Source organism: Streptomyces sp. YIM 98790, assembly GCF_011421595.1.
Taxonomy (GTDB): domain Bacteria; phylum Actinomycetota; class Actinomycetes; order Streptomycetales; family Streptomycetaceae; genus Streptomyces.
In genome coordinates, this window is record NZ_WTLH01000031.1 from 1 (window position 1) to 44153 (window position 44153).

Sequence of the window (44153 nt, forward strand, 5' to 3'; positions counted from 1 at the left end):
GGCAGCCCCGCGCCGCCCGGCCCCGACGGCGCGGCCGGGGCCGGCGGCACGCCCGGCAGCGGCACCGGCACCGGGCCGGCGGAGGACACCTTCGACCAGGACGTGCTGCCCGCGCCGCGCAACGCCTCCCGCAGGCTGTTGCTCTCCCTGGTCCGGCCGCACCGGGGCACGGTCGCCCTGTCCGCCGCCCTGCTGCTGCTCCAGCAGGCGGCCGTGCAGGCCGGCCCGCTGCTGGTGGCCATCGCCATCGACCGCGGGGTCCCCTCCGCGGCGGACGGCGACTACGGCCCGCTGGTCGTGGTGGCGCTGGTCTATCTGGTGTGCGCGGCCGGTTCCGGGCTGCTGCTGTACGGCTTCATCACCACCGCGGCGCGGGCCTGCCAGGGGCTGCTGCTGGATCTGCGGGGCCGGATCTACCGCCAGGCCCAGGCGCTGTCGCTGGACTTCCACGACCGCTACACCTCCGGGCGGCTGATCTCCCGTTCCACGAGCGATGTGCAGTCGCTGCGCGACCTGATGGACGAGGGGCTCCAGGAGCTGGTCATCGTCACGGTGTCGGTGGTCTACATCCTGGCCCTGCTCTGCTGGCTGGACATCGGCCTGGGCGGGGCGGCGCTGTTCACCTTCGTCCCGCTGGCCCTGCTGGTGCGGGGCTTCCGGCGCCGCTCGGGCGCCCTGTTCAGCCGCCGTTCCACGGCCATCGCCGCGCTGATCGTGAAGTTCAACGAGACGCTGAACGGCATCCGCCCGGTGCAGGCGTTCCGCCGCGAGCGCCACAACGACGAGGAGTTCCGCCGGCTCAACAAGCACCACGAATGGGTCAACGGCGGGACGATCCTGGAACTGGCCCGGTTCGTGGTCTGCTCCCGGCTGATCGCCAACGCGGCGACGGCCGGCCTGGTGCTGTGGGGCGCCTACCGGGTGGCCGAGGGGGATCTCGGTCTGGGTGTGCTGGCGGCGGGCGCGCTCTATCTGCGCCGCCTGTACGACCCGCTGGACCGCTTCGCCATGATCCTCAACTACTACGAGTCGGCCACCGCGTCCCTGCACAAGATCGCCGGGCTGCTGGCCCAGCGGCCGGACGTCCCGGAGCCCGAGCACCCGCGTCTCCTCCCCGAGCGGCCCGCCGGCCGCCCGGGCCGGGAAGTGGTCTTCGAGGACGTCACCTTCTCCTACCGCACCGGCGGCGAGGTCCTCCCCCGCTTCTCCCTCACCCTGCGCGCGGGCGAGACCACCGCCGTGGTCGGGGCCACCGGGGCCGGCAAGTCCACGCTCGCCAAGCTCCTCGCCCGGTTCTACGACCCCACCGGCGGCCGGGTGCTGATGGACGGCACCGATCTGCGCGACCTGGCCACCCCGGAACTGCGCCGGGGCGTGGTCATGGTGACCCAGGAGGCGTTCCTGTTCTCCGGCACGGTGGCCGACAACATCGCGCTCGGCAGGCCCGATGCCACGCGCGAGGACATCGAGGCCGCGGCCAGGGCCATCGGCGCGCACGAGTTCATCGCCGCCCTTCCCGAGGGCTACGACACGGATGTCCGCAAGCGCGGCGGTCGGATCTCCGCGGGCCAGCGCCAGCTGGTGGCCTTCGCCCGCGTGCTGCTGGCCGACCCCTCCGTGGTCATCCTCGACGAGGCCACCTCCTCCCTGGACATCCCGGGCGAGAAGGCGGTTCAGCGGGCCATGACCACGGCGCTGCGCGGCCGGACCGCCCTGGTCATCGCGCACCGCCTCTCCACGGTGGTCACCGCGGACCGGGTCCTGGTCATGTCCGCCGGCCGCATTGTCGAGGACGGCTCGCCGCAGGAGCTGATCGCCGACACCGACGGCCGGTTCTCCGACCTGCACCGGGCCTGGCGCGACAGCCTGGTCTAGCCCGGGCGTGCCGGGCCGCCGGGGCGCTCCGCGGGAGCCCCTCGGCGGCCCGCGCCGGGAAGCCGCGCGGGCGGGCGCGGCCGGCGGAGCCGGGCCGCCGGGCTCCGCTCAGTCCGCTTCCGCCCCGTTCTCCCGCTGCCCGGCCGCCCCGGCGTCGAGCAGCGGCCCGAGTTCCTCGGCCACGGTCCGCAGCGCGCGCACGTCACGCTCGGCGCGGGCGATGACGATGGCACCCTCCAGGGCGCTGATCATCAGGGTGGCCAGCGGCTCGGCCCGCGCGGCCGGCACGCCCATGCCGGCCAGGGCCCCGGCGACCGCCCCGGTCCACTCGGCGAAGGCGTCCGCCGCCGCCCGGCGGGTGGAGTCGCCGGCGTCCGCCCGGTCGGCCGTGGCGGCGACCACCGGGCAGCCGCCCCTGGCGAAGCCCTCCGTCTCGTACTCCTCGGTCCACTGGGCCACCATGGCCGCGAACAGACCGCTGGGCGTGGGGGTCTCCATGTCCGCCAGGAAGCGGGCGACACGCCTGCCCGCGTAGCGGCCGGCCCACGCCACGGCCTCGTTGACCAGCTGCTCCTTGCCGCCCGGGAAGTAGTGCTGGAGCGAGCCGCGGGGCGCCTTCGCCTCCGCGGCCACCTCCCGCATGCCGGTGGCCGTCACGCCCTGCCGCCGGATGAGCTGCGCGGCGCCGAACACCATCCGTTCCCGGGGGCCATGGCCGGTTCCCGTGGTCACCGCCCGCCCCCTACTATGACGGTTGTCATAGAAAGCCAGTTCAGCGCAGTGACGAAGGGGTGGCCGCAGATGGACACGGTGGGATTCCTGGGACTCGGGGTCATGGGGCAGCCGATGGCGCTGAATCTGGCGCGGTCGGGCCTGCCGCTCGTGGTGTGGAACCGCACCCCGGCCCGCTGCGGACCACTGCGCACGGCCGGGGCCGCGGTCGCCGGATCACCGGCCGAGGTCATGGACCGGGCCGGCACCGTCTTCCTGATGCTGGCCGACGAGGCCGCCGTCGACACCGTCCTGGGCCGCGGCACACCCGCCTTCGCCTCCCTGGTCCGCGGACACACCCTGGTCCACATGGGCACCACCTCGCCGGACTACTCGCGTGACCTTCAGGCGGACATCCTCGCCGCCGGCGGGGCGTATGTCGAAGCCCCGGTCTCCGGCTCGCGCGTCCCGGCCGAGAACGGCCGTCTGGTGGCCATGGTCGCCGGTGACGAACCCGCCGTGGCCGCGGTCCGCCCGCTGCTGGACCCCCTGTGCGGACAGACCTTCCCCTGCGGCCCGGTGCCCGGTGCCCTGCTGATGAAACTCGCGGTCAACATCTTCCTGATCACCACCGTCACCGGGCTGGCCGAGGCGTACCACTTCGCCGAGGGGCACGGCCTGGACGCCGAGCAGTTCCTGGCCGTGCTGGACGCCGGGCCGATGGCCAGCGCGGTCTCCCGGATGAAGGCACCGAAGCTGCTCAAGCGGGACTTCTCGGTGCAGGCCGCCATCCCGGACGTGCTCAAGAACAACCAGCTGATCGCCCGGGCCGCCCGGTCCGCCGGGGTCGCCTCACCGCTGCTGGACGTCTGCCACGCCCTCTACGCCGAGACCCTGGCCCTCGGCCACACCGACGCCGACATGGCAGCCGTGCTGCACGCCCTGGAGGCACGCACCGCGGCGGGCGGCGGCCCCGGCCCCACGGACTGACGGCGCCTTCCCGGGCGGCCCCCGGGCCCCGGGTGAGGGCCCGGGGCCGGGGGCGAGGAGGGCAACGGTGCTCGCGGCATGGTCACTCGGGGGCGGGGAGGGTGATCAGGGCGAGTTCGGCCCGGCCGGCCAGGCGGGGATGGGCGGGGAGGATGCGGACGGTGAAGCCGAAGGGGCCGGAGCGGTCCAGCGGCAGCTCGCCGACGTAGGACCACCGGCCTTCGAGGTCCGGGTGGCCGCCGTCCGGTTTGAGGGTGACCACGGAGGGGTCGGCGAGCGTGTCGTCCGCGTCGACCGGGCCGGTGACGGCCTGCACCTCGACGTCCGCCGGTTCCAGTTCCCCCAGGCGGATGCGGACCGAGACGGGGATGACGCCGCCCAGGATCGCGGGTTCGTCCCCGGAGTGCACATGGTCGATCGCGACCTGCGGCCAGGCGTTCCGGACCCGGGACACGTAGGAGGCGAAGGCGTCGGCGGCGCCGGGGGCGGACAGGGCCCGGTGCGAGGCGGCGGCCGGTCCGTAGAGCTCCGTCACGTACTCGCGGAGCATGCGGTCGGCCAGTACGCACGGCACCAGGCGGGTCAGGGTGGCGCGGACCATGGCCAGCCAGCGGGCCGGCGGGCCGCCGTCGCGTCCCCGCTCGTAGAAGCGGGGCACGATCTGCTCCTCCAGAAGGGAGTACAGGCCGGCCGCCTCGACGGCGTCACGGCGGTCCGGGTCGGCGGCGGCGGGGCCGTCGGCGGTCGGGATCTCCCAGCCGAAGTCCGGGTCGTACCACTCGTCCCACCAGCCGTCGCGGACCGAGAGATTGAGGCAGCCGTTCAGGGCGGCCTTCATCCCGCTGGTGCCGCAGGCCTCCAGGGGGCGGAGGGGGTTGTTGAGCCAGACGTCGCAGCCCGCGTAGAGCATGGTGGCCATCGCCATGCCGTAGTCGGGGAGGAAGACCACGCGCCGCCGGAGCGCCGGGTCGTCGGCGAACCGGACCATTTCCTGGATCAGCCGCTTGCCGCCCTCGTCGGCCGGGTGCGCCTTGCCCGCCACCACGATCTGCGCCGGACGCTCGGGGTGGGTGAGCAGCCGGCGCAGCCGCTCGGGGTCCTTGAGCATCAGGGTGAGCCGCTTGTAGGAGGGGACCCGGCGGGCAAAGCCCAGGGTGAGCACATCGGGGTCGAAGACCTCGTCGATCCAGCCCAGTTCGGCCCGGCCGGCGCCGCGCTGCCGCCAGGAGACGCGCAGCCGGGCCCGCACCTCGTGGACCAGGCGCTCGCGCAGGGTGCGGCGGGTCTCCCAGAGTTCCGCGTCCGAGGCGTGGGCCGGGTCGAGGGCGAGCATCTCGTCGGCGGTCCAGGTGGCGGCGTGCACCCCGTTGGTGACCGAGGTGACGGGCACCTCGGCGGCGTCGAAGCCGGGCCACAGGGCGCTGAACATCTCCCGGCTCACCGCTCCGTGCAGCCGGGAGACGCCGTTGGCGCGCTGTGCGGTGCGCAGGCCGAGCAGTGCCATGTTGAACTGCGGCGAGGCACCGGGGGCGGCCGCGGTCCCGGAACCGGGGACGGTGGTGCGCTCGTCCTCCCGGCCCAGGGCCAGCAGCCGGTCACGGTCCGGCCCGGCGCCCTCGGCGGCCGCGTCGAGGTGCCGGGCCACCAGGTCCAGGGGGAAACGGTCGATGCCGGCCGGCACCGGGGTGTGGGTGGTGAACACGGTGCCGGCCCGGACGATGCGCAGCGCCGCGTCGAAGCCGGTGCCCGACTCGCCCAGTTCCCGGATGCGTTCCAGGGCGAGGAAACCGGCGTGGCCCTCGTTCATGTGGAAGACCTCGGGCGCGGGGTGGCCGCTGATCCGGCAGTACGCGCGCAGCGCGCGCACCCCGCCGATGCCCAGCAGCAGTTCCTGGAGCAGCCGGTGCTCGGTGCCGCCGCCGTAGAGCCGGTCGGTGATGTCGCGCTCGGCCGGGCCGTTCTCGGCCAGGCCGGAGTCGAGCAGCAGCAGCGGGACGCGGCCGACCCTGACCTGCCACACCTGGGCGTGCAGGGTGCGCCCGCCGGGCAGGGGCAGCATCACCCGCACCGGGGCGGAGCCGTCCGGCTCGGTGAGCAGTTCCAGCGGCAGTTCGTGCGGGTCGAGCACCGGGTACTGCTCCTGCTGCCAGCCGTCGGCGGACAGGCTCTGGCGGAAGTAGCCGTGCCGGTAGAGCAGGCCGACCCCGATCAGCGGAACGCCGAGGTCGCTGGCGGCCTTGAGGTGGTCGCCGGCCAGGATGCCGAGGCCGCCGGAGTACTGGGGCAGCGCGGCGGTGATCCCGAACTCGGGGGAGAAGTAGGCGACGGCGCGCGGCAGACCCTCGCCGGCCTGCTGGTACCAGCGGGGTTCGGTCTGGTAGTCGCGGAGGTCTCCGGCGATGACGGTGAGGCGGCGGAGGAACCCGCGGTCGGCGGCGAGCACCGCCAGCCGGTCGGCGGAGACGGTGCTGAGCATGCGGACGGGGTCGCCGCCGGCCGCCTCCCAGCCCTCGGGGTCGACGGATGTCAGCAGCTCACGGGTCTCTGCGTGCCACGACCAGCGGAGGTTGAATGCCAGTTCGTGCAGGGGACGCAGGGCTTCCGGAAGGACAGGACGCACAGAGTATCGACGAATGGCCTTCACCATTCGAAGGTAGCGGCGGCCGGGCGGCCCTGCGAGGGCTTCCGTAGGTTCGGGTGATGACGCCACACCAATGGGGCGGGTGACCGCCCGCGCGGCGCACGCCGCCCGGCGGAGGCGGAAGCCTCCCGCCCGCGCCCGGTCCGCGCCGGGCGCAGGCCGGGCGCGGACCGGGCCGCAGACGGGCGTCAGGCGTCGTGGAGGACGCGGGCGGCGAGGTCGGTGGTGGGATGCAGGGTGCCGTCGGCGATCTGCTCGGCCCAGTGGCAGGCGACCCGGTGGCCGCCGCCCGTGTCGCGCAGCTCCGGCCGCTCGTCGGTGCAGCGGGTGGGCTGCTTCCAGGGGCAGCGGGTGTGGAAGCGGCAGCCGGCCGGCGGATCGGCCGGGGACGGCAGGTCGCCGGTCAGCAGGATGCGTTCGCGCCGGTCCTCCACCTCGGGATCGGGCACCGGCACCGCCGACATCAGCGCCTTGGTGTACGGATGCCGCGGCTTCTCGTAGAGCTCGTCGCCGGCTGCCTCCTCCACCAGGGAGCCCAGGTACATCACCCCGATGACGTCGGAGATGTGCCGGACCACCGCCAGGTCGTGGGCGATCACCAGATAGGTCAGGCCCATGGCGTCCTGGAGCTCCTCCAGCAGGTTGAGCACCTGGGCCTGGATGGAGACGTCCAGCGCGGAGACCGGCTCGTCGCAGATGAGCAGGTCGGGTTCGAGGACCAGCGCGCGGGCGATGCCGATGCGCTGCCGCTGCCCCCCGGAGAACTCGTGCGGGTAGCGGGAGAGCGAGCCCCCGGGCAGGCCCACCCGCTCCAGGATGGCCCGGATGCGTTCCCGCCGCTCCTGCCGGTTGGCGCCGATGCCGTGCGCGGCCATGCCCTCGGCCAGGATGGATTCGATGTTCTGGCGCGGATTGAGGCTGCCCAGCGGGTCCTGGAAGACCATCTGGAGCCGGCGCCGGGCGCGCCGCATCTCGCCTTCCGGCAGCCGGGCCAGGTCGGTGCCGTCGAAGACCACGGAGCCGCTGGTGATGTCGACCAGGCGGAGCACGGCCCGGCCCAGCGTGGTCTTGCCGCATCCGGACTCGCCGACCAGGCCGTAGGTCTGGCCGGCCGTGACGGACAGCGAGACGCCGTCCACGGCGTAGACGTGGCCCACGGTCCGGTCGAAGACCACCCCCCGTCTGACCGGGAAGTGCACCTTGACGTCGGACAGGGTCAGCAGCGGGCCGGGGGCGGCGCCCGCGCCGCCGTCCTCGGGTGCGGCGGCGGGCTGCGGAACGGGGGCGGAGGGCTGGGTCATTCGGCCGGCTCCTTGGTCGCGGATGTCGCCGGGGCCGGGGCGGGCGCGTCCGACGGGGTGAGCGGGGGGTCCTGCCCGGCCGTGGCCGGCGCCGTGTTCACCGGGTGAACACAGCGCACCAGATGGCTCTCCGGCCCGGAGGGGGCCGGAGCCGGTTCCGGGGTGCCCTCCAGGCAGGCCAGCGAGTAATGGTCGCAGCGCGGGGCGAAGGCGCAGCCGTCGGACCAGGCGATGGTGTCGTTGATGGAGCCGCGGATGGGGCTGAGCGGCAGTCCGCGCGGGGCGTCCAGCCGGGGAATGGAGGCCAGCAGCCCGTGCGTGTACGGGTGGGCGGGGGCGGCGAACAGCGGGCGCCGCTCCGCGGCCTCCACCACCTTGCCGGCGTACAGCACATTGACCCGGTCGCAGAGCCCGGCCACCACGCCCAGATCGTGGGTGATCATCAGCAGCGCGGTGCCCTCCTGGTCGACCAGTTCCCGCAGCAGTTCCAGGATCTGGGCCTGGATGGTGACGTCCAGCGCCGTGGTGGGCTCGTCGGCGATCAGCAGCCGGGGGGCGCAGGCGACCGCCATGGCGATCAGGGCGCGCTGCCGCATGCCGCCGGAGAGCTGGTGCGGGTATTCCTTCAGCCGCCGGGTGGGGTCCGGGATGCCGACCCGCTCCAGCAGGTGGGCGGCCTCGGTGCGGGCACGTGCGCCGCGCAGGCCGCGGTGGCGGGTGAGGATCTCGGTCACCTGGACGCCGATGGGGACCACCGGGTTGAGCGAGGACAGCGGGTCCTGGAAGACCATGGCCAGCCGGGTGCCGCGCAGGTCGCGCATCCGGCCGTCGTCCAGGGCGAGCAGGTCGGTTCCGTCGCCGCCGCCGTCCGGGCGGAAGACGGCCCGGCCGCCGGTGCGGACGCCGCGGCGGGGCAGCAGGCCCATCAGGGCCAGCGAGGTGACGCTCTTGCCGCAGCCGGACTCGCCTACCAGGCCGGCCACTTCGCCCCGGTGCACGGTGAAGGAGACCCCGGAGACGGCCGTGATGTCGCGCTTGCCGCGCGCGGTGAAGGTCACCGTGAGGTCCTCCACCGACAGCAGCGGGGCCGCGGAGGGTGACGGTGAGGCTGTCATGGGGCATCAGCTCCGCAGTTTCGGATCGAGGGCTTCCCGCATGGCCTCGCCCAGCAGGGTGAAGCCGAGGGCGGTGATGATGATGCCCAGCGCCGGATAGACGGCCATCATGGGCGCCTCGTCGAAGAACCGCTGGGCCTGGGCGAGCATCACGCCCCACTCCGGCTGGGCGGCGTCCGGGTTGCCCAGCCCCAGGAAGGACAGCGCGGCGGCCTCGATGATGGCGGTGGCCAGCGCCAGCGTGGACTGCACGATGACCGGGCCGAGGGAGTTGGGCAGCACATGGGCCAGCACGATGCGGCGTCGCCGCACGCCCAGCGAGCGGGCCGCCAGCACGTAGTCGGAGCCGGCCTGGGCCAGCATGGAGCCGCGCAGCAGCCGGGCGAAGACGGGGATCTGCACCACGCCGACCGCGACCATCACGGTGGTCAGGCTCTGGCCCATGATGGCGGCGATGCTGACCGCCAGCAGCAGCGAGGGCAGCGCCAGCATCATGTCGGTGAAGCGCATCACCACGGCGTCGACGGTGCGGCCGGCCCGGCCGCCGAGCGCCAGGGCGGCACCGGAGACGCCGCCGATCAGCGCGCCCACGGTGAAGCCGATCAGGGTGGCCACCACACCGACCAGCAGGGTCTGCCGGGCGCCGACCAGCATCCGGGAGAGCTGGTCGCGTCCCAGGTGGTCCAGGCCGAGCCAGTTCTCGGCGCGCGGGCCGATGAAGATGCCCCGGTTGGGGAAGACCTCGCCGCGCCAGGTCTGGGCGGTGGGATTGTGCGGGGCGATCCAGGGGCCGATCACGGCCAGCACCAGGAACACGCCCAGCACGATCATGCCGATGACGGCGGTCTTGTTGCCCCGCAGGCGGCGCAGCGCCTCCCGCCACAGGCTTGCGCCGGTGGAGGTCTCGGTGCGGGCGGTCAGCTCCGCCAGCCGGTCGATCCGGTCCTTGCGGCGGGTGGCCAGGGCGGTGCCGCCGGAGGGGCGGTCGCGGGGGTGCTCCGGTTCCTCGGGGCCGTCCGGCCCGCCGGGGGTGACGCCGGTGGTGTCGGTACTCATCTCAGTGCACCCGCACTCTCGGGTCGATCAGGCTGTAGGTGAGATCGACCAGCATGTTGATCAGCACGTAGGTCAGCGCGATGAAGAGGATGAAGCTGGTCAGCACGGGGTAGTCGCGGGCGTCGATGGCGTCCCGGATGAAGGAGCCGATGCCGCCCCAGGCGAAGACCGTCTCGGTGAGCACCGCGCCGGAGAGCAGGGAGCCGGTGAGCAGGCCGATGGTGGTGACCACCGGCAGCAGGGCGTTGCGCAGCACGTGCCGCCCGCGCACGGTGGCCCGGTGCAGGCCCTTGGACTCGGCGGTGCGGACATAGTCCTCCTGGAGCACCTCCAGCACGCTGGCCCGGGTCATCCGGACGATGACGGCCAGCGGGATGGAGGACAGCGCCAGGGCGGGCAGCATCAGGTGCCACAGGGCGTCGGCGGTGGCGTCCCATTCGCCGGTGAGCAGGCCGTCCAGGACGGCGAAGCCGGTCACCTCGGTGGCGTTGATGCCGGTGGTCAGGCGGCCCTGGCTGGGGAACCAGCCGAGGGTGACGGCGAAGATCTCCTTGAGGATGAAGGCGAGGAAGAACACCGGGATGCAGATGCCCAGCAGCGAGCCGGAGACCGCACCGGCGTCCAGCCAGCTCCCGCGGCGGCGGGCGGCGAAGTAGCCGAGCGGGATGCCGATCACCACGGCCAGCAGGATGGCGGAGACGCCCAGTTCCACGGTGGCGGGGAAGCGCTGGGTGAATTCGTCCCAGACCGGGCGGCCGGTGCGGCTGGAGTCCCCGAAGTCGAGAGTGGCGAGGTCGCGCAGGAAGATGCCGTACTGCTCCCACAGGGGCTTGTCGAGCCCGAGCAGACGTTCCATCTGGATGCGGTCGGCCTCGGTGGCGCGTTCCCCGAGCCGGGCGGTGACCGGTCCGCCGGGGAGTTGCCGGAGCCAGACGAAGAGCAGGACGGACAGCCCGAACAGGGTGGGTACGAGCTGGAGCAGCCTGCGGACGATGAGACGCAACACGTGGTTGACGCCCCTTTCTTGTCACGCGTTTCCGTGTCACGCCCTGGTCAGCGGTCCGCCCGGCCGACGGGGTGCCGTGGCCGGGCGGACACCGGCTGGCGCCGGCTGACCGGGGATGACGTGAAGGGATTACTTGAACGATCCCTCGGAGAACTTCTCCTGGGTCAGGGGGGACACGGTGGGCGGGTTGACGTCGCCGGAGAAGGCGATGGACGGGGGCGAGGAGGAGATCGGGACGCCCGGCAGGAAGTCCATGATCATCTTGTTGAGTTCCTTGTACATCTCCACCCGGGTGTCGACGTCCGGCTCGACCGAGGCGGCGGCCATGGCGTCGAACAGTTCCTGGTTCTTGAAGCCCCACTCCTTGGAGTAGCCGTCGAACCAGGTGCCCAGGAAGTTGTAGGCGTCGTTGAAGTCACCGGTCCAGCCGAGCAGGTAGAGGTTGCAGCCGCCGGCCCGGGTGGTGTCCAGGTATTCCGGGCTCCACTTCATGGGCTTGGGGCTGACGGTGATGCCGGCGGCCTCCAGGTCGGCCTTCATCAGCTCGTACATGTCGGCCGGGGCGGGCATGTACGGGCGGGTCACCTCGGTCGGGTAGCAGAACTCCACCGAGAGGTCCTCGGCTCCGGCCTCGGCGAGCAGGTCCTTGGCCCGCTCGGTGTCGTACGCGTAGGTGGTGACGTCCTTCGCGTAGCCGTCCACGGTGTCCGGTATGAACTGCGTGGCCACCACGCCGCCCTCGGGGAGCTGGGTGTCCACCAGGGTCTGCCGGTCCAGCGCGTGGGCGATGGCCTGGCGCACCCGGAGGTCCTCCAGGGCCGGGTTCGACTCCTGGGTGATGCCGAGGTAGAAGAGGTTGAACACGCCGCGGGTGGGCACGTTGAAGCCCGCTGCCTTCAGCGCCTCCACATCGCCCGGTGCCACCAGGTCGTAGCCGTGGATCTCACCGGCCTCCAGGGCCTGCCGGCGGGCGCCCTCGTCCGAGATGGTACGGAAGACGATCTTGTCGAAGCCGGCCTTGTCGCCCCAGTAGTCGTCGAACCGGCTGATGGTGACCTCGCCGTTGCTCTTGTCCCAGGACTCGTACGTGAACGGGCCGGTACCGGCGATCACGATCTCGCCGTCGTGGCCCTCGCCCTGGCTGTAGGCGGGGTAGTTGATGTTCTCGCCCTCACCGCTGGCCTCGTCCTCGGCGTAGGCCTCGAGCGACTTCGGGGAGTGGATGGCGAAGGCGGCCAGCGAGAAGGCGCCGGGGTAGATGGCCGAGGGCTTGTGCAGGCTGATGACGGCGGTCAGCTCGTCGGGGGCCTGGCAGCCCGCGTAGTTGGCCTCGGGGGCCTCCTCGTTCTGGTTCTCCGCGAAGCCGCCGAACTCGGCCTGCCAGTAGTAGGACAGGGCGGTGGCCTGGTAGGTGCCGGTCCAGTTGAACCAGCGCTCGAAGTTCTGGCAGACCACCTCGCCGGTGAGTTCCTCGCCGTCGTGGAACGTCACCCCGTCCTGCAGGTGGAAGGTCCACTCGGTGCCCTCGGGGTTGCTCTCCCAGGTCTCGGCGAGGCCGCCGACCATCTCGGTGCCGCCGGACTCGTGGTCGATCAGCGTCTCCAGCACCTGCCGGGTGATCCGGAAGGTCTCGCCGTCGCTGGCCAGCGAGGGGTCCAGGGAGGCCGGGTCGCCGGCCGCGGCGAAGACGAAGGCCTCGCCGTCCTCGGAGGAGTCATCGCCCCGCTCGCTGGCGCAGGCCGAGGCGGCCAGGCCGAGAGCGGTCACGGCCGCGACCACGGCGGCCCTGCTCCGGGTTGTCGAACGGCCCGTGGTTCTGGCCTTGGAGCGAACTTCGTGCATGTCCCACCTCAGGGTGTCGGGGTGGCCGGCTGGGGGCAACGCGCGTCAATCACCCCGGGATGTGACCGGGGTCACCCCCACCGTCCGGATACCGGGGAGGTGCCCGCACATTACTGCGCAAGTCCATAGTTGTGAACGTCAGCCGGTTGGCCGATACCGACCCGAAACCCAGCGTTTCCGGGAGACGCGGCCGGCATCCGCTTTCTGCGCTTCGAGCAGATGTTCCCGTGATCAACCGTTCTACGATTCGTTTTCCGACTGGACACGAGTACGTCACACACGGACGGATTGTCCGGGCCGGTCCGATGGGCAGGTTATCGGCGTCGCCTCTCTTCGCACTGCTTCCCCGCTGGCCCCTTGCCCGATGCAGACGGCCACCGCGCCGTGCGCGCCGCCCCGGCGGCGCCACGCCGCCGGTCCACGCCCACCCGAGTGACGCGCACCGGAGCCGCCATGCCCGCAACCCGCCAACCCTCGCCGAAGCAGATACAAAGGACAAAGCTCTCCACTTTCCCGGAAATAGCCCCATATACCAACACTCAGGGTGATTCCCATATGATCGGTCGCATCCCCGTCCTTGACGTCCAGCCGCTCGTCGACTGCGGGCGCCGCCCCGTCAAGGCGGTGCCAGGCGAAACGTTCCTGGTGACCGCGACCGTGTTCCGGGAGGGGCACGACGCGGTCGGTGCCAACGTCGTGCTGCGCGACCCCTCCGGGCGCTCGGGGCCGTGGACCCCGATGCGGGAACTCGCCCCGGGCACCGACCGCTGGGGCGCCGAGGTCACCCCGGACCGGGAGGGCCGCTGGACCTACGCGGTCGAGGCGTGGGGCGACCCGCTCGCCACCTGGCGGCAGCACGCCCGGATCAAGGTGCCGCAGCGCATCGACACCGAACTCGTGCTCGCCGAGGGCGCGGAACTGCTGCGCCGGGCCGCGGCCGGGGTGCCCAAGACGGCCGGCAAGGCGCTGGTCACCGCCGCCGCCCGGGCCCTGAAGGACACCGCACGCGACCCGGACGAACGGCTCGCCGCCGCCCTCGACCCCGGGGTCACCGCCGTGCTGGCCCGCCACCCGCTGCGCGAACTGGTCAGCGCCTCCCGGCCGTTGCCGATGATCGTGGAACGCGAACGGGCGCTGTTCGGCTCCTGGTACGAGATGTTCCCGCGCTCCGAGGGCGCCGTCACCGAGCCCGGCCGGGCACCGGTCCCGGGCACCTTCCGCACCGCCGCCGAACGCCTTCCGGCCATCGCCGCCATGGGGTTCGACGTGGTGTACCTGCCGCCCGTCCATCCCATCGGCCACTCCTTCCGCAAGGGCCGCGGCGGCGCGCTCACCGCCGGACCGGAGGACGTGGGCTCGCCCTGGGCGATCGGCTCGGCGGACGGCGGCCACGACGCGGTCCACCCGGACCTGGGCACCCTGGCCGACTTCGACGCGTTCCTGGCCCGCGCCCGCGATCTGGGCATGGAGATCGCCCTCGACTTCGCCCTGCAGTGCAGCCCGGACCATCCCTGGGTCAAGGAGCATCCGCAGTGGTTCCGCCGCCGCGCCGACGGCACCATCGCCTACGCCGAGAACCCGCCCAAGAAGTACCAGGACATCTTCCCCCTCCACTTCGACGACGACTTCCGCGGGCTGGTCACCGAGACGCTGCGCATCCTGCGCTTCTGGATGGCCCGCGGGGTGCGGATCTTCCGCGTGGACAATCCGCACACCAAACCGGTGGTGTTCTGGGAGAAGGTGCTCGGTGAGATCAACCGCACCGACCCGGACGTCATCTTCCTCTCCGAGGCGTTCACCCGCCCGGCGATGATGCGCACGCTGGCCCAGATCGGGTTCCAGCAGTCCTACACCTATTTCACCTGGCGCAACACCAAGGAGGAACTGACCGAGTATCTGACCGAGCTGAGCGGTGAGTCCGCCGCCTGCATGCGCCCGAACTTCTTCGTCAACACCCCGGACATCCTGCATGCCTATCTCCAGCACGGCGGACGCGCCGCGTTCGAGATCCGCGCCGTGCTCGCCGCCACCCTCTCCCCGAGCTGGGGAATGTACGCGGGCTACGAGCTGTGCGAGGCCACCCCGGCGCGGCCGGGCAGCGAGGAGTACTGGGACTCGGAGAAGTTCGCGCTGCGTCCGCGCGACTGGGAGGCCGCCGACCGCAGCGGCGCCTCGCTGACCCCGCTGATCACCCGGCTGAACGAGCTGCGCCGTGCCCATCCGGCACTCCAGCGGCTCCGCGGACTGCGGTTCCACCACACCGACAGCGAGCACATCCTGGCCTACTCCAAGCGCACCCGCCGGGCACCGGCCGGCGGGAGCGCGGCGGGGGCGGACACCGGGAACGGCGCGAACGCCGACGACACGGTGCTGGTCCTGGTCAACCTCGATCCGCACCATGTCCACGAGTGCACGGTGTCGTTGGACCTGTCGGAGCTCGGACTGCCCCCCGCGCAGCGCGAGGGGGCCGAGCCCTTCCCGGTGACCGATGAACTCACCGGGGAGACCTATCACTGGGGCAGGGACAACTATGTGCGCCTGGGGCCGGACGGTCCCTCCGAGCTGCGGCGACGCGGCGGAACCCGGGTGGCGCACATCCTCTCCCTGCGACCGTCCTCACAGACCGGAGGGTCACCCAACCATGAGCGTCAATGAGCCGGTCCTCGACACGTTCGAGGACACGCCGCACCGCGACCGCGACCCCGAGTGGTACAAGCGAGCGGTGTTCTACGAGGTGCTGGTGCGGTCCTTCAAGGACAGCAACGGAGACGGAATCGGGGATCTGAAGGGCCTCACCTCGAAACTCGATTACCTGCAATGGCTGGGGATCGACTGCGTCTGGCTGCCGCCCTTCTTCCATTCCCCGCTGAAGGACGGCGGTTACGACGTCTCCGACTACACCTCGGTGCTCCCGGAGTTCGGCGACCTGGCCGATTTCGTGGAGTTCGTGGACGCCGCACACCAGCGGGGCATCCGGGTCATCATCGACTTCGTCATGAACCACACCAGCGATCAGCACCGCTGGTTCCAGGAGTCCCGCCGGGACCCGGACGGCCCGTACGGCGACTACTACATGTGGGCCGACGACGACAAGAAGTACGCCGACGCACGGATCATCTTCGTCGACACCGAGACGTCCAACTGGACCTTCGACCCCGTGCGCAAGCAGTACTACTTCCACCGCTTCTTCTCCCACCAGCCGGATCTCAACTACGAGAACCCGAGGGTGCAGGAGGAAGTGCTCTCGGCCCTGCGGTTCTGGCTCGACCTGGGCATCGACGGCTTCCGGCTCGACGCGGTCCCCTATCTCTACGCGGAGGACGGCACCAACTGCGAGAACCTGCCCGCCACCCACGAACTGCTGAAGCGGGTGCGGGCGGAGATCGACAAGCACTACCCCGACACCGTGCTGCTGGCCGAGGCCAACCAGTGGCCGGAGGACGTGGTCGACTACTTCGGCGACTACACCACCGGCGGGGACGAATGCCACATGGCGTTCCACTTCCCGGTGATGCCGCGGATCTTCATGGCGGTGCGCCGGGAGTCCCGCTACCCGGTCTCCGAGATCCTGGCCAAGACCCCGCCGATCCCCGCGAAGTGCCAGTGGGGCATCTTCCTGCGCAACCACGACGAGCTGACCCTGGAGATGGTCACCGACGAGGAGCGCGACTACATGTACGCGGAGTACGCCAAGGATCCGCGGATGCGCGCCAACATCGGCATCCGGCGCCGGCTGGCCCCGCTGCTGGACAACGACCGCAAGCAGATCGAGCTGTTCACCGCGCTGCTGCTGTCGCTGCCCGGCTCCCCGATCCTGTACTACGGCGACGAGATCGGGATGGGCGACAACATCTGGCTGGGCGACCGGGACGCGGTCCGCACCCCGATGCAGTGGACCCCGGACCGCAACGCGGGCTTCTCCACCTGTGATCCCGGACGGCTGTTCCTGCCCAACATCATGGACCCGGTCTACGGCTACCAGGTCACCAATGTGGAGGCGGCGATGAGTTCCCCCTCGTCGCTGCTGCACTGGACCAAGCGGATGGTGGAGATCCGCAAGCAGAATCCCGCCTTCGGGCTGGGGTCGTACACGGAGCTGGAATCGTCCAATCCGGCCGTGCTGGCCTTCCTCCGGGAACACGGTGACGACCTGGTGATGTGCGTCAACAACTTCTCCCGCTTCTCCCAGCCGACCGAACTCGACCTGCGCGCCTGGCGGGATCACTATCCGGTGGAGCTCATCGGCCGGGTGACCTTCCCGCGCGTCGGCGAACTGCCCTATCTGCTGACCCTCGCGGGCCACGGCTTCTACTGGTTCCGGCTGCGCCGGACCGTGGTCTGAACCGGCATTTCCCGCACCTGCCCGCCACCGGCCGCCGGCGCGCGATGACGGTCGCGCCACCGTCCGGTGCCCGCTCCCCCGCAAGCGGTACGCGGGCAGGGGAGTACGGCCTGCACGCCGTAGGGGCCCGGGGGGTTCACGCGGTTACCCCCGGGCCCCCCAGGGAACGCTCCCTATACCGCACCGTCACTCAACCCTCAAGACCCCGAACGTGTGACGGAGCCCTCACTCGCACGGCCGGTCCTCCACGACACGTCCCGCACCGCCGGGCAGCCAACGCCGCAATCCGGGACACTTCTCCATATATTCATCGTGCCCCGGGGAAAGGACGCCATGTCGGAAAGCTCCGCATCCCGGACGGCACCACCCCGGCTCCCGCTGGCCACCGCGCCGCACGGCAGTTCCCTCTTCCGTTCGCTCACGGGGTTGCTCGCCCGCTGGCTGCCCCGCCAGCGCTGGTACGCCGGAAAGGGCCGTCCGCTCGGCGGACTCACGCTGATCTCGGCCACCGAGCTGCTGCCGTGCTCGGCCGGCGCTCCCACACCCGGTCTGCTCCATCTGCTGATCCGCGCCCATCCGCAGGGCGCCCCCGAGGAGGCACAGGGCGTGCCCGGTGCCGGCGACTGCTACCAACTGCTGCTGGGGGTGCGCACCGTGCTGCCGCCCGCCCTGGCCACCGCGCTGGTCGGCCGGCCGGCCGAGGGCCCGCTGCGCGGCCGGGCGGTGTACGAGGCGCTGCACGACCCCCGCCTCACCGCCCTGCTGCTGGAACGTTTGCGCGCTCCGGGGCGGCTGGGCACGCTGCGCTTCGAACGCGCCCCCGAGGTGGCCATCGCCTCCGGCCAGGCCCCCCGGGTGCTGGGCGCCGAGCAGACCAACTCCTCCATCGTCTACGGCGAGGCGCACATCCTGAAGCTGTTCCGGCGGGTCAGCCCCGGCATCAATCCCGATCTGGAGCTGCCCCGTGCGCTGGCCCAGGCGGGCTGCTCCCGGGTGCCCGCTCCGTCCGCCTGGTTCGAGGCGTATCTGCCGCCGGCCGCCGGCCCGGGCGCCGGCCCGCCCGCCGGCCCGCCCGCCGGGGGCTTCACCGAACCGCTCACCCTGGGCGTGCTCCAGCCCTACCTGGCCGGCTCCTCGGACGGCTGGCAGCTGGCCTGCAAGGCGCTCAGCCTGCGCACCGACTTCAGCTCGGCCGCGCACGCCATCGGCCGGGCCACCGGCGAGGTGCACGCGGCCCTGGCCGCGGCGCTGCCCACCACCGTGCTGGACGGCCCGGAACTGGAGCGCACCGCCCGCGGCATGAACGAGCGGCTGGAGGCCGCCGCCGCGGCCGTCCCCCAGCTGCGCCCGTACCGGACCGGGCTGCGCCGCGCCTTCGACCAGCTCTCCGCCTACGGGGCGGACGGCGGGCGGTGCACCGCGCAGCGGCTGCACGGCGACCTGCACCTGGGGCAGGTGCTGCACGGCGGCAGCGGCGGCGGCCGCTGGGCGATCATCGACTTCGAGGGCGAACCGGCCCGGCCGATCGCGGAGCGCCGCCGGCCCCAGCCGCCGGTGCGGGACATCGCCGGGATGCTGCGCTCCTTCGACTACGCCGCCTGCCAGCACCGGGCCTCGGGCGCCTGGACGGCGGCCTGGGCGCGGGCCAGCCGGGCCGCCTACTGCCGCGGCTATGCCGAGGCCAGCGGCCAGGACCCGCTGCACCAGCCGGAGCTGCTGCGCGCCTACGAGATCGACAAGGCCATCTACGAGGTGCTCTACGAGGCACGGCACCGCCCGTCCTGGCTGCACGTCCCGATGGCCGCCATCCGCCGTCTGGCCGCCGCCGACCCCACCGCCTGACGTGCGCGATGCCGCCGCCCGGGCCCGTGGCCGGCCGGACCGCCCACCCGTACCACCACCCCCACCCTCACCCTCAGGAGGTTCCCGCGTGGCTTCCCGCCCGGACTCCCCCGGCTCCGCCGAGAGCCCTGCCCCCCGCAAACGCCGCTCCCCGTCCAGCGGCTCCGTCACCCGCAGCAGCAGCGGCGCCCGCGGCACGGAACGGACCGCGCCCGGGTCCGCCGCCGCCCGCCCGGCGCGGGCCGTGCCCCCGGCCGCGGACGGGGCCGGGNCCCCGCGGCCCCGCCCGCACCCGCCGGGACCGCACGCCGGGACCGGGCCGCCGCGGCCGGTGACGGCGACGCACCACGGCCGACCCTGAGCGTGGCACCCGCCGAGCCCATGGACGCCACCGACCGGGGACGGCTGCTCAGCGGCTCCCACCACGACCCGCACGCGCTGCTCGGTGCCCACCCGGTGCCCGGCGGCGTGCGCATCCGGGTGCTGCGCCCCTTCGCCACCCGGGTCACCGTGCTCGGCCAGGGCCCGGACGCCGGACTGGTCGCCGATCTGGTCTCCGAGGGCGACGGGCTGTTCGGCGGCGTGCTGCCGCTGTCCGCCCCGCCCGACTACCGGCTCCGCCTGGTCTACCCGGGGGTGGACGGCTCCGGCCCGCAGGTGCGGACCGTGCACGACCCCTACCGCTTCCTCCCGGCCATCGGCGACCTCGATCTGCACCTGGTCTCCGAGGGCCGCCACGAGCAGCTCTGGCAGGCGCTGGGCGCCCGGCCCATGACGCACCAGGGCGTCGCCGGCACCCGGTTCACCGTCTGGGCGCCGAGCGCCCGGGGCGTGCGGGTCACCGGGGACTTCTGCTTCTGGGACGGCACCGCCTTCCCCATGCGCTCCATGGGGTCCAGCGGGGTGTGGGAGCTGTTCCTGCCCGGTATCGGCCCCGGCACGGTCTACAAGTTCGACATCCACACCCCGGACGGCCACCACACGCTGCGCGCCGACCCGCTGGCCCGGCGCGCCGAGTGCCCGCCGAACACCGCGTCGATCGTGCACGACTCCTCCTACGAGTGGGGCGACGCGGAGTGGATGGCCACCCGGGGGCAGCGCTTCAACCGCACCGCCCCGGTCTCCATCTACGAGGTGCACCTGCCCTCCTGGCGGCCCGGGCTGTCCTACCGGGAGCTCGCCGAGGAGCTGCCCGGCTATGTCAAGGACCTGGGCTTCACCCATGTGGAACTGATGCCGGTGGCCGAGCACCCGTTCGCCCCCTCCTGGGGCTACCAGGTGACCGGCTACTACGCCCCGACCGCCCGGCTGGGCACCCCGGAGGACTTCAAGTACCTGGTGGACGCCCTGCACCGGGCCGGCATCGGGGTGCTGATGGACTGGGTGCCGGCGCACTTCCCCAAGGACGACTGGGCGCTTGCCCGGTTCGACGGCACCCCCTGCTACGAGCACCCGGACCCGCGCCGCGCCGAGCACCCCGACTGGGGCACCCTGGAGTTCGACTACGGCCGCCGGGAGGTGCGGAACTTCCTGGTGGCGAACGCGGTCTACTGGTGCCAGGAGTTCCACATCGACGGCCTCCGGGTGGACGCGGTGGCGTCCATGCTCTACCTGGACTACTCCCGCGAGGACGGCCAGTGGCTGCCCAACGAGTCCGGCGGCCGGGACAACCCGGACGCGGTCTCCTTCCTCCAGGAGATGAACGCCACCGTCTACCGGCGCTGCCCGGGCGTGGTGACCATCGCCGAGGAGTCCACGGCCTGGGACGGCGTCACCCGCCCCACCCACATCACCGGTCCCACCGGCATCGGCGGCCTGGGCTTCGGCTTCAAGTGGAACATGGGCTGGATGCACGACTCGCTGGTCTACATGTCCAAGGACCCGGTGCACCGCAAGTACCACCACAACGAGATGACGTTCTCCATGGTCTACGCCTATTCGGAGAACTACGTGCTGCCGATCTCGCACGACGAGGTGGTGCACGGCAAGGGCGCCCTGGTCTCCAAGATGCCCGGCGACTGGTGGCAGCAGCGCGCCAACCACCGCGCCTACCTGGGCTACATGTGGGCCCACCCGGGCAAGCAGCTGCTGTTCATGGGATCGGAATTCGCCCAGGGCGCGGAGTGGCGGGTGGACGAGGGGCCGCAGTGGTGGGTGCTGGACCCGGGCTACTCGGCGGCCGGGGACCACGGCGGTGTCCGGGACCTGGTGCGGGAGCTGAACCGGATCTACCGGTCCACCCCCGCGCTGTACCAGCGGGACACCGAGCCCGGCGGCTTCTGCTGGATCGACGCGCACTGCGCCGACGACAACATGCTGGCCTTCGTCCGCTGGGCCGAGGACGGCTCGCCGCTGGTCTGCGTCGCCAACTTCTCCCCGGTGGTGCGGCACGGCTACCGGATCGGGGTGCCCGGTGAGGTCCCGGTGTGGGAGGAGATCCTCAACACCGACAACCCGGCCTGGGGCGGCAGCGGGGTGCTCAACCGGGAGCCGCTCAAGACCGAGCAGGTGGCCTGGCACGGCCGCCGGCACAGCGTGGAGCTGACCCTGCCGCCGCTGGCAACCGTCTGGCTCAGGCCCGCCTGAGCGGCCGTCCGTCTCGATTTCGGTGCGGTCCCGGCGCCTGGCGGCGCCGGGACCGTTTCACGTGCGCCGTTCCGCCCCCCGGTGTTTTGTCATGCTCCCGATGCGCCCGCCGGGCCTGCCGCACGGGCCGACAAGCCGCCCGGAACGCCGTACATTGTGTAGACACCGATGCCGAAACTGGGGAGCGAGCACCGTGGTGCCGAGTACCGCATCAGTGACCGCCGTGCGCCGGAACCGCCTGGCCGCGGCGGTCGTCCTGCACCAGGGCCGGGTGCTGCTGGTGCGCCGCAGCTACCGCGAGCGCTTCCTGCCCGGGGTCTGGGGCGTTCCCTCCGGCAAGCTGGAGCCCGGCGAGCGTCCCGAGGACGCGGTGCTCCGGGAGCTGAAGGAGGAGACCGGCCTGTCCGGCGAGATCATCGGCACCGGCGGCGAGCGGACCTTCTTCAGCCGGTGGAACGGCGCCACCGTGGAGAACACCCAGCGCAACTTCCTGGTCCGGCCGCTGAGCCTGGAGGTGGCGCTGCCCGAGCCCGATCAGGAGTACCGCTGGGTGCCCGTCGCGGAGCTCGACGGCTTCGGCCTGGACGACCACAACCTCGGCACCATCCGCCAGTCCCTGCCGCACGGCCGCAGCGCTCCGCGGCGCTGATCCGCCGTCACCGCACCAGGGTCCGCAGCCGCCGCAGGGCGTCCAGATACTCGCGCGCGCTCAGCGCACGCCGGCGCACCGGCGCCGGCTCCGGGCGGCCGGCCGGTACGTACACCTCGGTGCCGCGCCGGGTGAGCGCGGTCTGCAGGAAGAGTGTCGCCGTGGGCCCGTCCGGGGCGGGTTCCACCCGGTGCAGCACCTCGGCGGCCAGCGCGTAGCCGGTGCCGCGCGGCAGGCACAGCTGGGCCGTCTGCCGCACCGAGGCGGGCCCGGTCCGCTCCAGCCGCCACCGGCCCTCCTCGCGGGAGGAGGACTCCCGGTAACCGCTCATCACCATGCCCTCCCCGCCCGCGTACGGATTGGCGGCGAAGACCTGCATGGTGAGGCTGCCGCACAGAATGCGGGAGGCCAGCGCGAACCGGTGGTTGTGTATGTGGCCGGCCGCCGCGGGCCGCTCCGGCCCGCCCCGGCGCGGCGCGCCCTCCGGCCGCCCCGGCGGCCTCTCCGGGGCGGCCGGGGCGGCCGGTCCCCGCCGGTCCGGCGGCGGGTCCCACAGGTGGGCCCGCAGCAGATAGCGCGGCTCCTCCCCGAGCAGGACCAGCTTGGTGAAGCCCAGCGGATGACGGTCCGACAGCCGGGCCGGGACGGAGACCGTCTCCGGGTGCTCCTCCCCCTGGCGGATCAGCCCGGCCAGCAGGGCGTCCAGATCGGCCGGGCCGGCCAGCCGGCGCACGGCGTTCTCCGCCCCCGTCAGAAACCCCTCCGGGGAGCCGATTCCGGCCTCGATCAGCTCCCTCGCCCCCTGTGCCGCCGTGGTCATGGCGTGGTGTACGAGCGGTGCGCGTGCGCGATCAGCACTGATATCCCCTGGTAGGTCATCCATATCGGACGGTGTTCCCGGTCGTCGCCCCATTCCCACACGCCTCCCCGTTGTTCGGCACGCACACGCGCCACGGCGGACCGCAGGCACGCCTCGGTCGCCCGCCGCAGTGCCGGGTCCTCCGGCGGGGCGGGCGCGGCCATCAGTGCCCGCGCCACCCAGCCGGCGGTGAAGTGCCGGATGAAGGTGTGATCGGTCGGCCCGCCGGCCCCGAACCGCCGCAGATGCTCCGTCTGGTGCTCGAACTCCCCGTGCCGCACCAGCCACTCCAGACCCTGCTCCATGGCCTGGCGGGAGCGCCGCTCGGTGCCGAGCACGGCCGTCACCCGGGCCAGGGCCAGCGCCGCCTGGGCGGTGTGCACCGGAGAGGGCCGCGCCGGGCGCAGCAGCCGGGCGTCGCCCTCCAGGGAGTACCCCCAGCAGCACAGCCCGTCCCGCTCGGGATCGTGCAGCGCACCCTCCGTCAGCCGGTCACGCAGCCGGGGCAGCTCGGGGGAGCCGGGCGCGGCGCGCAGCAGGCCGCGGATGGCGGCACCGATGACGTACGTCCGGGCCTCGCCCTCCGGGTCGGCGCCCGGGGCCAGCAGCCCCTCCAGCACGCCGACGGCCTCGTCCAGCCGGGAGCGGTGCGCGCCGGCCCGGCTGAGCGCGCCCAGCACCAGGGCGGTGACCTCCGGCCGGCTGACCCCGGTGCCGGTGCGGGCGGCCCAGCCGCCGTCCGGCAGCCGGAGCCGCCACAGCGTCTCCACCAGGGCGGGCTGGTCGAAGCGGCCGTCGTCCGGCCCGAGGGCCAGCGCGAGGTGCAGGCCGTAGGCGGTGCCGATCGCCGTGGGCGGATGGCCGGCCTCGCCCTCCTCCAGGAAGTGCGACCAGCCGGTCAGCGGGCCCAGATCCGGGTCGTCGCAGACCGAGCGGGCGCGCAGCACGGCCTCCCGGGTGCCGGCCACGACCCGGGGGAACGGCTCGCCGGGGCGGGCCGGCCCGGGAATCACCGCCGCCCCGGCCGCCCCGGCCGGGTGCGCCGGCTCGGCGGCGGACTCCCGGCCCCGCCTGACCTGCACGCTCAGCCAGACGATCAGCCCGGTGGCGATCCCGGCGGTGCCGGCCAGGGCATAGCGGGCGGGATCCCCGGAGAGGGACTCGGGCAGCACCCCGAGCAGCGACTGGAACACCGCGTACGCCGCGGGCAGCGGCACATAGCGGGCCAGCCGCTGCGAGAGCTGCGGCGGGGCACCGTCGGCCGGGGCGTCCGCGGCGGGCGGACGCCCCGTCAGCACCGGCCTGCGAAACGCCATCTGCTCTCCTCTCCCGCCGGACCCCGGCCGCGGCCGCCTTACTCCAGTGTACGCAGCGTGACCGACACCCGTTCCCGCCGTGACCGCTCCCTGCTCTCCTTTCGCGCTGTGCGCCCTGTGCGCGCTACTCGCGGTAGTACGGATCGGCCACGACGCCCTCCCGCCGCTCCGCGTCGTACCGGTAGACCTCGCGCCCCGCGATGTAGGTGCGCACCGCGCGGCTCATCACGTCCAGCGGATCGCCGTCCCAGAGCACGAGGTCCGCGTCCAGCCCCGGCCGCAGCGCACCGACCCGGTCGGCCAGGCCCATCATCCCGGCCGGATGGACGGTGATCGCGCGCAGCGCCTCGGCACGGTCCATGCCCTCCTTGACCGCGAAGGTGGCCTGGTGCACCAGGAAGTGGATGGGCACCACGGGGTGGTCGGTGGTGAGGGCGACCTTGGCCCCTGCCCGGGCGAGTATCCCCGGGTTCTGGAGGGTGCGGTGCCGCAGCTCGACCTTGAGACGGCTGGTCAGCAGCGGCCCGCTGATCACCGGGATGCCGCGCCGGGCCACCTCGTCGGCCAGCAGATGGGCCTCGGTGGCGTGATTGATGATCAGCCGGTAGCCGAACTCGTCCGCCAGCCGGATCGCGGTGGCGATGTCGTCGGCCCGGTGGGTGTGCTGGCACCACGGCAGCTCCCCGTCCAGCACCCGGACCAGCACCTCCAGGGCCGAGTCCCGGTCGAAGGGCTTGCCCTCGGCGCGGGCCTGCTCGCGCCGCGCCCGGTAGTCCTGCGCCCGGCTGAACGCGTCCCGGATCACCGCGGCCACGCCCTGCCGGGTGGAGGGCAGCTTCTTCTGCTCCCCGTAGACGCGCTTGGGGTTCTCCCCCAGCGCGCTCTTCACGCTGCACGGCTGGCGCACCAGCATGTCGTCCACGCTGCGGCCCCAGCACTTGAGGGCCACCGTCTGCCCGCCGATCGGGTTGGCCGACCCCGGCTTGATCACGGCCGTGGTGACCCCTCCGCCCAGCGCGTCCGCGAAGCCCTGGTCCGCGGGGTTGACGGCATCCAGCGCGCGCAGCATCGCGCCGTTGGGGTCGGTCCGTTCGTTGGTGTCGTCCCCGGCCCAGCCCTCGGCCTCCTCGTGGATGCCGATGTGGCCGTGCGCCTCCACGAAGCCGGGCAGCACCCACAGTCCGGCGGCGTCCACCACCTCGACGTCCTGCGGTATCGGCACTTCGCCGTCCGCGCCCACCGCGACGATCTTCCCGTCGCGGATCACCACGGTTCCGCCCGGGATGGGATCGCCATCGACGGGCACCACATGTCCAGAAGTGATCACAAGATCCATGCCCCAGAACCTAGCCCACGCCGTGCCGCGGCAGGGCGGGGCCGAACGGGTGGCGGGGGCCGGTGATGCGGCGACACCGTGCGGCGGAGGGCCCGCCCTCCGGGAGCCGGGACGATCATGAGGTCCTCTGATCAGCACGGATCTCCTGGAGGCATGGTGCGTGTTCCGGCATGGCGGAGAGCCGCGGCGGTGACCGCCGTGGTCCTGGGCGCGGCGGCAGTGGCGTCGGCCTGCGGCGACGGCGGGGAGGGGGCGGCGGCCAGGGATGCCGCCGACGCGCCCCGGCAGACCACCAGCACGGCCACCCCGACCCTCAACCCCGACGACTTCACCACCACCATCGACAACCCCTATCTGCCGCTGGAGCCCGGCACCCGCTTCACCTACGAGAACGCCGCCGAGGACGACACCGAGGAGGACACCGAGCGGGTGGTGGTGGAGGTGACGGACCGGACCCGGGAGGTCATGGGCATCACCACGGTGGTGGTCCGGGACACGGTGACCGTGGACGGCGAGACCGTCCGGGAGTCCCGGGACTGGTTCGCCCAGGACAGCACCGGCAATGTCTGGTACTTCGGCGAGGAGACCAGGGAGCTGGAGAACGGCGAGGTGACCAGTACCGAGGGCTCCTGGGAGGCGGGCGAGGACGGCGCCCACCCCGGCATCGTGATGCCCGCCGACCCGCGGGTCGGCGCGGTCTACCCGCAGGAGAACGCCCCCGGGGTGGCCGAGGACACGGCCGAGGTGCTGAGCCGGGACGAGAGCGTCGAGGTGCCCTACGGCTCCTTCGACAACGTCGTCCAGACCAAGGACTACACCCCGCTGGAGCCGGACATGGTGGAGCACAAGTACTACGCCGAGGGCGTCGGCCTGGTGCTGGAGGAGGAGGTCGAGGGCGGCGACGACCGCCTGGAACTGGTCTCCGTGGAACGCCCCTGACCGGCCGCCCGCCGCACCCGGTCACGGTGGGCCGGAGGAGTGGCGGCGGCGGGCGAAGCCGCGAAACCCGGGCGGCGGGACCCCGCCGTCCGGCCCGCCGGTCCGATCCTGGGACGGTCCGGCCTTCCCCCGACGTGAGGAGACATCGTGCGTGCTCCGGTCCGGCCGAATCCGACGGCGGTGATCGCGCTCCTGCTGGCGGCCGCGGCCGGCGTCACCGCCTGCGGCGGCGGGGAGACGGGAGTGTCCGCCCAGGACACCCCCGGCACACCGCGGCAGACCTCCCCCACGGCCGGCCCCACGTTCGACCCCGAGGACTTCACGACCACGATCGACAACCCGTATCTGCCGCTGGAGCCCGGCACCCGCTTCACCTACCGGTCCGCCGAGGGCGAGGGCGGGACCGAGGCGGTCGTCGAGGTCACGGACGAGACCACCGACATCCTCGGCGTCACCGTCCGGATCGTGGCCGAGACCGTCAGCGTGGACGGCGTGGTCGTCGAGGAGAGCCGGAACTGGTTCGCCCAGGACGGCGAGGGCAACGTCTGGACCTTCGGCGCGGACCTCAACGTCGTCGAGGACACCGAGATCGCCCCCACCCCGGGAGCACTGGCGGCCGGAAGGGACGGCGCCCACCCGGGCATCGCGATGCCGGCCGACCCGCAGCCGGGCACCGTCTACCCGACCCGGGACACCGCGTTGTACGCGGAGACGGTGGAGGTGGTGAGCGTGGACGAGAGCGTGGAGGTGCCCCACGGCTCCTTCCGCGACGTTGTCGTCACCGAGGAGACCGACCCGCTGAACCCGGAGGCGGTCCACCACCGCCACTACGCCGAAGGCCTCGGGCTGGTGCTGCGCGAGCAGGTCGAGGGCGGCGGCGACCGGCTCCGGCTCACCGCAGTCGACCGGCCCTGATCCCCGGACGGCGGCGCCACCGGGACGCCGCGCGCGGAGGAGAGCGGTGACCGGGACGGCCGCGCCGCGGAGAACCGGCCGCCGCGCCGCCCCGGGAAGGCCATGGGGCGGCACGGCCTAGGGTGGGTGGGGTGATCGGGTACGAAGACGTCAAGGCCGCCGCGGGGCGGGTCGGCGGGCGGGTGCGGCCGGTGGCGGTCGCGCCGGCCCGGGACGGGCTCTGGTTCGCGCTGGAGTTCCTCCAGCACACCGGGACGTTCAAGGCGCGCGGGGCGCTGAACTTCACCACCGCGCAGCGGGAGGCGGGGGCGATGCCACGGGCCGGGGTCGTGATCGCCTCCGGCGGGAACGCCGGGCTGGCGTGCGCCTGGGCGGCCCGCGCGGCCGGCGTGCCCGCCACGGTGTTCGTGCCGGAGAACGCCCCGCCGGTGAAGGTCCGCAGGCTGCGGGACCTGGGCGCGGAGGTGCGGCCGGCCGGCCGGGAGTACGCGGAGGCGGCCGAGGCGGCCCGGCGCTGGGCCGGGGAGAGCGGGGCCCTGCTGTCGCACGCGTACGCGCATCCGCTGGTCGCGGCCGGGGCGGGCACCCTGATGGAGGAGATCCGGACCGCGCTGCCGGCCGTGGACACGGTGGTGGTGGCCGTCGGCGGGGGCGGGCTGTTCGCCGGGGTGGCGGCCTCGGCCGCGGAGCACGGAGTGCGGGTGGTGGCCGCGGAGCCGCGGGGCTGCCGGGCGCTGCACGCGGCGATCGCGGCGGGCGAGGTGGTGGACGTGCCGGTGGCGTCGGTGGCGGCCGACAGCCTGGGGGCCCGGCGGGTGTCGGAGGACGCGCTCGGCTGGGCGCTGCGCGGGGACGTGCGCTCGGTGCTGGTGGACGACGGGGCGATCACGGACGCCCGGCGGCGGCTGTGGGCGGAGCACCGGATCGCGGTCGAGCACGGAGCGGCCACGGCCCTGGCGGCGGTCGGCAGCGGCGCCTACCGGCCCGCGGACGGCGAGCGGGTGTGCGTCGTGCTGTGCGGGGCGAACACCGATCCCTCGGACCTGGCGGACCCGGCGGCTGCGGCGGCTGCGGCGGCCCGGCCGGACTGACCCGCGGCGGCCCCGGCGCCGGTGCGGGAAGGCGGCCGGGGCGGATTCGCGGCGGGGAGCCACCGGCCGGTCAGTACACGGCCTCGGACTCGTCCATCCGGTACTGCGGCACGGTCTTGAGCTCGGCGGTGGCCTCGGCCAGCGGCGCCATCACGACCTCGGTGCCGCGCAGCGCGGTCATGTTGCCGAACTCGCCCCGGTGCACGGCCTCCACCGCGTGCCAGCCGAACCGGGTGGCCAGCACCCGGTCGTAGGCGGTGGGGGTGCCGCCGCGCTGCACATGGCCGAGAATGACCTGCCGCGCCTCGGTGCCCAGCCGCTTCTCCAGCTCCACCGCCAGCCGGTTGCCGATGCCGGTGAAGCGCTCGTGCCCGTAGGCGTCGATCTCCCCGCGCTCGTACGGCATGGTGCCCTCGGCCGGGCGGGCGCCCTCGGCGACGCACACCACCGCGAACTTCTTGCCGCGGGCGAACCGCTCCCGCACCATCTCGCACAGCCGGTCGATCTGGAACGGCCGCTCCGGGATGCAGATGCCGTGCGCACCGCCGGCGATGCCGGCCTCCAGGGCGATCCAGCCGGCGTGCCGCCCCATCACCTCGACCACCATCACCCGCTGGTGCGACTCGGCGGTGGTCTTCAGCCGGTCGATGGCCTCGGTGGCGACCATGACGGCGGTGTCGAAACCGAAGGTGCGGTCGGTGGCGGAGATGTCGTTGTCGATGGTCTTGGGAACGCCCACCACCGGGATGCCGGCCTCGGAGAGCATGTGAGAGGCAGTCAGGGTGCCCTCGCCGCCGATCGGGATCAGCGCGTCCAGGTTGAGATCGCGGCGCAACTGGTCGGCGTTGGCGGCGGCTTCCCGCAGCCGTCCGCGCTCCAGCCGGCTGGAGCCGAGGATGGTGCCGCCGCGGGCCAGGATTCCGCTGACCGCATCGATGTCGAGCTTGCGGTAGCGCCCTTCGAGGAGACCCTTGAAGCCGTCCTCGAAGCCGATGACCTCGTCGCCGTGGTCGACCACGGCCCGGTGGACGACCGACCGGATGACGGCGTTGAGGCCAGGGCAGTCGCCGCCCGCGGTGAGAACGCCAATACGCATGGACTCTCTCCTGCCTGCAGATGAGGAAAGCTGGGAAGCCGCGCCATCGGGGCCGCCCTGTGGTACCGGGAGCCGCACCTGATTCTTTCACGCCATGAAGACGACGCCGAACACCCGCGCCCCACCCGTCGAGCGCCTTACCGCGCGCCCCGGGTACTGTCAAGGGTGTCACCGATGACGGATCGGGTGAACCCACGGCCGGGTGAACAGCACCGGGCCGTTCCGCTTGCGTGAGGAGAGATCACACGTGTCGCGCAGCGTGTACGTGACGGGCATCGGCCGGGGTGACGGCCGGCAGGTGGTCGAGCTGGGGATCATGGAGCTGCTCACCCGCCAGGTGGAGCGGGTCGGGGTGTTCCGCCCGCTGTCCCACGGTCACCGGGACGCGGTGGTGGAGCTGCTCCGCGGCCGGTTCCGGCTCGGCCAGCCGCCTGCCACCGCGATCGGGATGAGTTACGCCGACGCCGCCGCCCTGCAGGCCGAGCGCGGCTCGGACGAGCTGGTGGCGCATCTGGTGGAACGGTTCCACGAGGTGGCCCGGGAGCACCAGGCGGTGCTGGTGATGGGCACCGACTACGCCGACACGGGTCTGCCGGCCGAGCTGGCGCTCAACGCCCGGCTGGCCAACGAGTTCGGCGCGGTGGTGCTGCCCGTGGTCAGCGGCCGGGACGAGGACGCGGAGCAGCTCGTCGCGGAGGTGCGCAACGCCCATCACGCCTACACCTCGCTGGGCTGCCACGTGATCGCCACCATCGCCAACCGGGTGCGCGGCGAGGCCGCCCGGGAGGCCGCCCGGGAGCTGGGCCGCCATCTGCCGGAGCCGGTGTTCGTGATCCCGGAGGAGCCGGCGCTGGCGGCCCCCACCGTGGCGCAGGTGGCCGAGGCGGTGGGCGCCGCCGTGCTGCTGGGCGACCAGACCGGCATGGCCCGGGACGTGCGGGGCTTCGTCTTCGGCGGCGCCTCGCTGCCCACCTTCCTCAACGCCATGACCGAGAGCTGCATGGTGGTGACCCCGGGGGACCGGGCGGATCTGGTGGTGGGCGCGCTGGCCGCGCACTCGGCCGGCGCCACCCCGGTGGCCGGGGTCCTGCTGACCCTGGGGCTCACCCCGGGTGAGCAGGCCATGCGGCTGGCGCACCGGCTGGCGCCGGGGACCCCGGTGCTGTCGGTGCCGGGCGGCTCCTTCCCCACCGCGGCCGCGCTTTTCGACCTCGAAGGCAAGCTGACCGCCGCGACCCCCCGCAAGGCGGAAATCGCCCTCGGTCTGTTCGAGAAACATGTCGACACCGCGGTGCTCACCGACCGGCTGGCGGTGAGCAGGACGGACCGGGTGACACCGATGATGTTCGAGCACGAGCTGATCGAGCGGGCCCGCGCGGACCGCCGTCAGCTGGTGCTGCCGGAGGGCACCGAGGAGCGGGTGCTGCGCGCGGCCGAGGTGCTGCTGCGCCGCAATGTGTGCGATCTGGTGCTGCTGGGTGAGGACAGCACGATCCGGCGCAAGGCCGGGGAACTGGGCCTGGACCTGCCGCTGCTGGCCCCGGACGAGGTGGCCGCCGACCCCGCCGTGGCCACCGCCCGGATCGTCGATCCGCAGAACTCTCCGCTGCGGGAACGTTTCGCCGAAACGTACGCCACGCTGCGCGCGCACCGCGGGGTGACCTACGAGCTGGCCTGGGACGTGGTGGCGGACGTGTCGTACTTCGGGACGCTGATGGTGCACGAAGGGCTGGCGGACGGCATGGTCTCCGGCGCCGTCCACTCCACCGCCGCCACCATCCGGCCGGCCTTCGAGATCATCCGCACCAAGCCGGACGCCGAGATCGTCTCCTCGGTGTTCTTCATGTGCCTGGCGGACCGGGTGCTGGTCTACGGCGACTGCGCGGTCAACCCGGACCCGGACGCCGCCCAGCTGGCCGACATCGCCATCCAGTCGGCGGCCACCGCCGCCCAGTTCGGGGTGGAGCCGCGGATCGCCATGCTCTCCTACTCCACCGGCACCTCGGGCACCGGCGTGGACGTGGACAAGGTGCGGGAGGCGACCGGGCTGGTGCGCGCGCTGCGCCCGGATCTGAAGGCGGAGGGCCCGATCCAGTACGACGCCGCGGTGGAGCCGACCGTGGCCGCCACCAAGCTGCCGGAGTCGGAGGTGGCCGGGCAGGCGACGGTGCTGATCTTCCCCGATCTGAACACCGGGAACAACACCTACAAGGCGGTGCAGCGCTCGGCCGGCGCGGTGGCGGTCGGCCCGGTGCTCCAGGGCCTGCGCAAGCCGGTCAACGACCTCTCGCGCGGCGCGCTGGTGCAGGACATCGTGAACACCGTGGCGATCACGGCCGTGCAGGCGCAGCAGCAGCGGCCGGCGGCGGGATGACCGGCGCGGGCGCAGAGGGCGAGGAGGACGGGCAGATGGCCGAGCAGGGTTCGGACGCGGACGCGGACGCGAGGGCGGGGCAGGCCGGCCGGGCCGGCCGGGTGCTGGTGCTGAACTCGGGGTCGTCCTCGGTGAAGTACCAGCTCATCGACATGGCGGACGGCTCCCGGCGGGCGGCCGGCCTGGTGGAGCGGATCGGCGAGCGCACCTCCCGGCTGGTGCACACGGTGCACACGGTGCACGGCGGCGCGGACGGCGAGAGCGCGCGGCCGGGGCGGCGGGAGACCGAGCAGCGCTTCCCCGGCCACGGCGCGGCGCTCAAGGCGGTCGCCGCCGAACTCGCCGCGGACGGCATGGGCCTGGACTCGCCCCGGCTGGTGGCCATCGGCCACCGGGTGGTGCACGGCGGCACCCGGTTCACCGACCCGACGCTGATCGACGACGAGGTGCTGGCCGAGATCGAGCGCCTGGTGCCGCTGGCTCCGCTGCACAACCCGGCGAACCTCACCGGCATCCGCACCGCGCTGGATCTCAACCCCGGGCTCCCGCAGGTCGCGGTCTTCGACACCGCCTTCCACGCCACCATGCCGGAGCACGCCTGGCGGTACGCCGTCGACACCGCGACCGCGGACCGGTACGGCCTGCGCCGCTACGGATTCCACGGCACCTCGCACGCCTTCGTCTCCCGCCGCACCGCCGGACTGCTGGGCCGGGAGCCGGGCGAGACGAACGTCATCGTGCTGCACCTGGGCAACGGCGCCTCGGCCTCGGCGGTGGCCGGCGGGCGCTGCGTGGAGACCTCCATGGGGCTCACCCCGCTGGAGGGACTGGTGATGGGCACCCGCTCGGGCGACCTCGACCCGGCGGTGGTGTTCCATCTGGCCCGGGTGGCCGGGATGGACACCGAGGAGATCGACACGCTGCTCAACACGCGCTCCGGCCTGGCCGGCCTGTGCGGGGACAACGACATGCGGGAGATCCGGCGCCGGATCACGGCCGGCGGCCCGGACGGCGAGCGCGCCCGGCTGGCCTTCGACATCTACATCCACCGGCTGCGCAAGTACATCGGGGCGTATACGGCGGTACTGGGCCGGGTGGACGCCATCGCGTTCACCGCCGGGGTCGGCGAGAACGACCCGGAGGTGCGGCGGGCCGCCGTCGCCGGGCTGGAGCAGACCCTCGGCGTGGCCGTCGACACGGAACGGAACGCCGAGAGCGCCACTCGAGCCAGGCTCATTTCCCCGGAGTACGCTCGGGTCGCGGTGGCCGTTGTGCCCACCGACGAGGAACTGGAGATCGCCGCCCAGACGTACCAACTGGTAACCCGACAGTCGTCTTCCGGTCGGTGACCGGCCCGCCCCCGTGATTATTCCGCTCGTGAACAAACGATAGGATCGCCCCCATGCGCCGTTCCAAAATCGTCTGCACGCTGGGCCCTGCCGTCGACTCCGCCGATCAGCTGAAGAACCTGATCGAGGCCGGGATGAACGTGGCCCGTTTCAACATGAGCCACGGGTCGCACGCGGAGCACGAGGAGCGGTTCCACCGCCTCCGTGCGGCGGGTGAGGAGTGCGGCCGGGAGATCGGCACGCTGTTCGATCTCCAGGGACCCAAGATCCGGCTGGCGACCTTCGCCGAGGGGCCGGTGGAGCTGGTCCGCGGGGACACCTTCACCATCACCACCGAGGACGTGCCCGGCGACAAGACGATCTGCGGCACCACCTACAAGGGCCTGCCCGGCGATGTCGCCAAGGGCGACCCGGTGCTGATCAACGACGGCAATGTGGCGCTCCAGGTGACCGAGGTGGACGGCCCGCGGGTGCAGACCATCGTGATCGAGGGCGGCGTGGTCTCCGACCACAAGGGCATCAACCTGCCGGGCGCGGCGGTCAACGTCCCGGCCCTGTCCGAGAAGGACATCGTGGACCTGGAGTTCGCGCTCAACCTGGGCGCGGACATGATCGCCCTGTCCTTCGTGCGCAGCGCCACCGATGTCCGGGACGTCCACCAGGTGATGGACCGGGTCGGCCGGCGGGTACCGGTGATCGCCAAGGTGGAGAAGCCCCAGGCGCTGGAGAACATGGAAGAGGTCGTGCTGGCCTTCGACGGCGTGATGGTGGCCCGCGGCGACCTGGCGGTGGAGTACCCGCTGGAGAAGGTCCCGATGGTGCAGAAGCGGCTGATCGAGATGTGCCGCCGGAACGCCAAACCGGTGATCGTGGCCACCCAGATGATGGAGTCGATGATCACCAACTCCCGCCCCACCCGCGCCGAGGCCTCGGACGTGGCCAACGCCATCCTGGACGGCACCGACGCGGTGATGCTGTCGGCGGAGTCCTCGGTGGGCCAGTATCCGGTGGAGACGGTCCGCACCATGTCGCGGATCGTGGAGGCCGCCGAGCAGGAGCTGCTGGCCAAGGGGCTCCAGCCGCTGGTGAAGGGCAAGAAGCCGCGCACCCAGGGCGGTTCGGTGGCCCGGGCGGCGGCCGAGATGGCGGACTTCCTGTTCGCCAAGGCGCTGGTGGCGTTCACCAAGTCGGGCGACACCGCGCGGCGGCTGTCCCGGTACCGGGCCGTGCAGCCGATCCTGGCCTTCACCACGGAGAAGTCCACCGCCCGTCAGCTCTGCCTGAGCTGGGGCGTGGAGAGCTTCGTGGTGCCGCACGCCAAGAACACGGACGAGATGGTGCAGCTGGTGGACCGGGAGCTGCTGCGGCTCAACCGCTGGCAGGAGGACGACGTGATGATCATGACGGCCGGCTCGCCGCCCGGCGTGGTCGGGACGACCAACATGGTCCGCGTGCTGCACCTGGGCAAGGACAGCTGACCGGCCCCGGGACCGCGAGGACGCGCGGGGCGGGCGGCACGGATCAGTGCCGCCCGCCCCGGGGGTTCCGCTCGCTCTGCGGCGTCTGCGGCGTCTGTGGTTTCTGTTATTTCTGTGGCTTCTGCGGCGCCTGTGGTGCTGTGACGGCGTGCCGGTGGCGGTCCGGTGCCGGGTCTCCGCGCGTCACGACTGCGTGATGTAGTTGCTCATGCCCTTGGGGAAGTTCAGTGTGCCCCCGAACTGACCGGCCTGGGTGACGGTGACATCCGTGAAGTGCGCGACCGGGACGTCCAGCGGCGGCTCGTGCTGCGGGTCGAAGACGATCGGTATCAGGCCGAAAAGATTGCCCTCCAGCCGCTCGGTGTACATGGTCACCGTGCCGTTGCGGAAGGTGGAGTTGCTGCCCGGGGCGGCCTGCACGTGGTACCGGAGACCGTCCGGGCCGTGGACGATCTGGTGCAGGTCGCCTATGTCCAGCTTCTCGGCGGTGAACTTCAGCGCCTGCTTGGACTCTCCGCTGGACGTGGTCACATTGACCACCCCGTGGTACTTCAGGCCCCGCAGGGTCAGGTAGGTCGCCTCCAGGTACCAGGGCTCGTCGGCGACCACCACGGCCACATCGGTGCCCGCCACCTGCCGCTCCACCGGGCAGGGGTAGGGGACCTTGCCCTCCGCGTCCGGGGCGAACGGGTCGGCCTCACCGGCCGGCTCGCTCTCCCCGGCCGCCGCCGCGACGGCCTGTTCCGCCGCCCCGGTGGCCGGGTCCTGCTCCCCGCCGTCCGCGGCTCCGTCTGTGGCGTCGTCCGCCGCGCCGTCCGTGGCCGGCTTCCCGGGGAGGGTCTCCGCGGCGGTCTCCGCGGCGCTCCCGGCGGCCGTCCCGGCCGTCCCGGTCTGCCCGGCCTGCTCCGTCCGTTCGTCCTGCCCGTCCTGGCCGTCCTGTGCGGTGGCGGCCTGCTCCTGATCCGCCGGCTGCTCGGCGGTGGCCCCGGTCAGCCCGGCCGAGGTGACCAGGTTCGTCAGGCCGGTGCCCAGGTCCTCCAGGACCTTGCCGACGCCCAGCGGGTCCAGCGGGTTGACGGCCTCGTCCCCCTCGGGCTGCTCCGCGCCGCTCTCACCGTTCTCCGGGGCGGGCGCGGCAGGGCGCTCGGTGTCCGGTTCCGGCTCGGGTCCGGGGTCCGGTTCCGGCTCGGGTTCCGGCTCGGGCCCGGGCTCGGGTTCCGGCTCGGGGTCCGGCTCGGGGTCCGGGCCGGCCTCCGGCGCCGGGTCCTGCCCCGGCCCGTCCTGCTCGGCCTGGTCCTCGGCGGTGTCCGGGACGGCCACGCAGGGCCCGTCCTGGAACGGGTTCTCCGGGTGCTGGTCGGCCTTGGCCAGCGGTGAGGTGAAGCCCATGCCCATGATCACCGCAGAGGGCATCGCCGCCAGCGCGACGGCCTTGCTCACGGGCATGTGCAGCCGCTTTCGCAAGGGTTTGCGTGAGGTGTGCGCAGCCTTGCCCGCCCCGGAGTTCTCCTCACTCGGCACGGTGCTTCCCCTCCGTCTGGTCCGCTGTGGTGGCGGCGCCGTCCGCCGCGGGCGCGTCCTGGGCCGCCGGGTCCCGGTCCGGAGCGCCGAAGCCGAAATCGGCCAGCGCGCTGCCGGTGCCCGGTGCCGTGGCGGCCGACCTGGCCGCCAGTTCCTGCCAGTCCTCGGCCGTCTCCGCCGCCGTGCCGTCCGCGGCGGCGCCGTCCGGCTGGTCGGTGCCCTCGTCCAGGTCATGGGCCTCCAGCTCGGCCTTCCGCTCGCCGGAGACCCAGGCCAGGCTCATCCCGCCGCCGGTGATGCCCATCAGGAAGCCGATCAGGAAGCCCCCGATGTTGGACACCGGGATGGAGACCAGTGACAGCACCAGGGTGGCGATACCGGAAAAGACCCGGGTGGAGGGCTGGAACCACATGGAGAAGCCCAGGGTGATCAGCAGCACGCCGATCACCAGGGAGCCCGCACCCGCGGTGGTGGCGATCCGGATGGTCAGATCGCCCATGCTCAGATTCGCGTACGGGAAGTACAGGATCGGGATTCCTGCCAGGATGGTCCAGAACCCGGCCCAGAAGGGCCGCTGCCCTCTCCAGTGCCGGAAGCCGCGGCGGGCCCGGGTGAGGCGCGAGGGCGGCCCCTCCGCCGCGTCGGCGGTGGTCATCGGTTGGGTGGTGGTGCTCATGGCGCGTGCTCCCTGGGTGCACGGAACGGCGGCAGCGTGCGAGAAGCGCCCGGTGCGGCGGGCGGCGGCCGGCTGGCGGAGAGGACGGCGGACGAGGGGCACCGGACGGGGGCGGACGGGCGGCCCGGCCGTCGGCCGCGGCCACCGGTGCGACCGGCGTCCACGGCCGGGCACGGGCGGCCGTGCGGACGGAGGGCGGGGACGGAGGACGGGGACGGGACGGGCTCTTGAGTGCCGGGCCGCGGGCCCGGACCCCGGACCCCGGGCCCTGCGACGGTGCGGACTCACTGGCCGTCCGGCCCGGAACGGGACGCCGAGGGGCCCCCGTTCCGGGCCTGGATCAGGCCGTCAGTAGCACTGCTTGTCGTTGCCCCTGTGCAGGTTCAGCTTCAGCCCGCTCAGCTTGAAGGTGCCCGCGGTGGTCGCCCACGCGGTCTGCTTGACATCGGTCAGCGTCACCTTGTCGGCCTGCTGGGCGAAGGAGTTCGGGTCGTACTGCCCCGTCGGCTTCGGCCCCTTGGTGGTTCCGCCGGCCGGAACGCCGATGTCGATGTTGGTGAACTCGGCGTTGGCGTCGAGCTGCGCCACATCGATGAACAGGTTCTCGGCCTTGACCGGGTTCTTCGGGTCCGCGCCCGCGCCGAGCCGCAGGGTCACATCGCCGATCGGCGTGGGGACCACCACGGACTGGCAGAGGTTGTAGATCGTGGCGCTGTTGAACGCCGAGACCGCGACCGGCACGTGCTTGCCGTCGGCCGTCGCGTTGACGGTGCCGTACTGCACAAAGCCGTCTTCGTTCACCAGCTTGTCGGTGGTCACCTTGAAGCTCTGACCGGACACTGTGAACGAGGCCGCGAGGGCGCCCTGGGCGAGGCCGACACCTATCGCGGCGGTCGCGGCCACGCTGGGCACCATGACGGCCGCGAAGCGCCGCCATCTGGTGCCGCCACGAGCCTGAGACTCCATGACTTTCCTCCTTAGGGACAACTCCTCCGCACCGCCCGCCCCAGGGGTACCGAAGGACCCGCCCCCGAAGCGCGCGCAGACGGAGAAGCGCGACATCCCGGGCCACCCCCGGGAGACAGCCACGGACCGCACACAGGTACGGCCGCAAAGGAGCGGCCCCGCCCGTCGGCGGAACCCCCTTGACCCGAGGCCGACGCGTGGCTGACGTCGGCTTGGCTGATCGTGCTCGATGTGCGGTCGACAGGCAAGGGGTTCGTTACTAGCGAGTAAGACACGGTGGAATCACCGATGAGACGATAGCGGGCTTTTATACGCTGCGTAGCGGCAATCCCGGACACACTCCTCCGGTCAACCGGGCGCAACAAGCCGGCAACCCCGGCCGCCCCTTACGGAGCGTGACAACGGCCGCGTTTACCAAACTTTGGTAAAGCGCGGCCGATGTGAGCGATCTGTCGGCTTTCCCGCTCAGAAGAGCACTCGGGTGAGCGCGCCACGGGCCGCGGTCACCCGCGGGTCATCGGGGCCGACCACCTCGAACAGCTCCAGCAGATGCATCCGGGCCTTCTCGCGTTCCTCCCCCGCGGACCGGCGCACGGCATCGACCAGCCGGGAGAACGCGTCCGGCACATGCCCGCCGTAGAGGTCGAGATCGGCGGCGGCCATCTGGGCGCCGACATCCTCCGGGCGGTCGGCGGCGTCCCGCCGGACCTTCTCCTGGTCCATGGACCGCACCCGCTCCAGCAGCCTGGCATTGGCCAGGCCGGCCTTGGCCTCGGCATGGCCGGGCTGGTCGGAGAGCACGTTCTCGAAGGCGCGGATCGCCCCGCCCAGATCACCGCTCTCCAGCGCGGAGTACGCGGCCTCCAGCGCCGGATCCATCGGCGGGCCGGGCACGGCGCCCCCGGCGCCCGCCTCCTCGCCGGCCCCGGCACCGGCACCGGCCAGGCCGGTGATGCCGAAGCGCTGCTCGGCGGCGGCGATGAGCTGCTCCAGCACCTGCCGGATCTGTGCCTCGGGCGCGGCGCCCTGGAACAGCGGCAGGGCCTGGCCGGCCACGACCGCGAACACCGCGGGGATGCCCTGCACGCCGAACTGCTGGGCCAGCATGGGGTTGGCGTCGACGTCCACCTTGGCCAGCACGACACGGCCGGCGAGGGCCTCGGTGAGACGCTCCAGCACCGGGCTGAGCTGCTTGCAGGGCTGGCACCATTCCGCCCAGAAGTCGATGACGACCGGGACCTCGGCGCTGCGCTGGAGCACCTCGCTCTCGAAGCTCTGCTCGTCGACGTCGACGATGAGCCGCAGCGCCTCGCCGGCAGGCTGTCCCTGTGCGCCTGCCGGCCCCTGCGACTGCGCCTGGCGGGCGCGTTGCGCGCGGGCCTCGTCGGCCTTGGCCTTGGCCTCGGCCGCCGCCTTCAGTGCGGAGAGGTCCACTACGCCGCTCATGGAGATGTTGCGTGGCTGCATGAGGACCAGTCTCCCCCCTCCGCGGCTCGTTGCGGAACGCATCCCCGGGACAGGCGCCCACCGGGTCCTGCGAGTGCCTGTGCCCTGGGCAGCTTACGCTACGGGCCGTATCGTAAGTCAAGCCCTCGGCGATCTTCATTACTCATGGGTAAGGTTCCGGCCATGTCCCACGTCCCCTCCCACGTCCCCTCCCGTGCCGCCTCACCGTCCGCCCCGTCCGCCCCGCCCGCCGCAGCAGCCCCGTCAGCTCCGTCCGCCGCGCCCGCCGAGCGGCGCACCGGCCGGCCGCGCAGCGCCGCGGCGGACCGGGCGATCGTGGCCGCGACCCGCCGGGCACTGGCCGAACTCGGCTGGTCGGGGCTGACCATGGCGGAAGTGGCGGCCCGCGCCAAAGTGGCCAAGACCACGCTGTACCGGCGCTGGCCGGGCAAGAACGAACTCGTGGTGGACAGCCTGGCGGCGGTCTTCGACGAGCAGCTGGAGCTGCCGGACAGCGGCAGCCTGGCCGCCGATCTGTCGGGCGTGGTCCGCAGCTTCGCCGCGCTGCTGGAGCTGCCGGAGATCCGCACCGCGCTGATGGCCGTGGTCACCGAGGCGACCCGGGACGAGGCACTGCGCGCCCGGATCCGGGCGGCGATCGTGGACCGGCAGAAGGCGCTGGTGCTGCTCGGCCGCTCGCGCGCGCAGGCGCGCGGCGAGCTCCCGCCGGAGCCGGACCCGCAGGCCGCCGCGCGCAGCGCGGACCTGATCTTCGATGTGATCGCCGGCACCGTGGTGCACCGCACGCTGGTGAGCAACGAGCCGGTGGACGCCGGCTGGGCCGCCGACTTCGCCCACCTGCTCCTCACCGGCCTGGCCTCCCCCGCGGCCCGCTGACCGCCGCTCCCGTTCCCGCCCGGGAGGCGGTCCGCAACGGTGCGGCGGTCCCGTCGGCCTCGCTCAGAAGCCGGGGGGCTCGGTGTACGTGCCCCACTCGGCGCGGAGTGCGTCGCAGATCTCGCCCAGGGTGGCCTCGGCGCGCACCGCGGCCAGCATCGGCTCGATCATGTTGGCGCCCTCCCGGGCGGCGGCGAGCATGCCGTCCAGCGCGGCACGCACCGCGGCGTCGTCCCGCCGCCCGCGGCGCTCGGCCAGCAGCCGGACCTGCTCGCGTTCGACCTCGTGGCTGATCCGCAGAATCTCCAGATCCCGGGTGACCGAGCCGTGGTGCACGTTGACGCCGACGATCTTCTTCTCGCCCTTCTCCAGCGCCCGCTGGTAGCGGAACGCGGACTCGGCGATCTCGCCGGTGAACCAGCCGTCCTCGATGCCCTGGAGCAGCCCGGAGGTCATCGGCCCGATCGGGTGCGGGCCGTCCGGCACCGCGCGCCGGCCGCGCTCCCTTATCCGCTCGAAGATCTTCTCGGCCTCGGCCTCGATCCGGTCGGTGAGCTGCTCGATGTACCAGGAGCCGCCGAGCGGGTCGGCGACATTGGTGACCCCGGTCTCCTCCATGATCACCTGCTGGGTGCGCAGCGCGATCTCCGCGGCCTGCTCGCTGGGCAGCGCCAGGGTCTCGTCCAGCGCGTTGGTGTGCAGCGAGTTGGTGCCGCCCAGCACCGCCGAGAGCGCCTCCAGGGCGGTGCGCACCACGTTGTTGTAGGGCTGCTGGGCGGTGAGCGAGACCCCGGCGGTCTGCGTGTGGAAGCGCAGCCACTGCGCCTTCTCGCTGGTCGCGCCGTAGACGTCGCGCATCCAGCGGGCCCAGATCCGGCGCGCGGCGCGGAACTTGGCGATCTCCTCGAAGAAGTCGATGTGCGCGTCGAAGAAGAAAGACAGACCCGGCGCGAAGGTGTTGACGTCCAGGCCGCGGGAGAGGCCCAGCTCCACGTAGCCGAAGCCGTCGGCCAGGGTGTAGGCCAGCTCCTGGGCGGCGGTGGCCCCGGCCTCCCGGATGTGGTAGCCGGAGACGGAGAGCGGCTTGTAGGCCGGAATGCGCTCGGCGCAGAACTCCATCAGGTCACCGATCAGCCGCAGATGCGGCTCGGGCGGGAACAGCCACTCCTTCTGGGCGATGTACTCCTTGAAGATGTCGGTCTGCAGGGTGCCGTTGAGCACGGCCGGGTCCACGCCTTGGCGCTCGGCGGCCACCAGGTACATGCAGAACACCGGGACGGCCGGGCCGGAGATGGTCATGGAGGTGGTGACCTCGCCCAGCGGGATGCCGCGGAAGAGAACCTCCATGTCGGCGGCGGAGTCCACGGCCACACCGCAGTGGCCCACCTCGCCCAGCGAGCGCGGGTCGTCGGAGTCGCGGCCCATCAGGGTGGGCATGTCGAAGGCCACCGAGAGGCCGCCGCCGCCCGCGTCCAGGATCATCCGGTAGCGCTCATTGGTCTGCTCGGCGTTGCCGAAGCCGGCGAACTGGCGGATGGTCCAGGTCCGGCCGCGGTAGCCGGTGGGGTACAGGCCGCGGGTGAAGGGGAACTCCCCGGGCCAGCCGATGCGCTCGAAGCCCTGGTACGCATCGCCCGGACGGGGGCCGTAGACCGGCTCCAGCTCGGTACCGGAGAGGGTGGTGAAGTCGGCGTCCCGGGTGCGGGACGCGTCGAACCGGGCCTGCCAGCGGCGGCGGCCCTCGGCGATGGCCTCCGGGCTGCCGGGCGCGGCGGCGCCGGGGTTGCCGGCGGCGGCGTCCGGGGCCGCGGAGCGGTCGGCTGCGTCGGGGTGCTTGGCATCCATGCACGCCAATTTACTCGGACGTCCAAGCAATTACTAGGACATCCGAGTAAACCCTCGTGAACCGTGTTCCCCGGGGTGGGCTCAGCCGCGGGCCGACGTGGTGCCGGGCGCGGACTCGGCCGCCCGACCGGCGCCCGAGGTCTGCCCCGGCACCTCCGGGCGCTCCAGCAGCGGCGTGATCTCCCGGGTGATCCGCCGCTCCACGAAGAAGGCCACGAACGGCACGGTGCCGGACAGCAGCACGCCGATCAGCTTGCCGAACGGCCAGCGGGCCTTCTGCCCGAGGTCGAAGGCGACGATCAGATAGAGGATGTAGAGCAGGCCGTGGGCCTGCGAGACCACGAAGGTCAGATCCTCGCCGGTGTCGAATCCGTACTTGAACACCATGCAGGTGCACAGCACCAGGAGCATGACGGCGGTCACATAGGCCATCACGCGGTAGCGGGTCAGGACGCTCGGCTTCATGGGCACGAGCGTATCCGCCCGTTTCGGGCGTTCTTCACCCGCCCCGCCCGGCGCGGGCGGCTCACTCCTCGCGGAAGTCCCCGGCGGCCAGCCGCAGCGGACGCAGCAGCGCGAAGATCTCCCCGCACTCCTCGTCGTCATAGGCGCCCAGGCCGAACTCCATCGCCATCAGGTCGTGGGTGGCGGCGTCGCAGATCTCCCGGCCCCGGTCGGTGATCACGGCCAGCGTGCCGCGCCCGTCGTTGGGGTTGGGCCGCTTGATGACCAGGCCCGCCCTGGCCAGCCGGTCCACGGTGTTGGTCACCGACGTCGGGTGCACCATCAGCCGCTCACCTATCTTGGACATCGGCAGCTCGCCCTTCTTGCTGAAGGTGAGCAGCACCAGCGCCTCGTAGCGGGCGAAGGTCAGCCCGTACGGCTTGACCACCGCGTCCACCTCGGCGAGCAGGATCTGGTGGGCACGCATGATGGAGGTGATCGCCTCCATGGCGGGCGACGGTCCCCAGCGTCCCTTCCACGACTCCCCGGCACGGGCGATCGGATCGAAGGACAGGCTCAGCGGTTTGGGCACGGCCTCGACCCTACCGGGCGTGTCGATCACCCGTAAGGCTGTCTCAGCGGGCGGCCGGGATACTTCGCGGGGGTGAGCGGTCAGCCCTCCGGAACCGAGCCGCCCGCCGACCCGCCGCCGGTGGTGGTGGACGGCAGTTCCTCGTCCCCGGCGCCGGCCGCGGTGCCGCCGCAGCGGCCGTCCCGGGAGGCACCGGTGCCGTCCGCCTGCTCCCCCGTTCCCTCGCTCACCAGGGTGACCAGGCACTCCGCGGTGAGCGTGTAGTGCTTCTGCGCAGGCCCGGTCTCGTACAGCCGGGCCATCTCCTCGCCCACCTGCCCGGCGGAGGGGAAGGGCGTGGTGATCATCCGCACCAGCAGGACCAGGTTCGCCCTGCGGGCCACGAACAGGTACGATCCCGCGGCCCGGCGCCCGCCCTCGGCGGCGACCTGGTCGTAGACGGTCAGCTCCACCTCGGTGCCCGCCGTCGCGTGCACCGCCGCCTCGGCCGCGGCGTCCGGGGTCAGCAGTCCGCACGCGCGCGCGGGCTCGTGCAGCGACTCGGTGTAGGCGGCGGCATACTCGGCGGCGGGGAAGGACACCACCCAGAACTGGGCGGCGGCCACGTCCCCGCCGGCGAAGTTGCTCACCTGCGCGGGGAGATCCGGGTACTGGCCGAACACGCCGCTGTCGCAGTCCACGTTCTGCAGGTCGCGCAGCCGGTGATAGACGGTTTCGTCCGGCACCTCCCGCCAGGCCAGCGCGTCGCTCCAGGGCAGCGCGGAGGGCGGCAGGAGGAGACCCGACCCGTCGTGGGCGTCCTCGCCCGGCGGGTCGGTGCCGTCCCCGGACTCGGGCCCGGGGCTCGGGGTCTTCCCGGTGCGGGCGTCGGGCGTCCCGGTCGCGGCGGGCGGCACCGGGTCCCGGTCGGGCATCAGGGAGCCGTCCTGCCCGCCGCCGCCCAGCAGCCAGCCGCCCAGGGCGAGCGCGGTCACCACCCCGACCGAGCCGGCCACGGCACCCGCACGGCGGCGGGCGCGGCGCCGCTCACCGCGGCGGCGCACCGCCTCCGGCGGGG

At 72.8% G+C, this 44153-nt stretch carries 32 protein-coding genes and 1 pseudogene; 14 read left to right on the plus strand and 19 right to left on the minus strand.

What is annotated here, in order from left to right; genetic code table 11:
* On the plus strand, positions 1-1875 hold a 1875-nt coding region (locus GQS09_RS08150), incomplete at its 5' end, for an ABC transporter ATP-binding protein (RefSeq protein WP_243761223.1).
* A 108-nt stretch (positions 1876-1983) separates the two neighbouring features.
* Here the strand turns inward: GQS09_RS08150 and GQS09_RS08155 are convergent.
* A complete protein-coding gene (locus GQS09_RS08155; RefSeq protein WP_165985351.1) occupies positions 1984-2571 on the minus strand; it encodes a TetR/AcrR family transcriptional regulator in 588 nt (195 codons plus the stop codon).
* 105 nt (positions 2572-2676) lie between these two features.
* On the opposite strand from GQS09_RS08155, the gene GQS09_RS08160 reads away from it, so the two are divergent.
* The gene (locus tag GQS09_RS08160; protein ID WP_165985324.1) at positions 2677-3576 is read left to right on the plus strand and encodes an NAD(P)-dependent oxidoreductase; all 900 of its coding nucleotides are present in this window, start codon (positions 2677-2679) and stop codon (positions 3574-3576) included.
* A gap of 82 nt (positions 3577-3658) precedes the next feature.
* On the opposite strand, the gene glgP is transcribed toward GQS09_RS08160, so the two are convergent.
* The 6 genes from glgP to GQS09_RS08190 all read right to left on the minus strand — a co-directional run bounded on the left by glgP (position 3659) and on the right by GQS09_RS08190 (position 12537).
* Positions 3659-6220, minus strand: coding sequence for an alpha-glucan family phosphorylase (gene glgP, locus GQS09_RS08165; protein ID WP_165985352.1), 2562 nt, complete (start codon positions 6218-6220; stop codon positions 3659-3661).
* 185 nt (positions 6221-6405) lie between these two features.
* On the minus strand, positions 6406-7518 hold the full coding sequence (locus GQS09_RS08170; RefSeq protein WP_165985325.1) for an ABC transporter ATP-binding protein: 1113 nt from the start codon (positions 7516-7518) through the stop codon (positions 6406-6408).
* The gene (locus GQS09_RS08175) at positions 7515-8633 is read right to left on the minus strand and encodes an ABC transporter ATP-binding protein (RefSeq protein WP_165985326.1); all 1119 of its coding nucleotides are present in this window, start codon (positions 8631-8633) and stop codon (positions 7515-7517) included. Before GQS09_RS08175 ends, GQS09_RS08170 begins: the two co-directional genes overlap by 4 nt.
* A gap of 6 nt (positions 8634-8639) precedes the next feature.
* Entirely contained in the window at positions 8640-9689 is a 1050-nt protein-coding gene (locus GQS09_RS08180) for an ABC transporter permease (protein WP_165985327.1), read from the minus strand.
* Between the two features lies 1 nt (position 9690).
* Positions 9691-10695, minus strand: a complete 1005-nt coding sequence (locus tag GQS09_RS08185) for an ABC transporter permease (RefSeq protein ID WP_165985328.1) — start codon at positions 10693-10695, stop codon at positions 9691-9693.
* A gap of 129 nt (positions 10696-10824) precedes the next feature.
* Positions 10825-12537 carry an ABC transporter substrate-binding protein gene (locus tag GQS09_RS08190; protein WP_165985329.1) on the minus strand — a complete coding sequence of 571 codons (1713 nt, stop codon included), beginning with the start codon at positions 12535-12537 and terminating at the stop codon, positions 10825-10827.
* 555 nt (positions 12538-13092) lie between these two features.
* On the opposite strand from GQS09_RS08190, the gene GQS09_RS08195 reads away from it, so the two are divergent.
* The 5 genes from GQS09_RS08195 (at position 13093) to GQS09_RS08215 (ending at position 21956) form a co-directional block, all read left to right on the plus strand.
* The gene (locus GQS09_RS08195) at positions 13093-15192 is read left to right on the plus strand and encodes an alpha-1,4-glucan--maltose-1-phosphate maltosyltransferase (protein WP_207957580.1); all 2100 of its coding nucleotides are present in this window, start codon (positions 13093-13095) and stop codon (positions 15190-15192) included.
* Positions 15179-16879, plus strand: a complete 1701-nt coding sequence (gene treS, locus GQS09_RS08200) for a maltose alpha-D-glucosyltransferase (protein ID WP_165985331.1) — start codon at positions 15179-15181, stop codon at positions 16877-16879. Before GQS09_RS08195 ends, treS begins: the two co-directional genes overlap by 14 nt.
* 333 nt (positions 16880-17212) lie before the next feature.
* Positions 17213-18721 carry a maltokinase N-terminal cap-like domain-containing protein gene (locus GQS09_RS08205; protein WP_165985332.1) on the plus strand — a complete coding sequence of 503 codons (1509 nt, stop codon included), beginning with the start codon at positions 17213-17215 and terminating at the stop codon, positions 18719-18721.
* Between the two features lie 363 nt (positions 18722-19084).
* On the plus strand, positions 19085-21307 hold the full coding sequence (glgB, locus tag GQS09_RS08210; protein ID WP_399552444.1) for a 1,4-alpha-glucan branching enzyme: 2223 nt from the start codon (positions 19085-19087) through the stop codon (positions 21305-21307).
* A 214-nt stretch (positions 21308-21521) separates the two neighbouring features.
* A complete protein-coding gene (locus GQS09_RS08215; RefSeq protein ID WP_313896047.1) occupies positions 21522-21956 on the plus strand; it encodes an NUDIX hydrolase in 435 nt (144 codons plus the stop codon).
* 7 nt (positions 21957-21963) lie between these two features.
* Here the strand turns inward: GQS09_RS08215 and GQS09_RS08220 are convergent, their stop codons facing one another.
* From GQS09_RS08220 to GQS09_RS08230, 3 genes are all read right to left on the minus strand, one after another.
* Positions 21964-22776 carry a hypothetical protein gene (locus tag GQS09_RS08220; RefSeq protein ID WP_165985334.1) on the minus strand — a complete coding sequence of 271 codons (813 nt, stop codon included), beginning with the start codon at positions 22774-22776 and terminating at the stop codon, positions 21964-21966.
* A complete protein-coding gene (locus GQS09_RS08225) occupies positions 22773-24131 on the minus strand; it encodes a hypothetical protein (RefSeq protein WP_165985335.1) in 1359 nt (452 codons plus the stop codon). Before GQS09_RS08225 ends, GQS09_RS08220 begins: the two co-directional genes overlap by 4 nt.
* Before the next feature lie 124 nt (positions 24132-24255).
* The gene (locus tag GQS09_RS08230) at positions 24256-25467 is read right to left on the minus strand and encodes an amidohydrolase (protein ID WP_165985336.1); all 1212 of its coding nucleotides are present in this window, start codon (positions 25465-25467) and stop codon (positions 24256-24258) included.
* Between the two features lie 189 nt (positions 25468-25656).
* On the opposite strand from GQS09_RS08230, the gene GQS09_RS08235 reads away from it, so the two are divergent.
* From GQS09_RS08235 to GQS09_RS08245, 3 genes are all read left to right on the plus strand, one after another.
* Complete coding sequence (locus GQS09_RS08235; protein WP_165985337.1) at positions 25657-26406, plus strand: hypothetical protein; 750 nt, start codon at positions 25657-25659, stop codon at positions 26404-26406.
* 147 nt (positions 26407-26553) lie between these two features.
* Positions 26554-27321, plus strand: a complete 768-nt coding sequence (locus tag GQS09_RS08240) for a hypothetical protein (protein ID WP_165985338.1) — start codon at positions 26554-26556, stop codon at positions 27319-27321.
* 131 nt (positions 27322-27452) lie between these two features.
* Positions 27453-28412, plus strand: a complete 960-nt coding sequence (locus GQS09_RS08245) for a serine/threonine dehydratase (RefSeq protein ID WP_165985339.1) — start codon at positions 27453-27455, stop codon at positions 28410-28412.
* Positions 28413-28482: 70 nt separating this feature from the next.
* Here the strand turns inward: GQS09_RS08245 and GQS09_RS08250 are convergent, their stop codons facing one another.
* Positions 28483-29508, minus strand: coding sequence for a 6-phosphofructokinase (locus tag GQS09_RS08250; protein ID WP_165985340.1), 1026 nt, complete (start codon positions 29506-29508; stop codon positions 28483-28485).
* A gap of 247 nt (positions 29509-29755) precedes the next feature.
* Between GQS09_RS08250 and pta the strand changes: the two genes are divergently transcribed.
* Genes pta through pyk form a run of 3 tightly spaced genes read left to right on the plus strand, consistent with a single transcriptional unit; the run spans position 29756 to position 34709 of the window.
* Positions 29756-31882, plus strand: a complete 2127-nt coding sequence (gene pta / locus GQS09_RS08255; RefSeq protein ID WP_165985341.1) for a phosphate acetyltransferase — start codon at positions 29756-29758, stop codon at positions 31880-31882.
* Positions 31883-31917: 35 nt separating this feature from the next.
* Positions 31918-33231 (plus strand): acetate kinase, encoded by a 1314-nt coding sequence (locus tag GQS09_RS08260; RefSeq protein WP_165985342.1) that lies wholly within the window; start codon positions 31918-31920, stop codon positions 33229-33231.
* A gap of 53 nt (positions 33232-33284) precedes the next feature.
* Positions 33285-34709, plus strand: a complete 1425-nt coding sequence (pyk, locus tag GQS09_RS08265) for a pyruvate kinase (RefSeq protein ID WP_165985343.1) — start codon at positions 33285-33287, stop codon at positions 34707-34709.
* Positions 34710-34892: 183 nt separating this feature from the next.
* Here the strand turns inward: pyk and GQS09_RS08270 are convergent, their stop codons facing one another.
* The 4 genes from GQS09_RS08270 to GQS09_RS08285 form a co-directional block, all read right to left on the minus strand.
* Positions 34893-36155 (minus strand): hypothetical protein, encoded by a 1263-nt coding sequence (locus GQS09_RS08270; protein WP_165985344.1) that lies wholly within the window; start codon positions 36153-36155, stop codon positions 34893-34895.
* Between the two features lie 64 nt (positions 36156-36219).
* Complete coding sequence (locus tag GQS09_RS08275; RefSeq protein WP_399552446.1) at positions 36220-36906, minus strand: DUF6114 domain-containing protein; 687 nt, start codon at positions 36904-36906, stop codon at positions 36220-36222.
* A 348-nt stretch (positions 36907-37254) separates the two neighbouring features.
* On the minus strand, positions 37255-37872 hold the full coding sequence (locus tag GQS09_RS08280; protein WP_165985345.1) for a DUF6230 family protein: 618 nt from the start codon (positions 37870-37872) through the stop codon (positions 37255-37257).
* 465 nt (positions 37873-38337) lie between these two features.
* Entirely contained in the window at positions 38338-39339 is a 1002-nt protein-coding gene (locus tag GQS09_RS08285) for a tetratricopeptide repeat protein (protein WP_207957581.1), read from the minus strand.
* A gap of 162 nt (positions 39340-39501) precedes the next feature.
* On the opposite strand from GQS09_RS08285, the gene GQS09_RS08290 reads away from it, so the two are divergent.
* Complete coding sequence (locus GQS09_RS08290) at positions 39502-40215, plus strand: TetR/AcrR family transcriptional regulator (protein ID WP_165985346.1); 714 nt, start codon at positions 39502-39504, stop codon at positions 40213-40215.
* 63 nt (positions 40216-40278) lie between these two features.
* On the opposite strand, the gene GQS09_RS08295 is transcribed toward GQS09_RS08290, so the two are convergent.
* The 4 genes and pseudogenes from GQS09_RS08295 to GQS09_RS08310 form a co-directional block, all read right to left on the minus strand.
* Complete coding sequence (locus tag GQS09_RS08295) at positions 40279-41964, minus strand: methylmalonyl-CoA mutase family protein (RefSeq protein ID WP_313896048.1); 1686 nt, start codon at positions 41962-41964, stop codon at positions 40279-40281.
* Between the two features lie 177 nt (positions 41965-42141).
* Positions 42142-42525, minus strand: coding sequence for a DUF3817 domain-containing protein (locus GQS09_RS08300; protein ID WP_165985348.1), 384 nt, complete (start codon positions 42523-42525; stop codon positions 42142-42144).
* 61 nt (positions 42526-42586) lie between these two features.
* Positions 42587-43096 (minus strand): MarR family winged helix-turn-helix transcriptional regulator, encoded by a 510-nt coding sequence (locus GQS09_RS08305; RefSeq protein ID WP_165985349.1) that lies wholly within the window; start codon positions 43094-43096, stop codon positions 42587-42589.
* An 80-nt stretch (positions 43097-43176) separates the two neighbouring features.
* A pseudogene (locus GQS09_RS08310) lies at positions 43177-44153 on the minus strand (hypothetical protein); the annotation flags it as partial.

Excerpts from the sequence above, each read along its gene's own strand:
- GQS09_RS08155 (WP_165985351.1), bottom strand. The coding sequence starts at position 2,571 with ATGGTGTTCGGCGCCGCGCAGCTCATCCGGCGGCAGGGCGTGACGGCC.
- GQS09_RS08160 (WP_165985324.1), top strand. The coding sequence starts at position 2,677 with ATGGACACGGTGGGATTCCTGGGACTCGGGGTCATGGGGCAGCCGATG.
- GQS09_RS08170 (WP_165985325.1), bottom strand. The coding sequence starts at position 7,518 with ATGACCCAGCCCTCCGCCCCCGTTCCGCAGCCCGCCGCCGCACCCGAG.
- GQS09_RS08175 (WP_165985326.1), bottom strand. The coding sequence starts at position 8,633 with ATGACAGCCTCACCGTCACCCTCCGCGGCCCCGCTGCTGTCGGTGGAG.
- GQS09_RS08180 (WP_165985327.1), bottom strand. The coding sequence starts at position 9,689 with ATGAGTACCGACACCACCGGCGTCACCCCCGGCGGGCCGGACGGCCCC.
- GQS09_RS08190 (WP_165985329.1), bottom strand. The coding sequence starts at position 12,537 with ATGCACGAAGTTCGCTCCAAGGCCAGAACCACGGGCCGTTCGACAACC.
- GQS09_RS08195 (WP_207957580.1), top strand. The coding sequence starts at position 13,093 with ATGATCGGTCGCATCCCCGTCCTTGACGTCCAGCCGCTCGTCGACTGC.
- treS (WP_165985331.1), top strand. The coding sequence starts at position 15,179 with ATGAGCGTCAATGAGCCGGTCCTCGACACGTTCGAGGACACGCCGCAC.
- GQS09_RS08205 (WP_165985332.1), top strand. The coding sequence starts at position 17,213 with ATGTCGGAAAGCTCCGCATCCCGGACGGCACCACCCCGGCTCCCGCTG.
- GQS09_RS08220 (WP_165985334.1), bottom strand. The coding sequence starts at position 22,776 with ATGACCACGGCGGCACAGGGGGCGAGGGAGCTGATCGAGGCCGGAATC.
- GQS09_RS08225 (WP_165985335.1), bottom strand. The coding sequence starts at position 24,131 with ATGGCGTTTCGCAGGCCGGTGCTGACGGGGCGTCCGCCCGCCGCGGAC.
- GQS09_RS08230 (WP_165985336.1), bottom strand. The coding sequence starts at position 25,467 with ATGGATCTTGTGATCACTTCTGGACATGTGGTGCCCGTCGATGGCGAT.
- GQS09_RS08250 (WP_165985340.1), bottom strand. The coding sequence starts at position 29,508 with ATGCGTATTGGCGTTCTCACCGCGGGCGGCGACTGCCCTGGCCTCAAC.
- GQS09_RS08260 (WP_165985342.1), top strand. The coding sequence starts at position 31,918 with ATGGCCGAGCAGGGTTCGGACGCGGACGCGGACGCGAGGGCGGGGCAG.
- pyk (WP_165985343.1), top strand. The coding sequence starts at position 33,285 with ATGCGCCGTTCCAAAATCGTCTGCACGCTGGGCCCTGCCGTCGACTCC.
- GQS09_RS08270 (WP_165985344.1), bottom strand. The coding sequence starts at position 36,155 with ATGCCCGTGAGCAAGGCCGTCGCGCTGGCGGCGATGCCCTCTGCGGTG.
- GQS09_RS08275 (WP_399552446.1), bottom strand. The coding sequence starts at position 36,906 with ATGAGCACCACCACCCAACCGATGACCACCGCCGACGCGGCGGAGGGG.
- GQS09_RS08280 (WP_165985345.1), bottom strand. The coding sequence starts at position 37,872 with ATGGAGTCTCAGGCTCGTGGCGGCACCAGATGGCGGCGCTTCGCGGCC.
- GQS09_RS08285 (WP_207957581.1), bottom strand. The coding sequence starts at position 39,339 with ATGCAGCCACGCAACATCTCCATGAGCGGCGTAGTGGACCTCTCCGCA.
- GQS09_RS08290 (WP_165985346.1), top strand. The coding sequence starts at position 39,502 with ATGTCCCACGTCCCCTCCCACGTCCCCTCCCGTGCCGCCTCACCGTCC.
- GQS09_RS08300 (WP_165985348.1), bottom strand. The coding sequence starts at position 42,525 with ATGAAGCCGAGCGTCCTGACCCGCTACCGCGTGATGGCCTATGTGACC.